Genomic DNA, 51,696 nt, shown 5'->3' on the forward strand with positions numbered 1-51,696 from the left:
ATTAGCAGAATCTCTAAGTATGAAAAAGCAGGAGCCGCGTTGATAGCAACTCCTGCCCATACTTGTCAATCTGCGCAGTTCTATTCCTTATGAAGTTGCTCCCCAGCAGAGCTTCACTACGCTTCAAACTGCAAACCAAAGGTACAATATGTAAGCTGCTTCAACGAAGAAACATCGGAAAAAATCATCCTGCAATTTGAGCTATAGGATACATACTTCTCAAAATCATCCTGCAAAATGAGCTATACGCCAATGTTTCCTTAATTTGAGTAGCATTGATTAGAAAACATCTTGGAGGTTATCAGTCCGCAAGCCAAATATTTGAACCAAAAGAAATTTAATATTTATCCTTTATCTTACCCTTAAAATAACTATCTATAATTTTCGTATTAGAAAAATCTCTTAAAAGAGTTTCTACAATAATTTTGTCAGCTAATGAGGTTGTTGGGCCCAACATAATCTCAATATTATCTAGTGCTTCAAGCTTCATGGGTAAATCTACATATTCTGTATGAACCTTGTAATTTTGTGCTAGTGATTTTGTAATGACATCCATTAAATGCTTTAGAGAATTAAACAGGTTAGACGTTTCATTGATGTCCATCAATTTAGGGTTTAAAGGTTGAGCTATCAGCCTAAATCTATATTCGTTTTGAAATGCCCATGAATCTCGCTTAATACATCCCATATCCTTTGTGTTTATAGAGATGCCATCTCCTTCTTTTTTTATTAAATTGTTTATTAATGACTTATTATCAGGAACATAGTGAATTTCTTGTAATTTGGCTTCATTATTTGGTAACATAAATACACAATCACCCTCTATATGGTTCCATTCCTTGAAATAACTATAGAAAGTGTCGTTGACTCTATATTTGACAAATATATCTTCGTCAAGTCCTATTCGTACACCTTTATAGTTGGTATACATTTTCCATAGCGCAAGGTTCTCTTTATCATCTTTTGTCCAGCACGAAACAAAACAGTATTGCCCTAACATTATATTAGAATCCCCAGAGCCATACATTGCTTCTTCCATATCGTCAACCTTATCAAGTCGATTAAAGCGTATGGTTCTATTCTTTAGAATCAGAGCTAATGTTTCTATTGTTGTATAATGGTAGATTTTCATATTTGGTTTTAAATTTTGATAGATGATTTTATCATCTCTATTTCATTATTGTCTGTAATATGATATAGTTTAAGCACAAAGTTGTCAATCTTCTCGTCAAGTTCCTCTACACGTTTTTGATTGTTTGCTTTCTTCTCTACTGCTATCTCGTCTACCATTTCTTCTAAGTCAGTCTTAGCTTTTTCAGAAATCTCTGGCAGCGGAAAATTCTTTAAGTCTGCAATAAGGATTTTAGGAAAAGCTCCCTTTGTTGCCTTAGGTGAGTGGTTGAAATGGTAGAATGTGGCTAAATTTGAATTTAATATAGCACACAAAACTTTCAATGAATATAACTCGCTCTCTAATACTATTAATATGGCAGGATCATTATAATACTCTTCATTCACAATAGTAGCGTAGATAGATGGATTAGTAATCTCTCTAACCAATAATCTACGCCCCACGAAGAACTTTGGCTCTCGGGGATTGGCAATTCCATCGCAGTAATCTATATATTCTTTACCATTCCATTTGATGCCATATCGTGTTATGTCCTCCCCCCAGAGCCATCTTTTTAGTCCTTCTTTATACTCACTATAATGGTATGCTCTATTTTCTATTATTTTTTTACTTTGCCCTCTGTATTTGTCATATGCAATTAGTCCCTGACTTATATCTGGAAATAAGTTGATTAAACATGAATGTGAACTTTTTATTTTTTCAACTAATTCTATAATCTCTTCTGAGCGAGAAAAAGCCAATCCCCAATTTTGATTTAAACCTAAAAGTTTTTCCTTGGCTATGATTTCAAGTTCTTCATTAATAAGTTCTGAGAATTTGTCTGCGTTGCTTGTATTTCTAAACCCAATTACATCACTGCCAGTGTCTGACAACTGCATATTGAAGACTGTATTGCGTACGGTTACGGACTCAAAGATGTTGAACTGTGAGCAATCTAAGATCTCTATTATTTTCCAATGATTGAGTACAGTGTTCCTAAACATACTCGCATTCATATTAAAGAGCCAAGTATTCGGGACGATATATCCAAGAGTACCATGGGGTTTTAGAATTTGTCGTGCTAATTCTATAAAATAATAGTATATTTCGTAGTCAGGCAGGTGTCCCCACAGCCCCACTATTTTTGTGCGAAGGTCATTCTTGAATGAAACGCCGTAAGGAGGATTACCAATAATGCAGTCGAAGCCTTCAAATCTACCAGTTGCATCTAAGACTTCAGGAAATTCATAACGCCATTCAAAAGCATCTCTGAAGAGCGAATTTTCTTTTAAGTCATCTACTTTCTCTTTGAGTTTTTTTACATTCTTCCTTTTTGCCTCAACTCTGCTCAAGAATCTTGTGTCCGTGCTTTCAAACGCATCATTTTCTAAAGTTAGTAATTCTAAGTTGGCTTTTGCCCATTCTTTATAAACAGGACTTTTGCTGCTGAGTCCAGAAGTTATTTGCGATTTTATAATTTGAATATCATGTTCAATTTCCTTTTTGTTGGCTTTATCTGATGTCGCTTTGTATGCCTTTACATCATCTTTGTATTTCTTGACAGTCAGAGTCGTGTTAGCTAAAACTTGATTAATATTATCAGCTAACGTATGTTTCATTAATAGAGAATTACCGCATTTGATATTGATATCAATATTAGGCAATGTCTCCAAATGTTTATAATCGCTTGAAGCAGTGTAATAAGAATTCTTTAATAGTTCTATCCACAGACGAAGTCTACAGATATTCACGGAGTTTGGATTGATGTCTACGCCATAGAGACAGTTCTCGATTATCTTTTTCTTCTCATTGAATAAAGTTTCTTGAATTCTCTGGCTCTCAACTTGCTTTGGATGATACTCAAAAAGATTCTCGTTTTCAGCATCACTCACTAACAACTCGTCATTTTCAATGGTAAAAGTGTAATCCTGTTTCTTTATTCTTTTACCATTAGCATCTACCAATATTCCCAACTCGAATTTTATTAAGATAATTTCATTGAGGGCGGAAACGAGGAAATGTCCTGATCCTACAGCAGGATCACAAACCTTGATGCTGTCAATAATCTCATTTGCTTTTACAATATCTAAATCTTTGTTGTATATATCTTTGATAGAACTGCAATTCCATTCAAATGTATCGTTAAACTTCTGAACGATGGCATTTCTTATAGATTGCTGACACATATACATCGTTATGTAGCCAGGTGTAAATACAGCCCCATCTTTATGACCATTGATTTTCTCAAAGATGAGTCCCAACACTGATGCGCTGATTAAAGTCTTATTGTCCTCAGTTATTTCATCGGCTTTATCACTTCCAAAATTGTAGGAGTCCAGGAACAGAAACAAATACTCGATAGTTGAAAGTGCAGAAACATTTCTATATTTCTCTTGTTTTTTAAGAATGCTATTCGATAAAATTGGAAGTTTCTCTTTTTGTGAAAGACCACTTATTTTGATAGTTTTTTGTTCCAATTCACTTATCTCAAATAATGAGCTATTGAGGTATGGCACATTGGGATAATCATTATTGACATCCGTAGTTCGCTTCTCGTAATCAACAGCTAAAACTTGAAAGAATAATCGATGTAGCTCGTCAAAGTCTGTTATTTTGTCTATGGTTAGAAATCGATAATTCTTATCTCCATTGTTATAATTTATGAGTTGAGACTCTAATAATTTTAAGAATAAAATACGATTTATCCATGTGATACAAAGCTGTAATGCAACATTAAACTCCTGTTCATCCGTATCTAAACCAAAAGCTTTCAATTCTTTTTCATTATAGACACTGAGACTATCGTCTGTTTTTAACTTGTTAATAACATTTTCTAATAATGAAGCAGCATAACGATTGTTTCTTTTGCGTTTAATAAAACGCTTACTTGATACTGTTACTTCTTCAATGCCAATGATATGTAGGAGTTCTGTATAGAACGATTTATTTAAGGTGTTGCTATCATTTGTATGAGGCAGTTTCAGGATATGAATATTGCTGAATACTTTGTACAATGGAATTATTTCTTTTAATTTTTTTTCATCATCAAAGGATTTGGCAAATGAATCTAAATTAAAATATGTATAATCAATATTCTCTAAAATAGTTGCTACATATGGGTAAGCTATTTCATTATAAAAATGAGAGGTCGATTTATCTGTCTTTACCCCATCTCTGAACTTTTTGAATTCTTTTAGAAAAGATTTGTTCTTATAAAATAATTGTTCAAACAATTGACCATCGAAGAAAAGAACTCCCGCATATTTGTTGCGATAAGATTTCTTATATCATCATTTTTCTTTTCAACTCTTTCGATAAGAAAATATAAAATAAGTTCATGTAGAGCTTTTCTGTTTAAATCAGTTGTTGATATCATCTCAGATTGATTTGCAGTTCGCTTTGCTTCGATAATAACTCCGATATTGGAGGATTCTCTGTTCCCTAGATGAATTGCCCAATCAATATTATTGTCTTCAGGCTTGTTAATTTCATAATCTTTATAGAATGTGGATTTAAGAAAATCACGTAAGTGAGTTTCTTGGTTCCCTTCTATCTGTTTATCTAATATTTTGTGATAGAATTCAGATAATGCTGTTTTAAACTTCAATATATCTTCCTTAACTACAGGTTGTTGATAATAAATTTTATTTATCGATTGTTTTATCGTTAGTTGTGCCATAACTAATTATTTCTTATTCTTGTTCATAATAGTACGAATAGTCAATGCCCTTCATAAACATTTCTCGGTCATCAATCTTTGTAGTGAGGGCAGGTTGTACCAAGGCTTTGATGTACGTGCTATCAGAAATACTCTCACGCATTGCGGTAAGGTATTCGTTTTTGTCTATTTGGCTCCAATCCACACACCGTTTGAGAGAACGCTTTAGCATGAGGTCAAGCCAAATGCGAGTGTTACGACCATTACCCTCCATAAATGGATGGGCAACATTGCGTAAATTCGGCTGCACTCTACCATTAGTGAACGAGTTCACATGGTACTCGTTTGCACGAATTTTCATTTCAATATATTTGTCCATAATCTCATCAAAGGTAGTTTCGGGCATTCGCTCTATTGTTTGCAGGGTTTCAGGGAAGTGCATACAATTAGCGAAAGTGAATCCTCCTTTTGAAATATTCTTAGTTCGGATTTGTCCTGCAAAGTCATACAATCCTCCAAAGAGATAAGCGTGTATCTGTTGCAGACATTTGATATTACCAGGCTCTGCTGTTTTCAAGAGTCCACTCTCAAAGAGTTGGTAGGATTTCTTCTTACTCTGCCCATCAATGGTATTGTCGCTGTAAGTAAACCAATCAAGAAATCCCATTGCCTTGACATTGGGTATTGCCTTTGCCAACAAGATTACTCCCTCACTATCTAACGTATCTGTCAATCGTTGTTTCCCATCAGAGGCTTTTAGCTTTAGTTGCTTAGTAGCACTAACCAGTTCGTTATTCTCCTTCTTCAACTTTGTTTTGAGATACTTCCAATAGTTCCTCGTCTTTTGGTAATCATCTTGCTCGTTAATCGCAGCAATGATGTCCAGCACTGAGAACCACCATTTATTATGGTCGTCGTCCCATACTGCCCTTACTTCACGGTCGTTGAAAAAGCGGATAGATGTTTTATGCTCTGCCATAATAAAGTTACTCATCTGGGGTGTTAATCAATTCTTTTGGATTGATTTGTAAAATCTCTGCTATCTGAAATAGCAATTCTAGGCTTGGCTGACGACGATTGCAAACGTAGGAGTTCACAATAGTGAAACTCTTACCGAGTTTCTATGCAAGCCATGTTTGCTTAATCCCTTTCTCGATAAGTACCTCTTTAATTCTATTAGTTGGACTTTCCATAAATATTATATGATTGTTTGCAAATATAGTAAATATTCTTGTATAAAGAATAGAAAAGGAGGAGATATTTTCTCCCATTTTAAAAGTCCTAATATCTACCTCTCTTATGTTGTTAATTATGCTGCATCAGACTATCTACTTTTGACTTCAGTTTCAAGCTATAATTATACGTCTTTTATGTTTGTAGCTGCCAATACACGAACATGCTTTACATAGTATTTAGATATTCTTATTTAAATCATTACTTTATACTTAAGTTTCTATCTCTTCCCCCCACTCTATTTCATATGTTAGTAGCAAAAAGATACAAACTGTTTTACTTAATAAATTTATCTATATGCTAACAATTATCTGAAGTCCTCTTATAAAAACCAATATATATAACAGCTTACGCTTAGCTGTAGGCAATGGCTTTTTATCTTTACTGTTTTTTTTACTTTCTTTATAATGTTCTTAGTTTGATTTTTTTAAACAAAAAAAAGTCCATACTTTCCTATAACAGGAAGGTATGGACTTATATATTCTAATTTTGTTTTATTTCACTTCCTCAAAGTCAGCATCTTGTATATTATCATCTTGTTTTGGCTGCTCTTGCTGTGCCTGCTGACTATTAGCTGCACCTGCCTGAGCACCTGCCTGACTATACATTTGCTGTGAAGCAGCCTGCATAACACTGTTTAGATTAGCCGTAGCAGTGTCTATAGCTGCTATATCTTGAGCCTTATGAGCATCTTTAAGCTGCTGAAGAGCTGTTTCTATAGCCGATTTCTGATCGGCAGGCACCTTATCGCCATTGTCCTTTAAGAAGTTTTCTGTAGTGAATATCATAGAGTCTGCTTGGTTAAGCTTATCTATCTTCTCACGTTCAGCTTTATCAGATGCTGCGTTTTGCTCTGCTTCTGCTTTCATACGATTAATCTCATCTTCGCTCAAACCACTTGATGCTTCGATACGAATAGATTGCTCTTTGCCTGTAGCCTTATCTTTAGCAGATACGCTTAAGATACCATTAGCATCAATATCAAAAGTTACTTCTATCTGTGGAACACCACGACGAGCAGGAGCAATACCAGTTAAGTTAAACTGCCCAATACTCTTATTTTGTGATGCCATAGGACGCTCACCTTGAAGAACATGTATTGTTACCTCTGTCTGATTGTCGGCTGCGGTAGAAAATACCTCGCTCTTCTTAACAGGTATAGTAGAGTTAGCATCTATTAGCTTAGTCATTACACCACCCATAGTCTCGATACCAAGCGTTAATGGTGTTACATCTAGCAAGACAATATCTCCTACACCACTTTCCTTGTTAAGAATAGCTCCTTGTATAGCAGCACCTACTGCAACTACCTCATCAGGGTTAACACCCTTTGAAGGCTCTTTGCCAAAGTAGTTTTTTACTAATGTTTGTACTGCAGGTATACGGCTCGAACCACCTACAAGTATTACCTCGTCTATATCGCTAGTAGAAAGCTTAGCGTCCCTGATAGCATTCTGGCAAGGCACTAAACAAGCCTGTATCAAGCCATGAGCTAACTGCTCAAACTGTGAACGAGTAAGAGTCTTTACCAAATGCTTAGGCACACCACCTTCAGCAGTTATATAAGGTAAGTTGATCTCTGTAGAAGAAGAAGAGCTTAGCTCTATCTTAGCCTTTTCAGCAGCTTCCTTTAAGCGTTGCATAGCCATAGGATCTTTTGTAAGATCTATACCTTCGTCAGCTTTAAAGCCATTTACTAACCAGTCTATAATTACCTGATCAAAATCGTCACCTCCAAGATGTGTATCACCATTAGTAGATAGCACCTCAAAGACACCACCACCAAACTCTAATATAGATATATCAAAAGTACCACCACCAAGGTCGAATACTGCTATTTTCATATCTTTATTAGCCTTATCTACACCATAAGCTAATGCTGCTGCAGTAGGCTCATTAACTATACGCTGAACATTTAAGCCTGCAATCTGCCCTGCTTCTTTTGTAGCCTGACGCTGAGAGTCAGAGAAATAAGCCGGAACGGTGATAACAGCATCGGTTACCTCTTGTCCTAAATAATCTTCTGCTGTCTTCTTCATCTTCTGAAGCACCATAGCTGATATTTCCTGAGGAGTATATTTGCGATCGTCTATCTGTACACGTGGATAACCACCTTCATTGACAACTTTAAAAGGTACACGATTTACCTCTTTAGAGCTTTGATCGTAGGTTTCACCCATAAAACGCTTAATAGAATAAACTGTCTTTTCTGGATTTGTGATAGCCTGACGCTTAGCAGGATCGCCCACCTTACGCTCGCCACCTTCTACAAAGCCTACTACAGAAGGAGTAGTACGTTTACCTTCGCTATTAGCTATTACTACTGGCTCGTTACCTTCAAATACTGCAACACACGAGTTAGTTGTTCCTAAGTCAATTCCAATAATCTTTCCCATAATTATATATATATTTTTTTTATTTTTATTATTCTTGTATCATTACCCCAATGCGTTATACATTGACGTTCGCTTAATTATTTACAAAGGTTGTGCCAACGAAAGAAAGTATGACAAGATGGCAGACTTCTTTGCTCTTAAAGATTACCTACTCTTAGAAGAAAACTCTCTACGCGTGCTCCTGCCATAAAGCGTCTTATTTCAGCTCTCTATTATTTTTATCTGCCCATGCTACCTGCACACCAAACCCAAAATCCTCCACTTTGCGATTAGTATCAGGATCGCGACGACCTGAAGGCACAAACTTACACTTTACACTCTTTATATTTTTACGCAAAGAAAAATCCTCCGGACTATCTGAAGGAGTACTCTCCACAGTGAGATGAAAGCGCCCAAGCCCTTCTAAGACTACCGTCTTTCCATTTGCAAGCTGAAAACCTATCTCGTCTATCAACGCCACTACAATACCACGCACATCACCTCGCGTAAACGAAGTACTTTCCTGAATAGCATTAGATAAATCGTTAATAGTAGAAATACCATTACTTACCGTACGAGCGTGCCACTTTCCGCCACGATTATTTTCCTTAAACTTGCTTTGCTGTAATCTGATCTTTACTGCCATAATATTCTTTTTTTTTGTTAATCTGTTAGGTTATCTATCAAAAGGCAATACATAATATTAATAAAACTACTGACTTTATATATAACAAAAGATTGCCTATCTTTATAGAAAAGATATGCAAATATAAACAAAAATAATTTATTTTCCAAGTATTTTTAGATTATTTTTGATAGAAAAATAATTTATTTTCATTTTTCACTCGCCTTCTTTTTACAGATAAAACTATAGCTTTCAAAGCACATAGTATGCTATATTATTATGTTATACATAAGGTGTGTAGGCTTTTTAGAAATGAGCCTTTTTGCTAAAACCTATATTTATTATTAAAAACAGCAATATAAATAAAACTTTACTTTTAGCAAAATATCTACAGAAAAGAACAAGCAAAATACCTAAAAATGTAGAAAGGTAACGAAGATTAATTATATTTACAAAAAGAGAAATATTTACCAAAACTAACAAAACGTTAGTTTTGGTAGCAATTCGCACGCTAATATAAGATAAATAAGCGCAATAATATAGGTTTAAAACATTTTAAGAAAATATTTTATAACGTATTATCTACAATAAAATCACCAAATTTGAGTATTGTCAAACTTTTAGTAATATATTAATTTTGCATTTCCTATTTAATAAACAGATAGAACTATTAAGGCAATAATGGCACTAATACATCGGGATAACAAATATGTTTTTACAACTATATCTTTGCTTTTTATAAGCCTACTTTGTTTAGCACAAACACATAAAGACACTACGTCTATACGCAAAGAAATGCTCGATGAAGTGGTGGTTACAGGCTATATTAATAAGCCTAAGGAAATATATACAGGTTCGGCATTTACCATCGATAGAAAAACCATAAAGAGCCAAGTAAACACAAACTTGTTAGAACTGATAAAAAATAATGTTCCCGGATTTGAGCTAACCCCTGACAATAATAAAGGGTCTGACCCAAACAAGTTGCCAGATATGATTATACGTGGGCGAAGTAGTTTTATAGAGGGCGACCATACTAACCTTCCGCTTTTCATTCTCGATGGCGTAGAGGTAGATGTACGAGTAGTTTTCAGCTTAAAGCCTTCCACCATCTCTCAAATATCTGTGTTGAAAGATGCTGCTGCCACTACTTACTATGGCTCAAAAGCTGCCAACGGTGTTATTGTAATAACGTCATTACCTTCTCATATAGGAAAACTGAACATCGATTATAGTAATCGTTTTCAGGTGAGTGTAGCCGATTTGTCTGATTATAATCTGCTTAATGCTGCCGAGAAATTAGAATTTGAGCGCAAAGCAGGTTTATATGGTCGTTTCATAGGCAACAGCGATATAGATGTAAAACGCCAAAAAGACTATTATGCAAGACTGGACAGGGTAAAAGCAGGTGTTAATACCAACTGGCTAAAAATGCCGTTACGTACAGGGTTATCACAAACACATAACATTAACATTATGGGCGGAACACCATTATTTCGTTATACGCTTATGGCAGGGATTAATGATGTGCGGGGAGTTATGGATAAAAGCGACAGAAGAGATGGCTCGGTGAGAGTAAATTTGACATACGGCGATTTTTCAAAATTCTTCTTACAATACACTGCACTTATAATGGGTGGGCAAAGTCATGATGTGCCTTATGGCAGTTTTTCGGACTATACAAGACTAAACCCATACGATGAGCCATACAATAGCTACGGAGAGCTAAACAACCATCTTGCCTTTGGTATGGCTAATCCTATCTTTGAAAAGACTCTTTCCAGCTATATTCTGCAAAAAAACAAGGTTGTTACAAACAGTGCTAAAGTGCGTTGGAATATCTTAAAACATCTACGCTTAGAAGCTACAGCCTCTTTAACACAAACGCAAAACGATAACGAAACGTTTTATTCGCCACATTCTGTAAAATTTCATTATACGGATAAGGCTAAGCGTGGTAGTTTTGATATTATGCACAGCGAATCTACCGATTTTTCGGCAAATGCCTTTTTAGTTTGGGCTAAAGCTATAAAAAAGCATCAACTCATTGCTACCTTAGGACTTAACCTTCAGGCTACAGACGACGAAAGTAATGGGTTTACAGCCATTGGGATACTATCAGACAAGATAGACCATGCTTCACAGGCGGCAGCATTTGCTGAAGGGAGTACACCAAAGGGAGGAAAAGACAAAGCAAGAATGTTTGGAGGCTATTTAAACGTGCAATATGTTTTTGAAAATAAATATTTCATAGATGCATCTTTTCGCCGTGAAGGATCGTCAAAGTTTGGAACATCAGAACGCTATGCTCCTTTTTGCATGATAGGATTAGGGTGGAATATACATAAAGAGCAATTTTTTAGTGACACCCCTATCAATTTGTTAAAGCTCAGGACAAGCATAGGCACCGTAGGTAACGTTAGTTTTAACCCTTATCAGGCTCAATTAGCTTACCGATACCATGCCAATTACATTTATAACAACGAAATAGGAGCTATGCCTGTAGCATTAGTAAACCCGAACTTAAAATGGGAACGAACCATAAAAGCCAATTTGGGTCTTGACTTTAGCTTATTTTCCGACCGCTTAAGTGGCTCATTCGACATATATAAAAACACAACTAATAATGTGGTTATGACCATATCAAAACCTTTGCATACAGGTTTTGCCAATGCAAAAGAAAACTTAGGTCAGATACGCAACAGTGGTTACGAGCTGTCGTTGCGTGGTAGGATTATAAATAGTAGGCTTTGGGGTCTAAACGCATATTTTACAGCGAGCCACAATCACAATGTAATTGTAAAAATAAGCGATTACTTAAGAAATCAAAACGCACATAACGCAAAGCTCTCAGGTAGGCTACCCGCAGCAATATACGCTGAAGGAGAGTCGCTTACAGCCTTAAAAGTAATGCTCTCAGCAGGTATAAACCCTTCAAACGGTAAGGAAATATTTATTGGACAAGATGGTGAGCAAACTTATACATACAATTATAATGCCCGAAAAGTAGTTGGCGACCTTACTCCAACGCTGCAAGGAGCATTTGGCTTAGCTGCTAATATTAGCAATTTTAGCCTTACCGTATCGTTTAACTATCGTTTAGGTGCAACCATCTATAACGGAACTTTGGCAAACAAGGTAGAAGGCATTAACCCTATGTATAATGCTGACAAGAGAGTGTTTTACAACCGCTGGCAAAAGCCTGGCGATAAAGCTATCTATAAGCATATTGCTGCTCAAGAAGATACACCTCCCACATCTAGATTTGTGAAGAAAGAATACGCTTTAGAGGGCACTTCGCTTATGTTAGGGTATGACGTGCCAAATAGTTTGTGCAAATTAGCTCACCTGCAATATGTACGCTTTACTTTTTCTATGGGACAATTCCTACACCTATCTACTATAAAGCGTGAAAGAGGCTTAGCTTATCCGTTTGCAAATATCTATGAGTTAGGACTTAACATTAAAATATAAGAAATGAAAGCAATAAAAATATTTTTTATAATAAGTCTGCTTACATCTACTTTTTCTGCATGTAATTTCATCGATATAGACACGCCCGGTCTTATCAATGACAAGCAAATGTTTGCCGATGAGCAAGGTGCAAAAGACGCTCTTACAGGCATTTACGCCACGCTTACAAAAGCCGACCTTTACGGTAGTAACCTCTCTTTTGGTTTTATAGATGAGATAGCACAACTATATTATAACGACCACGAGTCGTCTACAACTACCCTACTTGCAAAAACATACGATTTACAATATAAAGATAAAGAAGTAAGACGAATAATAGACCAGATTTGGGCAACAGCCTATTATGATATTTATGCCATTAATAGCCTTTTAGAACACATAAAAGATAAAGACACCCCTAAAATGTGCAACTACAGAGCACAAGCCCTTGCCATTAGAGCAATGTTACATTTTGATTTGCTTCGTCTTTTTGCACCAAATATTAATAATCCTAACGCTTTAGCCATACCATATATAACAAAGGCAAGTAACCAGATATGTGAAAAGAAAACCGTACAAGAATGTTATCAAGACATTATGCACGACTTAGAAGAAGCAAAAAAAGAGTTTTTAAAGAAAGAATATCCAACCGTTAAAAATGTATATATCACCCTCAATGCCGTAAAAGCTATACAAGCTCGTGTGGCTTTATGGGGAAACAACAACAAAAAGGCAGCCGCCTTAGCAGAAGAGGTTATAAACAGCCACTATAAACTGGTGAAAGAAAACGATGTTTTACAGCTTTTCAGAGGTTATGATGCAGAAACAGAATGTATTTGGGTGTTAAATGCGCCTAAAATGTACATCAACGTACGACAATTGTTTTATCCTGAACATAGCACGCCTACCTGCAATATGGTAAGAGAAAACTATAAACGCTTGTTTAAAACTGAGACTTTCTCTACCATAAATAATGACTATCGGTATCAAACTTATTTTACTGCTACTAATTGGGGAAAGCCTGTTACTGCTTTTATAAAGCTTTATGATAAAGATTATGATGAAAGCCAGCAATGGAAGTCTAACAGAACACCCGGAATTAATATGATTCGTCTTCCTGAGATGTATTATATTTTAGCAGAAGCTATATATGACAAGGATAAACAAAAGTCGCTAAAGGCTATAAATACAGTTGTAACGGCAAGAGGTTTACAACCTATATCAATGGACGAAATTAGTACTAAGAAGCTCTTTCAAAGATGGATAGCTGACGAGATAACAAGAGAATATTGGGGAGAAGGGCAAATATTCTTCACCTACAAACGTTTGTGGCGTAGCATGGACGGACTGAACGGTAAACATATAGAGGCCAGTAACGAAACCTATGTACTGCCACTACCCGAAAGCGAAAATGGATTAGAGAAATAAAAACAAAAACAAAAGTTATGAAAAAAACACTTTCTACCATTCTTTTTTCCACAGCACTATTACTCATATCAGGTTGCTCGTCTTGTTTTATAGAGCCATCTAAAAGTGGGATATGCTTTGAGAAATCTACCTATAACATATCTTTAGGCAGTTTGCCATACGCAACTACCGATTCGGTGGTGAGCGTTATTATAGAAACAATAGGAGAATTGCACATGGAAGAACGTTATTACAAATTGCAAATTATAGACACTGCAACAACTGCTATTGCCAATTTGCATTACGACCCTTTAATATTAAACAGAACAATAAAGCCAAATGCTACCCACGATACATTGAAGATAAAAATAAATCGTCGCTCTTTAGACGACCATTCTACCTATACGCTAACCCTTGGCATTGATCCCTCATCGCCATTACAGCCAGAGATTATGGAGCATAAAATAGCTAAAATATTATTTAACAACCGGTTAGACATTCCTTCATGGTGGTCATCGGTGGCTTATTGGTTAGGAGAATACAATATTAAGAAATATCAAAAATTTATAGAATATTATGGTAACCCTGTAAGAAAAGAACAGTTTGAAGATCGTAAATATGAATACCTGCGCATTTTTAAACGTGTAAAAGAATATTTCGACCTTCACCCCGAAGAAGGTGTAATATTCCCTAATGTTACTTGGGAGGTATAGGTACCATATTTTAGATAAATATTTATTAAAAAAAAAACAGACATTTAATTAATAGAAACAGACAAAATGAAAAAACTAAAAAACATCTACCTCTTGTTTATAGCAATGTTATTATTAACAGCTTGCTCAGAAAACAATTTGGAAAATAGTAACCTGAGCCATAAAAAGACAGAAGGAAAACTAAGTAATATTGAAGGTATAGAGAAAGCATATAGCATAAAACAAGGTGCTATATTGCAAATAAAGCCAAACATAAAGTTCTCTAACGATCAGAAACAAAAAGTTACTTACCAGTGGAACATCAATCACAAAGAAGTAAGTAATGAAGAAACATTAAATTACACTTGCTCTACATTAGGCACCTTTTCATGTTTCCTAAAGGTAACGGCGGCTGACGAAACAGCTAAAATTATAGAATTTAAACTCTTTGTTTACTCCGATTACAATCGCGGGCTACTATTATTTACTGAAGGAGAGAAAGGTGCCGAACTTGCTTATAAGGCTTTAGACATAAGTAATATACCTATGGCTACAAACGTTTTCAAACAAAGTAACCCTAACCTTACATTAGGAACAGAGCCTTTAGCCCTTTGCTGGACAGGAGAAGGTATTACAAACCCTAACAACATAGAAGACACAGATGGGTTAAATGTGGTTATTAGTACCGATAATCCAAGAAAAGTTTACTTGCTCGACCCTAACACACTCGAAGTAAAAACAGAAGTGCAATACGATGGCAAAGGCGAATTTTATCCAAACTTTGCTTTTGCGCCGTTTGGAGGGCAAAACTTTATGTGGAATAGAGATTTTAATGTAATTTTTTTCGTAGGAAATGGTAAGGATTACTTAATGACATTAAACCATCATTTCCTTGAGGATAAAATTAATCACCAAATGCCTAAGGACGTTAAAATAGCCGATTTAGCTTGTTCTTTTATTCCTTTACCTACCGATATGGTACGTGTATATTTTGATTTGAAATCAAAACATTTACTGTATATTGCTGCAATAGGAAGGACAGCATTAGGTGAAACTGTTTGTGATGTTACACCTATGGCATTACTACCTTGTGATGGAGTATATGCAGACGGACTGGCTGACAATCGTTATGAGCCACGCCACTTCTTATTTGTAGGATATACAAGCAATAAAGAGGTTAATATTTATCGATTATCTATTTCCCGTACATCACAAAAAAATCCGAAAATAAAAGAAATTGTTTTAACTAACATCTCGTCTAATGGCAATATAAAAAGTACCGATGCTATTGGTGTAAACCCTACAAAACCAATAATGTATTATGGTAACGAAAATGGTAAAATATTCGCTTTTAACTATGAAGCGCAAAACTTTAGCAATAAGCCTTATATAGATTTGGGTGAAAACTTTAAGGTAAAACAAATCATCTTCAATCCTTATAATTCCAATGAAATGTATGTTGCTGCCGAAGATAAGAAAGCTTCAAAATATTCATGTGCCTCTGTTTTCATAATCAATGCAACAAACAAAGAAAGCGGAAAAATTATAGAAGCTGACCATAACGTGGGAGGTAAAATACGTAGAATGGTGTTTAAAGGAAATGGAAAAGAACATTTAGATAGAATAAAATAAAAAAAGATATTCATAACAGTAAGTAATAATATCACATAATATAAATTAATAAAAATAACAAATAAAAAAAAGTAATTATGAAAGTTTTTTGTAAATATTCATTTGTCGCTTTAATATTGTTCGCAGCTTTTATGGTAAGTTGTAGCAAAGACAATGATGATATTAATCCAACAAAAAAAGAAGAACAGAAAGGTTCGCAAGGCACTAAGACTTATGAAAAGCTGCAACTTTCTACAGCTACGCTCTTGATGAAAGCAAGTCAGGAAGCATCTATAAAGATTCTACAAGGAAACGGAAAATATAGTTGCAAAGTTATAGATAGCAGCATAGCTATAGCAACTTTAAATAACAATGTTATAACCATCAAATCGCTTTCTATAGGCGAAACAGAACTTATTGTAACCGATGAAGATAGTAAAGAGCAAGCAAAGGTAAGTATTCTTGTAGAGGAAACTGACACACAGATACCTGATGGCGTTGAGATAAAAGATAATGTTATAAAAAAATGGCCTGCAGAGTTAATACCAGAAGATGGCAAAATAGTTCTTAAAGAAGGCATTACGGGTATAGATGTTGAGGCTTTTAAAGAAACACCAATACAAGAAATAATATTTCCTTCTACATTAAAATATGTTGGTAAAGGAGCATTTTCTTACTGCAACAAGTTGCATAGAGTAGTTTTATCTTCTAATTTAGAAAAAATAGATGAAGATGCTTTCTATCAATGCCACGCTTTGCAAGAGGTAAATATACCTAAATCGGTAAAAGAAATAAAACCAAACGCATTTGCTTTTTGTAATAATTTACAGAAAGTTTCTTTAGATGAAGGGCTTGAAACCATAGGAGAAAGTATGTTTTATGGCTGTGATCAATTAACGGAAATAAAGTTGCCTACTTCTTTAAAGGATATTCAAGAAAACGCTTTTAGTGCCTGCAGCAGTCTGGAGTCTATCATTATTCCAAATAATATTACAGAGATAAAAGCTACTACTTTTAAGGATTGCAAATCATTATCATCTGTTCAGCTTCCTAAAAATCTATCTTTAATAGGTAGTCAGGCTTTTTATGGTTGTAAATCGCTAAAGAGCATAACACTCCCAGAAACGTTAGAAAGATTAGAACTATCTGCTTTTAGTAGCTGCGAAGAGCTAACTGAGGTTCTACTTCCAAAGAATGTTAACTTTATAGGAGGTGGCTTATTTGCTGATTGCAAAAAATTGAGCAAAGTAAATATACCAGAGAAAGTGAAAGTCATTAATGTGAAAACTTTTCATAACTGTGAAAGCTTAACCAGTATTGTAATTCCAGAAGGTGTTACAGAGATAAAGCATTCGGCATTTCTTAACTGTAAAAAACTAACAAAAGTAGATCTGCCTTCTACACTTAATAAAGTTTTTCTAAACACATTTACCGGTTGCTCTAACCTTGCTGAAGTTATCTGTCGTGCAACAACACCTCCCACAACAAATGCTGCCATCTTTAACAAAACTCCAACAACCAAAAAACTTTACGTCCCTAAAGGAAGCAAAGAGCAATATAGTAACAATGAAAGATGGGGTAAAGCTAACTTTGCAGAGGTAGCAGAGCTTTAATGCGACACATAGAAAGTATTATAACAATAAAAAAATAACAATTAATAAACAAAAAAAAAATAATTATGAATAGTTTTTATAAATACTCATTTATCCTTTTATTTATGATTGCTGCTTTTATGACAAGTTGCAACAAAGATAATGATGACTTTAATCTTCCTAAAAAAGAAGAGCAAAAAGGTTCGCAAGAAAACAAAAACGATGTTAAACTACAACTTTCTACTACTCAGCTAAATATGCAGGTAGGAAAAACAGAGTCTGTAAAAATAGTAAAAGGAAACGGAAAGTATAGTTGTAAAATAACTGATAACAATATAGCTACAGCTACTTTAGAAAACAATATCATTACCGTTAATCCGCTTTCTACGGGTAATACCGAACTTGTTGTTACAGATGACAATAGCAAAGAACAAGTAAAGGTAAATATAGTTGTTAGCCAAGCAGCTACACATAATCCTACACCTGGTGAAACTGGAGAAACTACTAAAACTATCTTTACTTTCAATTTCTCTGAAAACCCATGGAAAGTTCCTACTACAAACAATATAGACGCCAGAGATGATAAAACTGCTGGTAAATTAGACGATGATGTTAAGATGGTAACAGGACCTGTAACACTAACACAAAAGAAACTTAATGATAGGTATTGGAACAGAATTATAGATAATATCTATACAGTATATTTAAAAAATGAGTTTACATTTACAGCAGAAGAAGGTAAGGTTATTACACGCATAGAGTTTGTAAATGTACCTTATTGTTGCGATATTATGTACAATTTAAAAGAGCTAACATGTGAAGATGAAGATGATTTTCCCTACATTTGGACTGGTAAAGAAAAGACTATTACGTTTAATGCCTCTAAGACATCTAAGTTTAAAGAAATAAAAGTTACTGTAGAATGATAAGACTACAAACGATTATTAATCTTTTCTAATAGTATAGAGGTTACTATAAAAAAGTTATTATTTCGTTATTGTACATAAATATTACAAGATAAGTATTAGATATAAAATAAGCTGTATTAAGTTATAATAAAAGGTAACTTAATGCAGCTTGCTTTTTATATAATAAGTAAGCAATAACATTAAAAAAATCCGCTATATATGCGCTAAAAAGCGTGTATATAACGGATTATCTTTACACCTATATATTAGAATTATCTCTTTATATCACCTTCTCTGATAAGATATTCTGCTATCTGAACAGCATTTAGTGCAGCCCCTTTACGTATTTGATCGCCCGTAAGCCATAACACACAGCCGTTATCATCAGCAAGATCTTTACGTACACGCCCAACGTAAACATCATCATGCCCTGCACTTTCTAAAGGCATAGGGTAAACATAGTTTTGTGGATCATCTACTAACGTAACACCTTCGGCAGCAGCTAACGCTTTGCGAATATCGTCTACAGCTAACGGCTTCTCGGTTTCAAACCACACACTCTCAGAATGGCTGCGAAGAGATGACACACGTACGCAGGTGGCACTGGTGCGTACATCAGAGTGCATTATTTTGCGAGTTTCGTTAAACATTTTCATTTCCTCTTTAGTATAATCGGTATCGGTCATCTTATCTATTTGAGGAATAACATTATATGCTAACTGGTGAGGAAACTTTTTTATCGTTTTTACCTTACCTATAGTTAGCAGCTCCTTATATTGTTGCTCTAATTCTGCCATAGCGGCAGCTCCTGCACCGGATGCACTTTGATAGCTACTAATATGTATTTTCTTAATATGACTAAGCTTTTCTATAGGAGCCAAAGCTACTACCATCATTATTGTGGTGCAATTAGGATTGGCTATTATCCCACGAGGGCGTTTTAAAGCATCAGCAGCATTAATCTCAGGGACTACCAATGGCACATCTTCACACTGACGAAACTGGCTGGAATTATCTATCATCACAGTTCCATACTTAGTTATAGTATCGGCAAACTCTGCAGATGTGCCTCCTCCTGCACTAACAAAAGCTATATCCACTCCCTTAAAGTCGTCATTATGCTGAAGCAAATTTACCTTGTAATTCTTTCCCTTAAAGGCATATTCTCTACCTGCAGAACGTGAAGAACCAAACAACACTAAGTCGTCAAGAGGAAAATTTCTCTGTTCCAATATGCGAAGAAATTCCTGCCCTACGGCACCACTGGCACCAACAATAGCTACTTTCATTTTTATATTATAATATATTTATCAGTCTTTTTACTTTGCAAAAGTACAAAAAACCATCTATTATCACCGTTACTCTATCATCTTTTTACTATCTTTGCATATATTTTTACAATGTGGTTACTATGATTAATATATCTCATTTTTTTCCTATAACAGATCCAACGCTTATATTTTTTGTCGTTATCCTCATGATATTGTTCTCACCTATTATCATGGGAAAGCTCCGTATTCCTCATATTATAGGAATGGTGCTTGCAGGAGTCCTTGTAGGTAAGAATGGTTTTGATATATTAGGCAGAGATGCTTCCTTTGAGATTTTTGGGCAAGTGGGCTTATATTATATTATGTTTTTAGCAGGATTAGAGCTTGACATGGAAGGCTTGCGAAAGAATAGCATGCGCGTAATAATATTTTGTGCTCTCACCTTTCTCTGCCCATTTGTGCTAATATATGGTGCTTTTACATTGTTTCTTCACTTCAGCGCTATGTCAGCTTTGCTCATTAGTACCATTATGGCAGACAATACGCTTATAGCCTACCCTATCGTTGGGCGTTATGGCCTTACAAAACATGTTAGCACTACTATAAGTGTAGGTGGCTCTATGCTTGCTTTACTTATATCGTTAATAATTCTTTCCTCTATAACAAGCTCTGTAACAGGCAGTGGAGATATAACGTTTTGGATTATATTTAGCATAAAATTTATAGCATATAGCGCATTTCTCTTTTATACTGTTCCTCGTGTGGCGCGCTGGTTCTTACATCGTTATTCAGACAGTGTAATGCAGTTTGTCTTTGTTTTAGCTATTATGTTTGGCTCGGCAGCCCTTTCACATGCTATCGGCGTAGAAGGCATATTTGGCGCTTTTCTTTCTGGACTTATCTTAAACAGGTTTATTCCAAAGGTATCTCCTCTTATGAACAGGTTAGAGTTTACAGGTAATGCCTTGTTTATACCTTACTTTCTCATAGGAGTAGGCATGCTAATAAACGTAAAATTACTTTTTGAAAGTACTTACATTTTATGGATAATGTTATTACTTGTAGTCTTTGGAACATTAGGAAAAGCATTAGCATCTTATATTGCTACATGGGTCTTTAAGCTATCTTTAAAGTCGGGGCATATGATGTTTGGTCTTACCTCTGCTCATGCTGCAGGTGCAATAGCCTTAGCTATGGTTGGGTGTAAGCTGCCTATAGGCGGAGGAAAATATCTTTTTGACAATGCTGTTCTCAATGGTATAGTGCTTATGATACTGTTTACCTGCATAATATCTACTATGATAACACAACGAGCAGCTGAACAGTTGCGACTATTGGAAAAAGAAGATCTTAAGGATAAAAAGGTGGATAATGATGAGAAAATACTTGTCCCTGTAAAATATGCTAACACCTCTATCCACCTATTAAATCTCGCAACAATGATGCGCAATCCTAAGTTGAAACGAGATATAGTGGCTCTTAATGTAGTGTACGATGATGTAAACATACATACTAAGCAAGCCGAAGGTATAGAGCTTCTAAACAATCTTAATAAATATGCCAGTGCTGCCGATGTACCTATATCTACACAGATACGTGTAGCTGCAAACATTGCAAATGGCATTATGTATGCTTTTAAGGAAAATCAAGCATCAGAAATAGTTATGGGGCTTCATTTTCATCATCAGCAGCATGGTGGTTTTTGGGGAGAATTTGCACGTAGTGTATATCATAGGCTCAATCGTCAGATTATTATAGCACGTATTAAGCAACCTCTAAACACTATACGCCGTATACAGGTAGCAGTACCTTCAAGGGCTGAATACGAACCGGGCTTTTATCGTTGGTTAGAGCGTTTAGCCCGCATGGCAGAAAACATGGAGTGTAGGATAGTATTCGATGCCAGACAGGAAACACTCGATTTGATAAAAGAATATGTAATAAACAACTATCCAAGTGTGCGCGCAGAATACGAACAGATGGAGCATTGGAACGAATTGCCTATAAAAGCTATGAACGTAAAACATGATCATATGTTTGTTATCATTACTGCCCGTAAAGGAACTATCTCATATAAAGCAGCAATGGACGATTTGCCCAATGAGATAAATAAATATTTTAAGGGTAAAACTATAATGATTATCTTCCCTGATCAATATGGTAACAATTTAGACACAATGACCTTTGCTGAGCCTCAACATACAGAGGAACGTAGCGTTTATGAGGTAGCAAGTGAATGGATACATAAGAAAAATTTATAACAATGATAGATATAAAAGGAATTACTAAGAGTTTTGGTTCGCTTGAGGTACTAAAAGGTATCGATTTGCACATAAACAAGGGTGAAGTAGTAAGCATAGTAGGCCCCTCAGGAGCTGGTAAGACTACATTATTACAAATAATTGGCTCGCTCGACAAAGCAGACGAAGGAAAGGTGGTAGTAGATGGAATAGATATAAACAGCCTCTCTACTAATAAATTGAGCGATTTCCGTAATAAGCATTTGGGCTTTGTTTTTCAGTTTCACCAACTTTTACCTGAGTTTACGGCACTCGAAAATGTAATGATTCCTGCCTATATAGCAGGTAAAAGCTCTAAAGAAGCTAAGGTTAGAGGTAAAGAGTTGTTAGCCTTTTTAGGTCTTACTGATCGTGCTAACCATAAGCCTCAAGAGCTATCTGGAGGTGAGAAACAACGTGTTGCAGTAGCACGAGCACTCGTAAACAACCCTGCTGTAATACTTGCAGACGAGCCATCTGGAAGTTTAGATTCTAAGAATAAAGCAGAGCTACATCAGCTTTTCTTCGACCTAAGAGATCAGTTTGGACAAACGTTCGTTATTGTTACGCACGATGAAGGATTGGCAAGTATCACCGACAGAACCATACATCTTAAAGATGGTATAATAATATCTGATAACAGTAGGCAACAGCTTTCTAAAGAAGACTAACTTGCCAATAAAATAAGCAGTAACATATTTATAAACAATATATAAAAAGGACGACAAGACATGAAAACAATAGAATTAGGAACCTTCAACAAACTCACCATAGTAAAGAAAGCTCTTCGTGAGGGTTTTGGAGAAGAATTTGGCGTTTATCTCGATGGTGGTAAGGCTGGCGATATTTTAATGCCACAAAAATATATACCACAAGGTGCAAATATAGGTGATGAGGTAGAAGTACTCGTTTACCTTGATCAGGACGAGCGCCCTATAGCCACTACCGAAAAACCATTAGCTACAGTTAACAGCTTTGCTTATTTATCATGCTCGTGGGTAAATGAATATGGCGCATTCTTATCATGGGGCGTTACAAAAGATCTGTTTTGCCCTTTCCGTGAGCAAAAAAGACGCATGGAAATAGGCAATTCGTATATTATATTTATGTATATTGATAAAGAGACTTATCGCTTAGTGGCATCAGCAAAGGTAGAACATTTTCTCTCTAAAGAGTTTCCAACATATAAACATGGCGAGGAGGTAGACTTGCTTATTTGGCAAAAGACCGACTTAGGTTTTAAAGTTATCGTAGACAATAAATACGCAGGATTAATATACGAAGATCAGGTTTTTAAGCGTATTCACACAGGGGATAAATTAAAAGGATATATTGCAAATGTGCGCACTGATGGCAAAATAGACTGTACTTTACAACCCATTGGACAACAATATGCTATCAGCTTTGCTGAAAGATTATTAGAATATCTTAAAGCACATAATGGAGAATGTAACCTTGGTGATAAAAGTAATGCCGAAGACATTAAATACCAATTTCAGGTATCTAAAAAAGTATATAAAAAAGCCATTGGTGACTTGTATAAAAAACATTTGATCATAGTAGAGCCAACTAAAATAAAGTTAGTAAAAAATGTGTAATATCCATAACACCATAACCTTGTTAGTATATTATAAAGCAGACATAACAATATAAATAAATATTAGTAAACACCCTTAAAAATGCAAAACCAATTTTCAAGAACACAATTATTACTGGGCAAGCCTGCCATTAATACCCTTCATGGTAGCAGAGTGGCTGTGTTTGGAGTAGGAGGTGTAGGAGGATATGTAGTGGAAGTTCTGGCACGTAGCGGTGTAGGAGCAATAGATATTATAGATGATGATCGTGTATGTTTGACCAATGTAAACAGACAGTTGTTAGCTACTACAAAAACAGTAGGAAAATTTAAGGTAGATATAGCCGAAGAACGCATACTGTCCATAAATCCACGCTGTATAGTACGCAAATACCAAACTTTCTATTTACCCGATAACGCTACTCAATTCGATTTCGATCACTACGATTATATTGTCGATTGTATAGACACTGTTACTGCAAAGCTCGACCTTATATATCGCTGCTATGAACTAAAGATACCTATATTATCATGTATGGGCGCTGCTTATAAGATAGATGCTACTAAGTTTGAGGTAACTGATATATTTAAAACTATTAATGACCCATTAGCAAAGGTTATTCGCAAAAAACTTCGAAAGACTAAAATCAAACATCTAAAGGTAGTTTATAGCCCTGAAGAGCCTTTAGAAAGTATAGAACAACCAGAGATAAGCTGTGCCTTCCATTGTATATGCCCTGATAAAAATATGCGCAAATGCACCGAACGACATACTATTCCAAGTTCTAATGCGTGGGTACCAGCTACAGCAGGACTTATAGCAGGAGGTGAAGCTGTAAAAGATTTAATTAACATTGCAAAAACTATGCGTATTAAGCCAGAAGAAGAAGCTATAAATAAAGCAGCTATACTTGCAGAGCAACGCGCTAAAGATATGTTGGAAGAACGTAAACGCCTAAAATCTACGCAGAGAATAAAACAAGAGGCTTAGGAAATATACCCTTATTTATTTTATTCATTATTATTATTACCACTCTCACAAAAAGGGGTAAGAAATATATATAAACATAAAGATTTGATTAAAAACATAAGTTTTAAAACAACTAATTTGATACAATTATGAATAAAGCATTAGTAACAGGTGCCAATAAAGGCATAGGATATGGAATAGCTAAAGAGTTGATAAAAAGGGGCTGGCATGTCCTTGTAGGCGCACGTAACAAAGAACGTGGCGAAGCCGCAGTAAACAAGCTAAACGCCATAGGCAAAGGAAAAGCAGAATATCTTAAAGTGGATCTTTCTAACTACACGGTTATAGCTTCTACTTGTGAAGAAATAAAAGATAAACATTCCGACCTTAAACTATTAATAAACAACGCTGGTATACCCGGAGATATGTCAGTACTTAGCTATGAAACACAGCTAAAAGATATAATAGAAACTACTCAGGTTAATTTCTTTGGTACTTTTTATCTTTGTCAAGGACTAATATCTATACTATCTAAAAATAATGGCAAAATAATAAACATCACAGTACCCACCTCTACCAATCCTTACTGGAATCCGTTAGCATATAAAGCAAGTAAGGCTGCACAAAATTGTATGAGCGAACATTTTGCCTTCGATTTTCAAAAAAACAATATCCCTATAGAAATATATACCGTTCATCCAGGTCCAACTACTACCGATCTTAACGGCAATATGTCTCTACCAGGATTCCATAAGCCTGACGAAGTTGGGAAAAAGATAGTAGATTTACTCTATGATGAGCAGCAGCACCAAGGTGAATTTATTGAGATTTATCCCATTGTTGCAGAGTAATAAAATACAATAGGGTGTGTCTAAAAGAGACACACCCTATTTATAAGGGGTGACTAAATAAATTTGCAATAATATTTAAATTCTAAAATAAAAGTACTTTTCAAAAATCTTGTTAAAATAATAAATTCTTTTATTTATTTTTCGTATCTTTGTAATGCTATTTAATTAGAGTTTGATTTTAACTATGAAAAAAAACTTATATGGTAACAATCCTTGCTACATATTGTTTCAAGGTTTTTAATTAAATTATATAACTTAATAAAAAAAAAGAAAAATGAAAAATTTAGATGTTTTAGCATTAGACAAAACAAAAATAGAAGGAGTAGTTAATGGTCTTAATCAGCTTTTAGCAGATCTTCATGTGTATTACATGAATTTACGTGGATTGCATTGGAATGTAAAAGGTAAGAGCTTTTTCCAGCTACATGCAGAATATGAAAATCAATATAACAATGTTGCTGAGAAAATAGATGAAGTTGCAGAACGTTTGTTACAACTTGATAGCAAGCCTGAAAATCGTTTTAGTGAACTTTTAAAAGTTGCAACACTTAAAGAAGAAAATAACAAAGTAAATGAAGTAGAAGGTATGAAATTAATCCTTGATACTTTAAAAGTTTTAATTGCAAAAGAGCGAGAAATAATAGCAGCTGCAGAAGAAGCAAATGATGAGGTTACTACAGCTATGATGAGCGATTTTCTTGTAGGACAAGAAAAATCTGTATGGATGGTTAATGCTTATTTAGCATAACTTTTAAATAGCTATCAGTTCTAATATTAAAGCTATTACATATATACTAATAGTTTTATAAGCAAAAAAATAGAGGATGTGTGAAAAGTTAAACATATCCTCTATTTTTATATTATAATACCCTTTCTAAAAATATCTTAATATTAATACTTAAATAGGCTATATCACGCAAAGATTACAAATATTATATACTTATATTAAACTGTCAAATTTATGCAAATATTACAGCGATTATTAGTAACTTTGCAATATTATATAAAATATTAAATGAAATATATTGATAAGATAGAAAAACTATGAATGTTTTAGAATTATCAGAGCAAGAGATTGGTCGCCGCCAAAGCTTGCAAGAATTACGCGATATGGGTATAAATCCTTATCCTGCTGCTGAATATCCCACTAATGCATATTCTATAGATATAAAAGAGCAATTTTCAGAAGGAGAACAACGCGAGGTTGTTATTGCAGGTCGTATGATGGGGCGTAGAATAATGGGCAAAGCTTCTTTCATAGAGCTTCAAGATAGTAAAGGTAGAATTCAAGTATATATTACCCGCGACGATCTTTGTCCTGGTGAGGATAAAGAACTATACAACAAGGTTTTTAAAAAGTTACTTGATATTGGTGATTTTATTGGAATTAAAGGTTTTGTTTTTAAGACTCAGATGGGCGAAATATCAGTGCATGCTCGTGAACTCAGCCTACTTTCTAAAAGCTTGAAACCTTTACCTATTGTAAAATATAAAGATGGCGAAGCATATGATAAATTTGACGATCCTGAACAACGTTACCGCCAACGCTATGTAGACTTAGTTGTTAACGATAATGTCAAAGATACTTTTCTCAAACGTGCAACTGTTTTACGCACAATGCGCCAATTTTTTGATAATGCAGGTTATACTGAAGTAGAAACGCCTACATTACAAACTATTGCAGGTGGGGCGAGTGCACGCCCTTTCATAACTCATTTTAATGCTCTTAATACCGATATGTATATGCGTATTGCTACTGAACTATACTTAAAACGATTAATAGTTGGTGGATTTGAAGGAGTATATGAAATAGGAAAAAACTTTCGTAATGAAGGTATGGATCGTTTCCATAATCCAGAGTTTACTTGTATGGAACTATATGTTCAATACAAGGACTATAATTGGATGATGACATTTACAGAACAACTATTAGAAAAAATTTGTATAGCCGTAAACGGTAAGCCTGAAGTACAAATAGGCAATAAGATAATAAATTTTAAAGCTCCATTTAAACGTTTACCTATACTAGATGCCATCAAAGAAAAGACAGGCTTTGACCTTTATGGTAAAAATGAAGATGAAATCCGCCACATTGCTGTTAGCAAACTAGGTTTGGAAGATATTGATGAGAGCTTTGGTAAAGGTAAGCTGATAGATGAAATATTCGGTGAGTTCTGCGAAGGAACTTATACACAACCTACTTTTATTACTGATTATCCTGTAGAAATGTCTCCTTTAACTAAGATGCATCGCTCAAAACCTGGTCTCACAGAACGTTTTGAACTAATGGTAAATGGGAAAGAGCTTGCAAATGCCTATTCAGAGCTAAATGATCCTATCGATCAAGAAGAACGCTTCATAGAACAAATGAAATTAGCAGATAAAGGAGATGATGAAGCTATGATTATAGATCAAGATTTCTTGCGTGCTCTACAATATGGAATGCCGCCTACATCAGGAATAGGTATTGGAATAGATCGTCTTGTAATGTTAATGACTGGCAAGGAATATATACAAGAAGTATTACTCTTCCCACAAATGAAACCAGAAGCAAAAATTCCACAAAATAGTATAAAGGAATGGGGAAATATTGGCGTTAGCGAAAATTGGGTATATGTACTTCGCAAAGCAGGTTTCAATCTTATTTCTGATATAAAAAATGAAAACGCACAAGGTTTACAACAAAAAATTGGCGAGATAAATAAAAAATATAAACTTGGGTATGAAAAACCCTCAATACCCATTATACAACAATGGATAGATAAAGCAAAACAATAATATAAAAAATATGTCTTTCTTTTCAAAGCTATTCAGACGACGTTGGCAGCTACCATTCTATAGAAAAATAAATGGCAGCATAGGTAATGTTGCTATTATAGGAAGTGGTAGCTGGGCAACTGCTATTGCTAAAATAGTTATAGAACACACTCATTACATAGGTTGGTATATGCGTAGCCAAGAAAAGATATCAAACTTTAAACTATACGGACATAATCCTGGATATCTTACAAGCACACACTTTAATATAGATGAAATAGATTTCTATACAGATATTAACAAAATTATTAATGATTTTGATACTCTCATTTTTGTAATACCTTCACCTTATCTAAAAGATCTGCTCGATAAGATTACCATCAACATAAAAGACAAAAATATAATTACTGCAATTAAAGGATTGGTACCAGGTGAAAATCTTACTTGCTCTGAATATATACATCAAAAATTCAAGGTACCTTATGAACAGTTAGCAATTATAGGTGGTCCTTCTCACTCGGAAGAGGTTGCCATGGAGCGATTAACATATCTTACAGTGGGCTGTTCTAATGAGCAAAAGGCTGAAAATATCTGTAAGATATTACGTTCTAATTATATTAAAGCAAAAACCTCTAATGATGTCTTAGGTATAGAATATGCTTCCGTACTAAAAAATGTATACGCTATAGCAGCAGGTATCTGTGATGGGTTAAAATATGGTGACAATTTCCAAGCCGTACTTTTATCTAATGCCATAGCAGAAATGGAACTATTTCTCACCACAATAGCACCTATAAACAGAACTATCTCTGATAGTGTTTATATGGGTGATCAATTAGTAACAGGATATAGTAATTTTTCACGTAATCGCACCTTTGGCACTATGATTGGACGAGGTTATAGCATTAAATCGGCACAAATAGAGATGCAAATGATAGCCGAAGGATATTATGGCACAAAATGCATGTATGAGAAAAACAAAGATATACAGGCTAAAATGCCTATACTAAGTTCTATATATAACATTTTATACAAAAAAGCTGAAGTTAAACAAGAAATAATTTTATTAACAGACTCATTTAGATAAAAAATGGAAAGTATTAAATTAGACATTACGAAAGCTACCCAGTTTCTTAATCCTGGGACAATAGAAGCATATGCTCCACAAGTAGCTGCTGCACAAGTAGCTTTAGAAAAAGGAACGTGCGCAGGTAACGACTTTTTAGGTTGGTTACACCTACCTTCAAGTATAACTAAGGCTTTTCTAACTGAAATAGAAAATGTAGCTGATACTTTACGCAAAAAATGCGAAGTAATAGTAGTGGCTGGCATCGGAGGTTCTTATCTTGGTGCTCGTGCTGTAATAGAGGGATTAAATAACAGCTTTGCATGGCTGATAAAAGACAAGAAAAATCCTACTATTCTTTTTGCAGGTAACAACATAGGTGAAGACTATTTATTTGAGCTAACTACTTACCTAAAGGATAAAAAATTTGGCGTTATAAATATTTCTAAATCTGGTACCACTACAGAGACAGCTCTGGCTTTTCGCTTATTAAAGAAACAGTGTGAAGATCAATTTGGAAAAGAATTTTCAAAAGACGTTATTGTAGCTATTACTGATAAAAAGAAAGGTGCAGCTCGTATTACAGCTACACAAGAGGGTTACAAATCATTTGTAATACCAGATAATGTTGGAGGTAGATTTTCCGTTCTAACACCAGTGGGACTTTTACCAATTGCCGTTGCAGGATTTGATATTAAAGCTTTGGTAGAAGGGGCTAAAGATATGGAAAAGGAAACTGGCACAGATGTACCTTTTGCTAATAATATAGCTGCACGTTATGCTGCTGTAAGACAAGGATTATATGCACAAGCAGGTAAAAAGATAGAAATTGTAGCTAATTTTCAGCCTAAACTACACTATTTTGCAGAATGGTGGAAACAACTTTATGGAGAAAGTGAAGGTAAAGATCATAAAGGCATTTTCCCTACTGCTTGTGATTTTACAACAGACCTACACTCTATGGGTCAATGGATTCAGGAGGGTGAACGGTCTATTTTTGAAACTATAATATCAGTAGAACAGCCAAACTCTACCCTACTCTTTCCACATGATAATGAAAACCTAGATGGATTAAATTTCTTAGAAGGTAAACGGGTAGATGAAGTAAATAAAATGGCAGAACTTGGAACCAGACTTGCACATGTAGACGGTGGCGTACCTAATATACGCGTAAGTGTTCCCACACTTAATGAATACTATCTTGGACAACTAATATATTTCTTTGAAAAAGCATGTGGCATTAGTGGCTTAATCATGGATATTAACCCATTTAATCAACCAGGTGTAGAAGCTTATAAAAAGAATATGTTTGCTTTACTCAATAAACCAGGATATGAGGCAGAAAGCAAAGCTATACAAGAAAGATTGACTTCTGATAAATAATTATTCCTTTTTCCCAGTCAAGTTAATAATATCTTGACTGGGAATATATTTTTATAAAACACTATGCAGAATAGCCTGTATAAAGTAGTACTCTTTGATATGGACGGAGTACTATATAATTCTATGCCCAACCATGCTATAGCATGGCAAAAGGCTATGAATGAGTTTGGCATTCATTTCACTGTGGCAGATGCCTATGCCACTGAAGGAGCACGTGGAGTAGATACCATTCGTTCATACGTAAAAGCACAACAAGGCAAAACAATATCCGAAATAGAAGCACAAAAAATATATGATGTAAAGACGCACTATTTCCACGAAATGAAGGAAGCTCCCATTTTTGATGGTGTAATCGACTTAATGGAAAAAATATGCAAAAGTGGATTAAAAATAGGTATTGTTACAGGTAGTGCTCAATTACCTTTAATAGAGAGATTAAAAAAAGATTTTGGAAGATTTATTACAAATAACAATATAACAACTGCTTATGATGTAAAACGAGGCAAACCTAATCCTGATCCTTACTTGATGGGCTTGCAAAAAGCAGGTGAAATTTTACCACATGAGGGTATAGTAATAGAAAATGCGCCACTTGGCATTCGCGCTGGAGTTGCTGCCGGATGTTATACGGTAGCTATTAATAGCGGTCCTCTACCTGACAAACTATTACTAAAAGAAAAACCTAATGTTCTTTATAAAACTATTAGAGAATTTGCCAATAAATGGTGAATAAAAAATCCCTTCTTGCTCTTACATAAAAAGGAAAATAGAGCAGAAGGGATTTTTTTTATATCAATTTATCTGTTTTTCACAGGAATTTCTTCTAAAGACTTAACAAGAAGTTTCCAGAAAGGCTCACAAGAAGATATTTCTGCCCTTTCTGTAGATGTATGAGGACTACGGATAGTAGGACCAAAACTTACAACATCCATATTAGGATACTTACCTAAAATAATAGAGCATTCTAAGCCTGCATGATCTACCTGTACAATGGCATCTTCACCATTCTGATCCTTATAAATCTTTTTTAATAGATTAAGAATTTCACTATTAGGGTTAGGATCCCAACCACCATAACTACCACTTGCTACACTCTTCATACCTGCCATATCAAAGCAAGATATAATACGATTGACTAATACCTCTTTCATGTCTTCACGACTTGAACGAACAAGAATCTTGAAGCTTGCCTTGTTAGAAGTAATATTGATAATAGCAAGATTAGAAGATGTTTCAACTACATCAGGATAAGCAGGAATAAAACGAAGAACGCCATCATGGCAAGCTGTTATAGAATTAATTAAGTTATCCTGAATTTCTACAGGAACAAGAGTCTTAGGAATATCAACTGATTCACATAAGAACTCAACGTTTTTCTCTATCAACTTAAACTCATCTGCTACTAACTCTTGCTGCTTGGCTACCATATTCTCTAAAGACTTTACATTAGCCTTAGGCAAGGCAAGCACAACCTCAGCTTTAAAAGGAATAGCATTACGCATGTTTCCACCATCCCAAGAGACTAAACGAGCTCCCAGCTCTGATATTGCTTTACGTACTAAGCGAGCCATTTCCTTATTTGCATTGGCACGACCTTCATTTATTTCCAAACCAGAATGACCACCTCTTAGCCCCTTTAAAGTAATCTTAACTGCAGCATCATAAGTATTTTCTACTTCCTTATACTCTAAAGAAGTGTCAATATCAACACCACCAGCTGACCCAATAACAAACTTGCCCCATGTTTCTGAATCAAGATTCATCAATATATCACCTGTCAAAACATCAGTAGGAAGATCGTTTGCTCCATACATTCCTGTTTCTTCATCATTGGTAAGAACAGCCTCAAGAGGACCATGTTTTAAGTCTTTCGACTCCATTATAGACATAATAGCAGCTACACCAAGCCCATCATCTGCACCTAGTGTGGTATCTGTACCATAAACCCATCCATCTATAATACGAGTTTGGATAGGGTCTGTTTCAAAGTTATGACTACTGCTTGGAGCTTTCTGCGGCACCATATCTATATGTGCTTGCAAAACTACTGTCTTTCTATTCTCATAACCAGGAGTAGCTGGTTTTCTAAAAATAACATTATTTGCAGTGTCTACAAAAGCCTCTATGCCTATCTGCTTGCCAAAGTCTACTAAAAACTTACGCACCTTCTCTGTATGTCCTGATGGACGAGGTACTTTTGTTAACTCATCAAAGTTTCTCCATAGCCCTTCAGGCTTTAATTTTCTAATTTCACTCATTTCCTAAAATTTTAAAGGTTAGTTATTTGTTAATATTGCTTTTTTTGTAAAACTAAGTGCTATCCATGCATATATTCCTAACAAAATTACCAAGAATGTTTGAATAGTATGCACTATTAACACAAAATAAAGTGCATGAATATCATTTACACCATAAAGTATCAACATCGTTTTTACAGCAAAATGCCAAGGTCCTGCCCCATTTGGTGTTGGAACAATAACTGCTATTGAGCCTACTACAAAGCTTACTATGGCACAAGTCAGACCAAGATGAGAAGTCTCTGCAAAACAAAAGAAAGTAAGATAATAATGAAAAAAATAACTTATCCAAATAGCAAAACTAAAAAAAAGAAATAATGGAACATTATTAACACCTTTCAAGGATAAAACACCTTGCCAAATACCTGAAAAGGTATTACTTATCCTATTGTTTATTGAGAACTTTTTAAAAATAATATATAATAATAAAATAGCAGCTATACCACAAATAGCTGTAACTCCCCACCCCATTGGTGTAAACATTTCTAATATATTATCAAGACGTGTACCTGTTTTTAAAAAGAAATTGGCAAATACTCTAATCTGCAAAACAAAAGCTAAAGCTGTTATTAATAATATTATTAAAGTATCTACAGCACGCTCAGTTACCACAGTTCCTAATGCCTTAGGAAAATTTATTCTATCATATCTATGCAAAATTCCACAACGAGCAAACTCTCCAATACGGGGAATTAACAAACTAACAGCATAAGAAATAAATATAGAATTAATACTAACTGATATACGAGGCCGTTCATTTACAGGTTCTAAAACTTGCTTCCAGCGCCACCCTCGAAATACTTGAGCCATTATTCCAAATGGTAGAGAAAGAAGCATCCAGACCCAATCCATTTCATAAAGCAATATCTTTCGGATATTAGAAAAGTCAAAATCTCGATACATCCAATAAAGAATAGCACCTCCCAAAATAAGTGGGAATACTATCTTTACTATATTATTAACTATCTTACTTATCACCATTATAAGAGCAAAGATAGATAAAATGCATTTAAAAACAAAAGAAAATAAGTATCTTTGTAGCATAATAAAGAAAATTTATGAAATTAGTTAAACCAAAAAAGAATCTCGGACAGCACTTTTTAACCGACCTCAGCATTGCTAAGCGCATAGCCGATACGGTAGATTCTTATCCCAATATTCCTATTTTAGAGATAGGACCAGGTATGGGAGTACTTACCCAATATCTTGTTGAAAAGCATAGAGAAATAAAAGTAGTAGAAATAGATGCCGAGAGTGTAAAATATCTTAATGACAGATTCCCTAATTTACGAGAAAACATCATAGGAAAAGATTTCCTTAAAATGGATTTAAGGAATATATTCTATGGTAAACAATTTGTACTAACAGGCAACTACCCATATGATATTTCTTCACAAATTTTCTTTAAAATGCTCGATTATAAAGATCTTATTCCATGCTGCACAGGTATGATACAACGTGAAGTTGCTATTCGTATGACAGCAAAGCCATGTAATAAAACTTATGGCATTCTTTCGATATTAATACAAGCATGGTATGATGTGGAATATCTTTTCACGGTAGACGAGACTGTTTTTAATCCTCCTCCCAAAGTAAAAAGTGCTGTTATTCGTATGACACGCAATAAAGTTACCTCTTTAGGCTGCGATGAAAACCTATTTAAAAGATTGGTAAAAACAGTGTTTAATCAAAGACGAAAAATGCTTCGAGTTAGTCTTAAACAAATTATCAAAAGCGGCTCTACCTCAGAAGATTTCTTTAAACAAGACATAATGACAAAGCGACCGGAACAATTAAGCATAAAACAATTTATAGAGCTTACAAATATGGTAAGTGAAGAATTAGCCTCAAGAGCTGAATAAAGAATTATTATCTTCAACACTTTATTATGATTATAAAAGATAGCAACATAGAAAAATAAAAAGTAACACTTAAAAAACAGAATGTTTTCTTGTGAAATTCTGAATTAATATATATTTTTGTACAAAGATAAATTAAATACAACAATAGAATATGATAGACGTAAAAGAGACTTTAAAAGAAGCAAAAGAGCGTATGAACATGGCAGTAATGTATCTTGACGAAGAGTTACAACGTATCCGTGCAGGTCGTGCTAATGTCGCTATACTTGACAGCGTACGCGTTAGCTCTTATGGGCAAATGGTTTCTTTAAACCAAGTAGCCACTGTAATGGTACCAGATGCACGTACTATAGCTATTAAGCCATGGGACAGAAAAGCTATTAAAGATATTGAAAAGGCCATAATGGATTCTGATGTTGGTATAACTCCAGAGAATAATGGTGAGATGATACGTTTAAATTTGCCCCAACCTACAGAAGAACGTCGCCGTGAGCTTGTTAAACAGTGTAACAAAATAGGTGAAAAAACAAAGATCCAAATTCGTAATGTGCGCACTGATATAAAAGAGATTTTAAAGAAAGCTATTAAAGAAGGATTATCTGAAGACTTAGAAAAAGATGCTGAATCTGATTTACAGAAAGTGCATGATAAATACATAAAACAAGTAGAAGACCTACTTGCTGCTAAGGAAAAAGAGGTAATGACTGTATAAAACAACAAATACCCCTTTAAGATTATGTATAAAAGATAATAACTTAAAGGGGTATATTATATATTATAACATCAAGTGAATGCGTGGATTAGTAATTAAAAACACAGGTAGCTGGTATAGCGTAAAGACAGAGAATGGGCAAATAATAGAAAGTAAGATAAAGGGTAATTTCCGATTAAAAGGCATTCGCTCAACTAATCCTATTGCCGTAGGAGACTATGTGAAAATAATTACCAATCAAGAGGGTACGGCTTTCATATCCGAAATAGAAGACAGGCGAAACTATATCATCAGAAAATCATCTAATTTATCAAAACAAAGCCATATCTTAGCATCTAACATTGATCAAGCCTTCCTTATAGTTACTACTAATTATCCTGAAACATCTACTACTTTTATAGATCGCTTTTTAGCAGGTGCAGAGGCTTATCGCATACCTGTAATACTTGTTTTTAACAAAATAGACTTGTTAAGCCAAGATGAATTACACTACCAAAAAGCTATGATAAACCTCTATGAAAATATTGGTTATAAATGTTTTGAAATACAAGCAAATGCAAAAGAAGCAACTCCGTTTAACTCAAACCTATTAAAACCTTTGCTAAAAAACAAAGTAACTTTATTAAGTGGTAACAGTGGTGTGGGAAAATCGACACTTATCAATGCTCTTTTACCACATATTAAGTTACGAACAGCAAGCATCTCTAATGCTCATAACACAGGCATACATACAACTACATTCAGCGAAATGTTAGAAATACCTGAAGGAGGCTATATTATAGATACGCCGGGCATAAAAGGATTTGGTACATTCGATATAGAAAAGACAGAGCTAACGAGTTATTTCAAAGAGTTTTTTAAGTTTTCTAAACATTGTCGTTTTTCTAATTGCACGCATACACATGAGCCAGGATGCGCTGTTAGAAAGGCTTTAGAAGAACATTATATTGCTGAAAGCCGCTATAATAGCTATCTTTCTATGCTTGAAGATAAAAATGAAGACAAATATAGAGCAGCCTTTTAAAGCTTTAAGAATATAAAATAAGGAGGTATTTTATAATACTTATAAAGCATTTAAATACCTCCATATATAAAAAATCAAACTACTTGTGTTTACTTATTTTCTGCATCTATAGCCTTTATCTTTTGCTTAATTTCTTCTACATCAGCCTTAAGCCGCTCTATACGACGATTCATCTCATCTATAAGGCTATTACCTTTTTTAGAACTAATATTTAAAAAGCCTAAATTGTTTTCATAAGTATTAATCTCTTGTTTCAACTTCTCATAACGATGCATCAATTTACTCCGCTCATTATCTAAAGCACTAACACCACGCTCTGCTACTTTCTTAATATTATTCTTAAAACTATCTACACGCTTGTTAGCTTCACTTATATGTAAAGCACTATAAAGATTATCTAACACATCATGATACTCTTTATATAATTTATCTTTATCACGATAAGGAACATGACCTATATTGTTATACTTATCGGTAAGGTTCTTCACTTGTTCCTGTGTTGCTTCAGAAATATTAGCATATAGCTGCTTCAATTCTTCTATAACGCTACGCTTCTGCTTTAGGTTTTCTTTTTCCTGAGAATATACACCTTGATGTGCAGAATTGCGAGCTTCAAAAAATTCGTTGCAAGCACCTATGAAAGCATTCCATAGCTCATCACCTATTTTCTTTGGAACTATCCCTATAGTTTTCCACTCCTTTTGTAAAGCTACCAACTTATCTGTTGTAACCTTCCAATCAGTAGACTTAGCTAAAGACTTAGCTTGTTCTACAAGAGATTGCTTCTTTTCAAGGTTTTCTGCATATTTTTTCTTCAACTCTTTAAAATACTCTCCCTTACGTGTAAAGAACTCATCACAACCTGAACGGAAACGTTCAAATATCTTCACATTCATTTTCTTCGGAGCAAACCCTATTTCTTTCCACTCTGCCTGAAGATCCATTATCTGCTTTGTATGCTCCTCCCAATCGGAAGACTTAGTATTTTCTTTTTTGATAATATCCTCTAACTGCTCACACAAAGCTGTCTTCTTTGCTAAATTGTCTTCTTCTTTTGCACGAAGTGCCTCAAAATGCTGCAAATGACGTTTATTTATTATTGTGCTCGCAGCTTTAAAGCGATTCCAAATTTCATCACGAACATCTTTTTCAACAGGTCCTGTTTCTCGATATTCTTGATGTAACTCTTGCAATTGATGAAAAGCACTTACAATATCTTCTTCCTCTGTAAGCTTCTCTGCTGACTCACAAAGCTGAGTTTTCTTCTCTAAATTCTTCTTAAAATCATATTCTCGGGCTTCACGATTAAGATTTAAAAGATCATAAAACTGCTCCACATAAAGCTGATAATTACGCCACATCTCTGTTACTTTATCAGCTGGAATATTTTTTATTTCTTTCCACTCTTGTTGAAGTTTCTTAAACTCTGAAAAATTTTCATTTACCTCTTCAGGAGTAGTTATCATGGCCTTTATACGCTCTATAATAGCTTCCTTACGTTTAAGATTGTCTTGCTTCTGTTCTTCTTGTGCCAAAAAGGCCTGCTGACGTTTCTCTTTTACTAATATCATCTCAGCTTTAAAAGCCTCCTCTTCTTCATCAGGAAGGTAAGTATATTTGTTAGGATCACCTCCTCCTTCTAAAAAAGCCTTTTGCTGCTCATCTCGTTCTGCAAAAAGAATTTTGTAAAAAGCAGCTTTCAAATGATCTACCTCAGCTTTACTTGGAGCATCATCACTTGCTACAATCTCTTTCAAACGTTCTAAAACTTCTTTCTTAGATCCGTACAACTTAGTTGTCTTACTATCTTCTTCTATACCTTTTTCAAGGATCTTCTCTTGAGAGTCCATCAATTAAACATTTTAGTTTATGATTCGGGTTACCAAAAAATATATGAATAAACTAACCTTATTTAAAGGCTAACTATTTATCACTTTTATTACAATATGCAAACTTAATTAAAAAGTTCGAATATACCTAATTTATACTTATTTTTATTATTAATTTTCTTACAATAACCGTTTATGACGTAAAAGCCACCAAGAAGCTCCTGATACTACAAAAGAAAGTAATATCGCTATTGGAAAGCCCCAAAGATTTCTTTCTAACCCATTCACAAGGTTCATACCAAACAAAGATGATATAAGTGTAGGTAACATCATAATAATAGAAACTGAAGTTAAGGTACGCATCACAGTGTTCATATTATTATTAATAATACTGGAATACGTCTCCATTGTCGATTCTAAAATGTCAGAATAAATACTTGTTGTTTCACGAGCCTGACTCATTTCTATATTTACATCTTCTATCAAATCGGCATCAAGCTCATCTACTTGCAGCTTAAATTTCAACTTAGCTAACAAATTTTCATTACCACGTATAGAGGTTATAAAGTATGTAAGCGAATCTTGCAACCTGCTCAAACCTATTAAGCTCTCATTATTAACACCTTTATCAAGATTGCGTTTTGCCTTTTCTATCAATGTGTTTATCTGTTTCAATCGCTTCAAATACCACACTGCAGATGAAAGGAATACACGAAAAATAAGATCCACATAGTCTGTAAAACCTTCCCTACGCTTCTGCTGATAAGATACAAAATCTATCATCATGTTCGTTTCAAAGTTGCAAACAGTAATTGTTACATCTTTCTTATGAATAATACCAAGAGGCACCGTAGTATAAGGAGTACGCGAACGCACTTCCTTTACATAAGGAATACGCAAAATGATAAGCATCCACCCATCATCATATTCATAACGCGCACGCTCATCTGTATCACTAATATCCGAAAGAAAATAATCCGGGATATTAAACCTTTCTATTAAGTCTTGTTGATCTTCTTCTGTTGGACAAGTTACTTGTATCCAACAATTAGGCTGCCATTCTTTAATAGCATTTAAATTGCCATTAATATTCCAATATGTTTTCATTAATATAATCCTCAAACATTAAAAACTACTGAGGATTAATGTTATTGAAACACAACCCTCACGCTAAAATAAATTATTGAAACTTTCCGCGTAATAATCGTCCATATAATTATACAAATGGTTTACATTTGCAAATGTAATAATAAAAAATGATAAAAACAAGTGAAAATATCGTTTTTTGCACTATATAAATATAAAAAGAGAATTACATCAAACTTTACTCTGATAAAAAATTTACAACTTTTATAACAAACATCTCATTTTATTGCTAAAATACCTTATTACATTAAAGCTATAATATAAAATACCTTCTTAAAACATAATATGATATTTAAACCTTAAAAGGCTACGTATATAATAAAGAAAAACAACTTTTTATATTGCTATAACATATATACAGCAAATAAAAATAATCTATTTTTATTTTAAAAATAGATTAAAAATAACACAAAAATAACTTATTTTTATCGCCTATACAATGCTTTTTATCATTAAAAGACATTCTCTACAAGTAAAAAAACATTATAAAAAACAATTTTTCTTCACAACTATAAATTTTTTAAATCAATGTCACGACAAGGATTTTTGCTCTTTTTACCGTAAAGTCTCCATTAATAACCATCATATACACCAAGCTATTACTTATAATATGGAAAGATTACTTAATCTTTTTATATCTCTTTTAAATGTTATCTCTTAATATTTTCCACAAAGCTCTTTATAGATAACAAATCCACCTTACGAGGAGGCTCTACTGTAGAATATTTAATATTAGGCAAGGCTTCTATCTGAGCATCTGTAAGACCCATATATTTTTTTATCAAACCTGCAAAATATTTCACACCATGCTTATTGATTAGCTTAACAGCGTTATTATATGCCTCTGCAAAGGCTGCTTCTTGCGCGCTTCTATCCTCATTGTCCATAATTGCTAACACCCCTAAGTTGATACCACTTTCAGAAGTATCATATAAAAGCACATTATCGCCCTGCATAGCCACTGTAGCCTGTGGCTCTTCAAACCAATAAGCATCTATTTCATGGTTCGTAAGCATTCTTAATCGAACAAAAACATCATTTATCTGAACACGAAACACATTATATTTAGGTTTGGCTTTATATACTACCTTATCAGTGAAAAAATCAGTAGCTGAAAAACGTGTCATAGCAACTATCTTATCACTAAGATCTGCGGGCTTAATTACCTTTGCTTGACGATCGGCTATAAGTTTCCAGCTTGCATTAGTACTTGTTAGATAATGTAACAACAATTTCTTCCTTTTTTTAAGCCGCTCTGTCCTTACCAAATCAGAAAAGGCCGCTTGCACACGATGATAAAGCATAGCAGTATCGCAATCCATCTGTGCATTATATTCCTTTAAAATTACATCAACCTTCGAACTATCATATAGCAAACTATCTTTCAACAAATAGGCAGGAAGGCAATCCATTGTAGGCATTACTGCTACTTTAAAAGCAGCCTTATACTTTGCCAACTGCTCTTCCTTTATATGTTGTAGCTCTGAAGCTTGCCTATCTTTCGACTTACTACAACTAACAAGCACTGAAAAAAATAAAAAAAACAGATAATTTATATATTTCATACCTTTGCAAAAGTAAGCATTAATTTTGTAACTAAAAAAAAACTTATTACTTTTGTCGTATTATGGCAAAGGATAAGACAGCTTACGTTTGCAGCTATTGCGGACAGGAAAGTAGTAAATGGATAGGTAAATGTCCTAACTGTGGGCAATGGAACACCTTTAAAGAAATAAAGATAGCAGCTACCCGTAATACATCTGCTACTAAGCATGCTGCAACAATGTTACAAAAAGCAGGTATGGGGCTTATAGCAGGTTTAGCTCATAAGCCTCAACTATTATGCGATATATCTTCCACTGACGACCCTCGCATAGATATGAATGATGCCGAACTTAATAGAGTGCTTGGTGGAGGTATGGTACCTGGAAGTATTATTTTGTTAGGTGGAGAGCCCGGCATTGGAAAGAGTACCCTTACACTGCAAACAATATTACATCTTAACTTTAAAGTATTATATGTTAGCGGAGAGGAGAGTCCTAATCAGATAAAAATGCGTGCAGAACGTATTACTAAAAATATACCCAATAATGTAGTAATACTCTCAGAGACTTCATTGGAGCATATCTTTGAGCATGCTAAAGAAGTTATGCCTCAACTTCTTGTGATAGACTCTATACAAACCATATCTACAGAAGAGGTTGATAGCAGTCCGGGAAGTATAACACAAGTACGCGAATGTGCCGCTGCCCTACTTCGTTTTGCCAAAACAAGTGGTGTACCCGTTATCTTGATAGGACATATTAACAAGGAAGGTTCTATAGCGGGACCAAAAGTTTTAGAACATATAGTAGACACCGTAATTCAGTTTGAAGGAGATCAGCATTATATGTATCGTATCCTAAGAAGCATTAAAAACCGTTTTGGTTCCACTTCCGAGTTAGGTATTTACGAAATGCAGCAAGAAGGATTACGACAGGTAAGCAATCCTTCAGAGCTTTTATTAACAGGCAATCATGAGGGGCTGTCAGGTATAGCTATCTCTAATGCTATAGAAGGCGCGCGCCCTTTCTTAGTAGAGACACAAGCCTTAGTATCTTCTGCTGCTTATGGCACGCCACAACGCTCAACAACCGGATTTGATGGACGCCGCTTAAATATGCTTTTAGCAGTTTTAGAAAAGCGAGTAGGATTTAAAATCATGCAAAAAGACGTTTTTCTTAATATTACAGGTGGAATACGTGTTACTGACATGGCTATGGATCTAAGCATCATTGCTGCTATAATATCCTCTAACCTTGATCTTCCTATAGAGCAAGGCTGGTGTATGTGTGGCGAAGTGGGGCTTAGTGGTGAGGTACGCCCTGTATGCCGCATAGAGCAACGTATAGCAGAAGGAGAAAAGTTAGGCTTCAAAGATATAATAATTCCAAAATATAACATAAAAGGATTAACAGACAAATATTCCATAAACATTCACCCTGTAAGCAAAGTGGAGGAAGCCATTAGAGAGCTATTCGGGTAAAATAATTGGTATCGGTACTTATTCTCAATACCTAATAGTAGGTATTTTAATATTGTATACTATGTATAGGTAAATATATTCCGTATATTTTTTATATCTTTGTTTACTAATTGAATGTGTAAATAAACGTGATGAATAAAATAAATGTTTATTGCAACACACTATAGTATTATATCAAATGAAATTATCTGAATTAAAGACAGGCGATTCTGCCATTATTATAAGAGTCTTAGGACAAGGTTGCTTTAGAAAACGCATTATTGAAATGGGGTTTATCAAAGGAAAAAAGGTAGAGGTTATGCTTAACGCTCCTCTGCAAGACCCTGTAAAATACAAAATAATGGGATATGAGGTTAGTTTGCGACATAGCGAAGCAGACAACATAGAAGTGCAACCAGAGTATGATGATAAAGAGATAGGACAAGACACAGCTAACCATCAGCAAACAATCTTTGCTAAGAAGAACGATGTTATGGACAAAACACTTAGTCCCATTAACATTAACACTTCTAATAACAAACATAAGAAAACTATATCAGTAGCATTGGTTGGTAATCCAAACTGTGGTAAAACCTCTCTGTTCAATTTTGCATCTGGCGCTCATGAGCATGTTGGCAACTACTCTGGGGTAACAGTTGATGCTAAAATGGGGTATGCTGAACAAGACGGCTACAGATTTAACCTTGTAGATTTGCCGGGTACTTACTCTTTGTCTGCTTATAGTCCTGAAGAGCTTTATGTGCGTACTCAGCTCACGGATAAAACTCCTGATATAGTAATCAATGTAATAGATACTTCTAACCTAGAGCGAAACCTTTATCTTACCACACAGCTTATAGAAATGCATATACCTATGGTATGTGCTCTAAACATGTTTGATGAAACAGAAAAGCGTGGCGATAATATTAATGTACAACAGCTTTCTTTGCTACTTGGAATACCAATGATACCCACTTCTTTTATTTCTGGACGTGGCGTAAAGGAACTTTTCAAAAAAGTAATTGATGTATATAAAAATGATGAAAACATACCTTCCGGCTATAGACATATACTTATCAATCATGGACACGAAATAGAAAACGGCATTAAAGCCATTCAAAAACATTTAGAACAATACCCCGACATACGCTCACGCTATTCCACCCGCTACCTTGCTATCAAACTTTTAGAACATGATAAAGAGGTAGAAAATTTCATTTATAGCCTAAACGACTCTACAGAAATACTCAAACATCGTGACGAAGCCGAAAAGCGTGTTAAGGAAGAAACCGGTAACGATAGCGAAACTGCTATCATGGACGCTAAATATGGTTTTATTAATGGTGCTTTAAAAGAAACACATTATCGTCCTGGTAATAAAAAAGGCAATTACCATACTACACATATTATCGACAGCATACTCACAAACAAATATTTAGGTTTCCCTATATTCTTTTTACTACTCTTTATAATGTTTACTACTACATTCAACTTAGGAGAGTATCCCAAGAGTTGGATAGAAACGGGTATAGCAGATCTTGGAACTTTAATAGAGGGACATTTACCAGCAGGACCTTTAAAAGATATGCTTATAGGTGGCATTATCGGAGGCGTGGGGCAAGTTATAGTATTTTTACCACAAATACTTATTCTATACTTTTTTATTTCTTATATGGAAGACTCGGGTTACATGGCAAGAGCAGCATTCATAATGGATAGATTAATGCATAAAATAGGGTTACATGGCAAGTCTTTCATACCTCTTGTAATGGGTTTTGGTTGCAATGTCCCGGCTATTATGTCAACACGTACTATAGAAAGCCGACGCAATCGTCTTATCACTATGCTCATACTACCTATGATGAGCTGCTCGGCTCGTTTACCTATTTACATTATGATTACAGGTTCTTTCTTTGCTATGAAATACCGATCTATTGCTATGTTATCGCTTTATGTTATAGGTATATTAATCGCTAGTATTACAAGTAAGATATTCTCTCGATTTCTAATAAAAGGCGAAGATACTCCCTTTGTTATGGAGCTTCCTCCCTATCGGTTCCCAACATGGAAAGCCATAGGTAGGCATACTTGGGAGAAAGGTAAACAATATCTTAAAAAGATGGGTGGAATAATACTTGTAGCATCACTTATTGTATGGGCTTTAGGTTATTTCCCCGTAAACGATGACCCAAGAATAAACAGACAAGAAAAACAAGAACAAAGCTATATAGGAAGAATAGGTAAAGCGGTAGAGCCTATCTTCCGGGCTCAAGGTTTCAACTGGCGGTTAGACGTCGGAATATTATCAGGAGTAGGAGCTAAAGAGATTGTCGCTTCTACTATGGGAGTACTTTATACTGACAATGATAGCTTTAGTAATGATAACAATTATAGCAATGATGACAAGAAGTATAGCTCTCTTCACAAACAAATAACAAAAGATGTGGCTAAAACACATGGCATTAGTATAAAAGAAGCCGAACCTATAGCCACACTTACTGCTTATTGCTTCTTACTCTTTGTGTTATTATACTTTCCTTGCATAGCTACTATAGCAGCAGTAAAAAGCGAAACAGGTAGTTGGGGCTGGGCTTTATTCTGCGCAATATACACAACGGTATTAGCATGGGTAGTAAGTGCAGTGGTATTTAGGATAGGATTACTTTTTATATAAAGAGAGCTTTGCTAAAAACTACACCAACATATAGAATTTTTATAGTATTAAAAGTATTAATCTTTTAAATGTTTATATTTAAAAATACTTACTTGAAGAAGTATTTGCAATAATTTTTATGTAATTTTGCCGCTAAATATTTAGCTATCATGATTATTAAAGATTCAGAGTTTATTATATCCTCTCCTACAGTTTTTAAATGCCCTAATGATAACAAGCCAGAATATGCATTCATCGGCAGATCAAATGTGGGTAAGTCAAGTCTTATAAATATGCTATGTAACCACAAAGGTTTGGCTAAAACATCGGCAAAACCAGGGAAAACATTACTTATAAACCATTTTATTATTAACAAAGAATGGTATTTAGTAGACTTACCTGGTTATGGATATGCAAAAAGCTCTAAATCTGTTCGTAATAAATTAGAACAGATGATAGCACAATATATATTACAGCGTAAACAGCTTATCAATGTATTCGTACTTATTGACATTCGACACGAACAGCAAACTATTGACCGTGAGTTTGTAGACTGGTTAGGAAAAAGCAACATTCCTTTCTCTATAATTTTCACAAAAGCCGATAAGCTAACAACAGGAAAAGCCAAATCAAATGCACTTCTTTGGATGAGAAAACTAGAAGATACATGGGAAGAACTCCCTCCGTATTTCATAACATCAGCTGAAAAGAAAACAGGTAAAGAGGAAGTTCTCAATTATATAGAAAGTATAAATTCTAATATCAATAAAGGCTAATTTTATGAATCAAAAACCTTATCTTGATGTTCAATCTCTTTCAAAACGATTTGGGGCTCAAATACTATTTAATGACATATCTTTTTCTGTTTCCGAAGGACAGCATGTTGGACTAATAGCTAAAAACGGAACAGGGAAATCAACTTTACTATCTATACTCACCGAAAAGGAAGGATACGATAGCGGAAGTATTATATATCGTAATAACATAAAGGTGGGATTATTAGAGCAAACCACTATATTCGATCCTAATGAGACTGTACTTGATGCTTGCTTTAATCATCAAGGTAATGAAGAAAAGCTCCTAAAGGCAAAACAGATACTCACTATGCTAAAGATATATAATATGGAGCAGCCTATGGGGGAATTAAGTGGAGGACAACAAAAACGTGTAGCCTTAGCTAACACCTTAATCTTAGAACCAGACCTTCTCATACTTGATGAGCCCACAAATCACCTCGACTTAGATATGATAGAATGGCTTGAAAGCTACTTAAAACGTGGTAATAAAACCATTCTTATGGTTACACACGATAGATATTTCCTTGATAATGTTTGCAATACTATCATTGAAATAGATAATAATACCATATATACATATAAAGGTAATTATGCTTATTATCTGGAAAAACGACAAGAACGCATAGATAACACAAAGGCTGAAATAGCACGAGCAAATAATCTTTATCGTACCGAACTGGAATGGATGCGCCGTATGCCACAAGCACGCGGACATAAAGCTCGCTATCGTGAAGAAGCTTTTTACTATCTGGAAGCTAAGGCTAAACAACGCATAGAAGAAAGACAAATACGACTTAAATCGTCTAATGTATATATTGGAAGTAAAATTTTTGAATGTCAATATGTTTCAAAACGATTTGATGATAAAGTAATTCTCCATAACTTCTATTATAACTTTTCTCGTTTTGAAAAAATGGGAATTGTTGGAAATAATGGTACTGGAAAATCTACATTCATTAAAATGCTTTTAGGTTACATTACACCTGATGAGGGGAAATTTGACATTGGAGAAACCGTACGCTTTGGATATTTCTCACAAGATGGATTACAATTTCGCAATGATCAAAAAGTTATAGATATTATAACAGATATAGCCGATTATATCGACTTAGGTGGTGGACGGCATCTAAGTGCGTCACAATTTTTACAGCATTTTCTATTCGACCCTGAACAACAGCATAATTATGTAAGCAAATTATCTGGAGGAGAGAAGCGCAAACTATATCTTTGCACTGTATTAATGAAAAACCCTAATTTCTTGGTACTTGATGAGCCTACCAACGATCTTGATATTCAGACCCTTCAGATCTTAGAAGAATATCTACAAGACTTCCCTGGATGCGTAATTATTGTATCACACGACAGATATTTTATGGATAAGGTAGTAGATCATCTTTTAGTATTTAATGGTAAAGGAGATGTAAAAGACTTCCCTGGCAACTACACGCAATATCGTGATTATATGCGCCTAAAGTCAAAAGAGCAAGATGTTTCTAAACCTATTCAACAACCCAAAAGTACCACTAAACTAAACAAGAGCCGCAATAGTAGCAATGAGTTAACACACAAAATGACCTTTAAAGAGAAATATGAATACGAACAAATTACGAAAAAAATAGAACTGCTAAACACAGAAAAGCAAGCCATTGAAAAAGCACTCTGCTCAGGAACTCTATCTGTAGAAGAACTTACTGATAAAAGTAAACGTCTACCCTTAATAAGTAGCGAACTTGATAAACTTGAAATGCGGTGGTTAGAATTAGATGAATTAAAATCTTAATAACTAAAAGATTATACAAAAAATCTTATAATTAAAAAGTATAATACCTATTTTCCTAAACGCCGCACAAATAATTATTAACTTAAAACTAAACGTATAAAAAACTTTTTACCGCAAAAATACTTACAAAGGCTTTGAAAAATGCTTCTCTGTATTTATCATCATAGGATCAAGAGCCGCTGCTACATTACGAACAAAAGGACGAGCAGATGATAATACTGTTAAATAATCTTCAGAGAATGTTATCAAACCATCACGTTGCATCTCCTCTAAAACATCAGACTGATAATTAATACTATCCATAAGAAATTCTTTAGATATATTAAGCTCTGAAGCTAAAGTTTCCCACTCTATATGATAATTGCACATAAGCTGCTCTATTACTGCCCTTACTATCTTTTGTTGTGAAGATAAATTATATCCCTTACTAACAGGAAGATGTCCTATTGACAGCATTGCTATATATTCATCTATTGACTTAGTGTTTTGAGCGTATGCCATATCTAACTGACTAATACCTGTAACACCAAAAGCATATACTTGCCCTGTAGTGCGTCGAGTACAATAACCCTGAAAATTACGATGAAGCTGGTGAGTATTAAGTGCTAATGTAAGTTCGTCAGAAGGCAACACAAAATGATCTAAACCTATTTCTTCATATCCTGCTTTTAATAATTCCGTCTCGGCATTTTTAAACATCAATGACTTATCTTCACTACTAGGCAGACCAGCCTTCTCTAATATCATTTGTCTCTTAAATATCCATGGACAATGACCATAACTAAAAGTAGTAAGACGATCAGGCTTAAGAGTTATTGCCTTGCGCATTGTTTGAAGGAAACTATCTGGAGTCTGAAGAGGAAGCCCAAAAAGAAAATCCATATTAATACTTGCACCACCTTCACGCAATATATTAATTATATCTAATAAAGGTAGCTTGGAAGGAGTTCTATTAACTACTTTAAGTACATCTTCATTAAAATCTTGCACACCTATACTAAAACGATTGAAATGTGCTGATAACAATTTATACCAATCATCTTTTTCTAAATAACCAGGATGACACTCTATTGCTATTTCAGGATGTTCTATAGTTGGAAAATAAGAAAATAAATGCTCATTAAACTCTTTCAAAACTGTTACAGGCAAAGATGTAGGACTTCCTCCACCATAATGTATCTGAGAAATACACCTCTTTTTATTCAAATGCTTTGCTACAATATCTATTTCCTTATGAATAGCCTCTACATAAGCCTTTACATATTCTTGTTTCTGCATAGGATAAGAATTACACCCACAATAATGACACAATCGGTAACAAAACGGTATATGAAAATAAAATGAAAGATTACTTGTGCCATAGATATTACTTCTTTCAAGAACATCTATATAGTTATCCTCAGTAAATGATTCAAAATAATTAGCTGGAGGATAACTCGTATATCGTGGTACAGATACATTATATTTATTAAGAATATTAGTATTCATTATAAGTAAAAAATTATTTTATTGTTTTATAAATTAATAAGCCATACGCCTATATAATCTTATTATTTCTATCTTAGGTAATATGACTTTCTTTTATCAAAATAAAATCTTGTTACACTACAAATATTTTTTCTTTAAGTTCCTTTTGTCATATCTTTATCATTTATTGCAAGCAAAAATACACAATTATTTCTTATAAACAGCCTTATAGTATCATAAGTTAAACATAAAAGCATATTTATGTTACTTTTATCATCATAAATGAGTAGGAAAAGAAGAGAAAATAAAACACTAAAAAGATTTATTTTCAGAAAAGAATTCTTATTTTTGTAATAAATATAACCTCATAAATTTTTTAATAATGGAAAATAATATTAATCTTTTTTCTGCTAACAAGTTGGAGACATTTCTATGTAAGAAATCAAAGACTTTTACCAAAGTAGACATTCTTAAAATAGTAGATAAGTATGAAATTGAAATGGTAAATTTCATGTATCCTGCTGGAGACGGAAGATTAAAAACCTTAAACTTCTCTATCCACTCAAAAAAATATCTCGAAACAATACTTACCTGTGGTGAACGTGTAGATGGATCATCATTATTTAGCTTTATAGCTGCAGAAAGTAGTGACCTATATATAATACCTCGCTATTCTACTGCTTTTATAGATCCTTTTGCAGTTACCCCTACTCTATGCTTTCTATGTACTTTCTTTGATAGAGATGGAAAACCTTTAGCCTCTTCTCCAGAGCAAACACTCTTTAAAGCTATGACAGCCTTTGAAGAAGTAACAGGAATGACCTATGAAGCAATGGGTGAACTTGAATATTATGTTATACATGAACAAGAAGAGGACTTCCCTGCTGAAGACCAACATGGATATCATGAAAGTTCTCCATTCTCTAAAACCAACGACTTTCGCACTGCATGTATGAAAATCATTACAGAAATAGGAGGTAAGATAAAATATGGACACTCTGAAGTAGGTAATTTTGTAGATAATCACTTAAACTATGAACAAAATGAAATAGAATTTTTACCAGTACCTGCAAATGAATGTGCAGAACAGATACTCTTAGCTAAATGGGCTATCAGAACTTTAGCCTATAAACAAGGATTAGACGTTACATTTGCACCTAAAATTACCACAGGAAAAGCTGGTTCAGGTATGCATATTCATATGCGCATGATGAAAAATGGTAAGAATATGATGCTTAATAATGGTAAGCTTTCTGATGATGCACGAAAAATGATAGCAGGAATGATGGAACTTGCACCAAGCATTACAGCTTTTGGTAATAAAAATCCTACATCTTATTTCCGTCTTGTTCCTCATCAAGAAGCTCCTACTAACGTTTGTTGGGGTATGAGCAATAGATCTGTTTTGGTTCGTGTACCTTTAGGCTGGACTTCTGGTGAAGACATGTGTCATAAAGCTAATCCCTTAGAACCTTTAACACAACGTGATTATAGTGGCAAACAGACTGTTGAAATGCGATCACCTGATGGTTCTGCTGATATTTATCAGCTTCTTGCAGGATTATGTGTAGCTTGTCGTCATGGCTTTGAAATGCCTAATGCCAAAGAAATAGCAGAAAATACATTTGCCGATAGTGATATTCATGACGAAAAAAATGCCAGCAAATATGCTAACCTTACACAACTACCTGATTCTTGTGAAGCTTCTGCAGATTGCTTAGAAAAGCAACGAACTATTTATCAAGCTTACAATGTGTTCCCTGCTGCTATGATAGACGGCATTTTAAAGCAACTACGTGATACCCACGATCGCACTTTACGTGCTGATATACATGATAAACCAGAAGAAATAGCCATTTTAGTGAAAAAATATTTCCACTGTGGATAATTATAATAGTTAACATAAATGTATAGAAAAGTGCAAGTCCCATGATTCCAACTATGTATTTAATGGAACTTGCACTACAACTAATCAGCGAAAATGAAGAAATATCGAAGTTGGTGTAAACTGACTGATAATGAGCAGGAAACGGAATAATTTGCATAGAAGTGCTCTTTTCAAAAAGAGTTATAATATGCAGATTTAGGCAGAAGTTCAGTTACTAGAGCGTTACCCGATTTCGTCATAAGTAACGATGGGGCAATATTCGGTAACTAAGTTATTTTCGCTCGTGTGGTTGTTGCTGCGGTCGGCAGTTTTCTGCATAAGTGAGGAACGCTTTGAAATTGGTAATTTTGCCACAAAACATCAAAGCGTATGAAAACAGAAAAAATGAAGGTGTTGCTCTACCTCAAAAAGAGCGGTCT

36 protein-coding genes and 2 pseudogenes are annotated in these 51,696 nt (G+C 34.5%); 24 read left to right on the top strand and 14 right to left on the bottom strand.

The window, feature by feature from the left end:
• Positions 1-337: 337 nt before the first annotated feature.
• The 7 genes and pseudogenes from F596_RS0106230 to F596_RS0106255 form a co-directional block, all read right to left on the bottom strand.
• A complete protein-coding gene (locus tag F596_RS0106230) occupies positions 338-1,039 on the bottom strand; it encodes a DUF2971 domain-containing protein (protein WP_238292742.1) in 702 nt (233 codons plus the stop codon).
• 101 nt (positions 1,040-1,140) lie between these two features.
• Positions 1,141-4,125 (bottom strand): type IIG restriction enzyme/methyltransferase, encoded by a 2,985-nt coding sequence (locus F596_RS10905; protein ID WP_154648184.1) that lies wholly within the window; start codon positions 4,123-4,125, stop codon positions 1,141-1,143.
• Positions 4,126-4,131: 6 nt separating this feature from the next.
• Positions 4,132-4,790 (bottom strand): annotated as a pseudogene (locus F596_RS11320) (DUF7149 domain-containing protein); the annotation flags it as partial.
• 13 nt (positions 4,791-4,803) lie between these two features.
• A complete protein-coding gene (locus F596_RS0106240) occupies positions 4,804-5,763 on the bottom strand; it encodes a BRO family protein (RefSeq protein WP_019036271.1) in 960 nt (319 codons plus the stop codon).
• Positions 5,756-5,962 (bottom strand): annotated as a pseudogene (locus tag F596_RS10910) (helix-turn-helix domain-containing protein). The gene F596_RS0106240 and the pseudogene F596_RS10910 overlap by 8 nt, the downstream one beginning before the upstream one ends.
• Positions 5,963-6,496: 534 nt before the next feature.
• Complete coding sequence (gene dnaK, locus F596_RS0106250) at positions 6,497-8,398, bottom strand: molecular chaperone DnaK (RefSeq protein ID WP_019036273.1); 1,902 nt, start codon at positions 8,396-8,398, stop codon at positions 6,497-6,499.
• Between the two features lie 196 nt (positions 8,399-8,594).
• The gene (locus tag F596_RS0106255) at positions 8,595-9,023 is read right to left on the bottom strand and encodes an HU family DNA-binding protein (RefSeq protein WP_008451105.1); all 429 of its coding nucleotides are present in this window, start codon (positions 9,021-9,023) and stop codon (positions 8,595-8,597) included.
• Between the two features lie 660 nt (positions 9,024-9,683).
• Between F596_RS0106255 and F596_RS0106260 the strand changes: the two genes are divergently transcribed.
• The 6 genes from F596_RS0106260 (at position 9,684) to F596_RS0106285 (ending at position 18,683) form a co-directional block, all read left to right on the top strand.
• Positions 9,684-12,476, top strand: coding sequence for a SusC/RagA family TonB-linked outer membrane protein (locus F596_RS0106260; RefSeq protein WP_019036274.1), 2,793 nt, complete (start codon positions 9,684-9,686; stop codon positions 12,474-12,476).
• A 3-nt stretch (positions 12,477-12,479) separates the two neighbouring features.
• Positions 12,480-13,883 carry a RagB/SusD family nutrient uptake outer membrane protein gene (locus tag F596_RS0106265; protein WP_019036275.1) on the top strand — a complete coding sequence of 468 codons (1,404 nt, stop codon included), beginning with the start codon at positions 12,480-12,482 and terminating at the stop codon, positions 13,881-13,883.
• A 17-nt stretch (positions 13,884-13,900) separates the two neighbouring features.
• Positions 13,901-14,575 (top strand): DUF4843 domain-containing protein, encoded by a 675-nt coding sequence (locus tag F596_RS0106270; protein WP_019036276.1) that lies wholly within the window; start codon positions 13,901-13,903, stop codon positions 14,573-14,575.
• A 66-nt stretch (positions 14,576-14,641) separates the two neighbouring features.
• Positions 14,642-16,186, top strand: a complete 1,545-nt coding sequence (locus tag F596_RS0106275) for a PKD-like domain-containing protein (protein WP_019036277.1) — start codon at positions 14,642-14,644, stop codon at positions 16,184-16,186.
• Positions 16,187-16,263: 77 nt separating this feature from the next.
• On the top strand, positions 16,264-17,778 hold the full coding sequence (locus tag F596_RS0106280; protein ID WP_036857782.1) for a leucine-rich repeat domain-containing protein: 1,515 nt from the start codon (positions 16,264-16,266) through the stop codon (positions 17,776-17,778).
• A 65-nt stretch (positions 17,779-17,843) separates the two neighbouring features.
• The gene (locus tag F596_RS0106285) at positions 17,844-18,683 is read left to right on the top strand and encodes a hypothetical protein (protein WP_036857780.1); all 840 of its coding nucleotides are present in this window, start codon (positions 17,844-17,846) and stop codon (positions 18,681-18,683) included.
• Positions 18,684-18,937: 254 nt separating this feature from the next.
• On the opposite strand, the gene F596_RS0106290 is transcribed toward F596_RS0106285, so the two are convergent.
• Complete coding sequence (locus F596_RS0106290) at positions 18,938-19,954, bottom strand: aspartate-semialdehyde dehydrogenase (protein ID WP_019036280.1); 1,017 nt, start codon at positions 19,952-19,954, stop codon at positions 18,938-18,940.
• A 122-nt stretch (positions 19,955-20,076) separates the two neighbouring features.
• On the opposite strand from F596_RS0106290, the gene F596_RS0106295 reads away from it, so the two are divergent.
• The 10 genes from F596_RS0106295 (at position 20,077) to F596_RS0106340 (ending at position 31,547) form a co-directional block, all read left to right on the top strand.
• Entirely contained in the window at positions 20,077-22,197 is a 2,121-nt protein-coding gene (locus F596_RS0106295; protein WP_019036281.1) for a cation:proton antiporter, read from the top strand.
• 2 nt (positions 22,198-22,199) lie between these two features.
• Positions 22,200-22,886 carry an ABC transporter ATP-binding protein gene (locus F596_RS0106300; RefSeq protein WP_019036282.1) on the top strand — a complete coding sequence of 229 codons (687 nt, stop codon included), beginning with the start codon at positions 22,200-22,202 and terminating at the stop codon, positions 22,884-22,886.
• Between the two features lie 60 nt (positions 22,887-22,946).
• The gene (locus F596_RS0106305; protein ID WP_019036283.1) at positions 22,947-23,813 is read left to right on the top strand and encodes a CvfB family protein; all 867 of its coding nucleotides are present in this window, start codon (positions 22,947-22,949) and stop codon (positions 23,811-23,813) included.
• Between the two features lie 81 nt (positions 23,814-23,894).
• Entirely contained in the window at positions 23,895-24,782 is an 888-nt protein-coding gene (locus F596_RS0106310; protein WP_019036284.1) for a tRNA threonylcarbamoyladenosine dehydratase, read from the top strand.
• A gap of 128 nt (positions 24,783-24,910) precedes the next feature.
• The gene (locus tag F596_RS0106315) at positions 24,911-25,612 is read left to right on the top strand and encodes an SDR family NAD(P)-dependent oxidoreductase (RefSeq protein WP_008451092.1); all 702 of its coding nucleotides are present in this window, start codon (positions 24,911-24,913) and stop codon (positions 25,610-25,612) included.
• 274 nt (positions 25,613-25,886) lie between these two features.
• Positions 25,887-26,360: a Dps family protein gene (locus F596_RS0106320; protein WP_008451107.1), complete on the top strand. Its 474-nt coding sequence runs from the start codon at positions 25,887-25,889 to the stop codon at positions 26,358-26,360.
• 296 nt (positions 26,361-26,656) lie between these two features.
• On the top strand, positions 26,657-28,390 hold the full coding sequence (gene lysS / locus F596_RS0106325; RefSeq protein WP_019036285.1) for a lysine--tRNA ligase: 1,734 nt from the start codon (positions 26,657-26,659) through the stop codon (positions 28,388-28,390).
• 10 nt (positions 28,391-28,400) lie between these two features.
• On the top strand, positions 28,401-29,456 hold the full coding sequence (locus F596_RS0106330; protein WP_019036286.1) for an NAD(P)H-dependent glycerol-3-phosphate dehydrogenase: 1,056 nt from the start codon (positions 28,401-28,403) through the stop codon (positions 29,454-29,456).
• Positions 29,457-29,459: 3 nt separating this feature from the next.
• On the top strand, positions 29,460-30,818 hold the full coding sequence (locus F596_RS0106335) for a glucose-6-phosphate isomerase (protein ID WP_019036287.1): 1,359 nt from the start codon (positions 29,460-29,462) through the stop codon (positions 30,816-30,818).
• A gap of 63 nt (positions 30,819-30,881) precedes the next feature.
• Positions 30,882-31,547 (top strand): inorganic diphosphatase, encoded by a 666-nt coding sequence (locus tag F596_RS0106340; RefSeq protein ID WP_019036288.1) that lies wholly within the window; start codon positions 30,882-30,884, stop codon positions 31,545-31,547.
• A gap of 68 nt (positions 31,548-31,615) precedes the next feature.
• On the opposite strand, the gene F596_RS0106345 is transcribed toward F596_RS0106340, so the two are convergent.
• Together F596_RS0106345 and F596_RS0106350 are read right to left on the bottom strand one after the other, a co-directional pair.
• Entirely contained in the window at positions 31,616-33,076 is a 1,461-nt protein-coding gene (locus tag F596_RS0106345; RefSeq protein ID WP_019036289.1) for an aminoacyl-histidine dipeptidase, read from the bottom strand.
• Between the two features lie 18 nt (positions 33,077-33,094).
• Positions 33,095-34,096, bottom strand: a complete 1,002-nt coding sequence (locus tag F596_RS0106350; protein WP_024992663.1) for a lysylphosphatidylglycerol synthase transmembrane domain-containing protein — start codon at positions 34,094-34,096, stop codon at positions 33,095-33,097.
• Positions 34,097-34,173: 77 nt separating this feature from the next.
• Here F596_RS0106350 and rsmA point away from each other — a divergent pair, with 77 nt between their 5' ends.
• From rsmA to rsgA, 3 genes are all read left to right on the top strand, one after another.
• Complete coding sequence (gene rsmA, locus F596_RS0106355; RefSeq protein WP_019036291.1) at positions 34,174-34,977, top strand: 16S rRNA (adenine(1518)-N(6)/adenine(1519)-N(6))-dimethyltransferase RsmA; 804 nt, start codon at positions 34,174-34,176, stop codon at positions 34,975-34,977.
• Positions 34,978-35,128: 151 nt separating this feature from the next.
• Positions 35,129-35,689 carry a ribosome recycling factor gene (gene frr / locus F596_RS0106360; protein ID WP_008451060.1) on the top strand — a complete coding sequence of 187 codons (561 nt, stop codon included), beginning with the start codon at positions 35,129-35,131 and terminating at the stop codon, positions 35,687-35,689.
• 79 nt (positions 35,690-35,768) lie between these two features.
• Entirely contained in the window at positions 35,769-36,713 is a 945-nt protein-coding gene (gene rsgA, locus F596_RS0106365) for a ribosome small subunit-dependent GTPase A (protein ID WP_019036292.1), read from the top strand.
• A gap of 89 nt (positions 36,714-36,802) precedes the next feature.
• On the opposite strand, the gene F596_RS0106370 is transcribed toward rsgA, so the two are convergent.
• From F596_RS0106370 to F596_RS0106380, 3 genes are all read right to left on the bottom strand, one after another.
• Positions 36,803-38,563: a DUF349 domain-containing protein gene (locus tag F596_RS0106370; RefSeq protein ID WP_019036293.1), complete on the bottom strand. Its 1,761-nt coding sequence runs from the start codon at positions 38,561-38,563 to the stop codon at positions 36,803-36,805.
• 159 nt (positions 38,564-38,722) lie between these two features.
• Positions 38,723-39,649 (bottom strand): magnesium transporter CorA family protein, encoded by a 927-nt coding sequence (locus tag F596_RS0106375; protein WP_008451143.1) that lies wholly within the window; start codon positions 39,647-39,649, stop codon positions 38,723-38,725.
• 689 nt (positions 39,650-40,338) lie between these two features.
• A complete protein-coding gene (locus F596_RS0106380; RefSeq protein ID WP_019036294.1) occupies positions 40,339-41,253 on the bottom strand; it encodes a substrate-binding domain-containing protein in 915 nt (304 codons plus the stop codon).
• Positions 41,254-41,315: 62 nt separating this feature from the next.
• Here F596_RS0106380 and radA point away from each other — a divergent pair, with 62 nt between their 5' ends.
• The 4 genes from radA (at position 41,316) to F596_RS0106400 (ending at position 47,922) form a co-directional block, all read left to right on the top strand.
• On the top strand, positions 41,316-42,713 hold the full coding sequence (gene radA, locus F596_RS0106385) for a DNA repair protein RadA (RefSeq protein WP_019036295.1): 1,398 nt from the start codon (positions 41,316-41,318) through the stop codon (positions 42,711-42,713).
• A gap of 178 nt (positions 42,714-42,891) precedes the next feature.
• Complete coding sequence (gene feoB / locus F596_RS0106390; protein ID WP_019036296.1) at positions 42,892-45,366, top strand: ferrous iron transport protein B; 2,475 nt, start codon at positions 42,892-42,894, stop codon at positions 45,364-45,366.
• A 149-nt stretch (positions 45,367-45,515) separates the two neighbouring features.
• Complete coding sequence (gene yihA / locus F596_RS0106395) at positions 45,516-46,121, top strand: ribosome biogenesis GTP-binding protein YihA/YsxC (protein WP_019036297.1); 606 nt, start codon at positions 45,516-45,518, stop codon at positions 46,119-46,121.
• A gap of 4 nt (positions 46,122-46,125) precedes the next feature.
• Positions 46,126-47,922: an ABC-F family ATP-binding cassette domain-containing protein gene (locus F596_RS0106400; RefSeq protein ID WP_019036298.1), complete on the top strand. Its 1,797-nt coding sequence runs from the start codon at positions 46,126-46,128 to the stop codon at positions 47,920-47,922.
• 123 nt (positions 47,923-48,045) lie between these two features.
• On the opposite strand, the gene hemN is transcribed toward F596_RS0106400, so the two are convergent.
• Entirely contained in the window at positions 48,046-49,410 is a 1,365-nt protein-coding gene (gene hemN, locus F596_RS0106405; RefSeq protein WP_019036299.1) for an oxygen-independent coproporphyrinogen III oxidase, read from the bottom strand.
• 361 nt (positions 49,411-49,771) lie between these two features.
• Between hemN and F596_RS0106415 the strand changes: the two genes are divergently transcribed.
• Positions 49,772-51,277 carry a glutamine synthetase family protein gene (locus F596_RS0106415; protein ID WP_019036300.1) on the top strand — a complete coding sequence of 502 codons (1,506 nt, stop codon included), beginning with the start codon at positions 49,772-49,774 and terminating at the stop codon, positions 51,275-51,277.
• Positions 51,278-51,696 lie beyond the last annotated feature (419 nt).

It is taken from the genome of Prevotella amnii DSM 23384 = JCM 14753, assembly GCF_000378745.1.
Taxonomy (GTDB): Bacteria; Bacteroidota; Bacteroidia; order Bacteroidales; family Bacteroidaceae; genus Prevotella; species Prevotella amnii.

Bases quoted from the DNA above. Each gene is read 5' to 3' on its own strand.
- F596_RS0106230 (WP_238292742.1), bottom strand. From the start codon at position 1,039: ATGGAAGAAGCAATGTATGGCTCTGGGGATTCTAATATAATGTTAGGG.
- F596_RS0106240 (WP_019036271.1), bottom strand. From the start codon at position 5,763: ATGAGTAACTTTATTATGGCAGAGCATAAAACATCTATCCGCTTTTTC.
- dnaK (WP_019036273.1), bottom strand. From the start codon at position 8,398: ATGGGAAAGATTATTGGAATTGACTTAGGAACAACTAACTCGTGTGTT.
- F596_RS0106255 (WP_008451105.1), bottom strand. From the start codon at position 9,023: ATGGCAGTAAAGATCAGATTACAGCAAAGCAAGTTTAAGGAAAATAAT.
- F596_RS0106260 (WP_019036274.1), top strand. From the start codon at position 9,684: ATGGCACTAATACATCGGGATAACAAATATGTTTTTACAACTATATCT.
- F596_RS0106265 (WP_019036275.1), top strand. From the start codon at position 12,480: ATGAAAGCAATAAAAATATTTTTTATAATAAGTCTGCTTACATCTACT.
- F596_RS0106270 (WP_019036276.1), top strand. From the start codon at position 13,901: ATGAAAAAAACACTTTCTACCATTCTTTTTTCCACAGCACTATTACTC.
- F596_RS0106275 (WP_019036277.1), top strand. From the start codon at position 14,642: ATGAAAAAACTAAAAAACATCTACCTCTTGTTTATAGCAATGTTATTA.
- F596_RS0106280 (WP_036857782.1), top strand. From the start codon at position 16,264: ATGAAAGTTTTTTGTAAATATTCATTTGTCGCTTTAATATTGTTCGCA.
- F596_RS0106285 (WP_036857780.1), top strand. From the start codon at position 17,844: ATGAATAGTTTTTATAAATACTCATTTATCCTTTTATTTATGATTGCT.
- F596_RS0106290 (WP_019036280.1), bottom strand. From the start codon at position 19,954: ATGAAAGTAGCTATTGTTGGTGCCAGTGGTGCCGTAGGGCAGGAATTT.
- F596_RS0106295 (WP_019036281.1), top strand. From the start codon at position 20,077: ATGATTAATATATCTCATTTTTTTCCTATAACAGATCCAACGCTTATA.
- F596_RS0106300 (WP_019036282.1), top strand. From the start codon at position 22,200: ATGATAGATATAAAAGGAATTACTAAGAGTTTTGGTTCGCTTGAGGTA.
- F596_RS0106305 (WP_019036283.1), top strand. From the start codon at position 22,947: ATGAAAACAATAGAATTAGGAACCTTCAACAAACTCACCATAGTAAAG.
- F596_RS0106310 (WP_019036284.1), top strand. From the start codon at position 23,895: ATGCAAAACCAATTTTCAAGAACACAATTATTACTGGGCAAGCCTGCC.
- F596_RS0106315 (WP_008451092.1), top strand. From the start codon at position 24,911: ATGAATAAAGCATTAGTAACAGGTGCCAATAAAGGCATAGGATATGGA.
- F596_RS0106320 (WP_008451107.1), top strand. From the start codon at position 25,887: ATGAAAAATTTAGATGTTTTAGCATTAGACAAAACAAAAATAGAAGGA.
- lysS (WP_019036285.1), top strand. From the start codon at position 26,657: ATGAATGTTTTAGAATTATCAGAGCAAGAGATTGGTCGCCGCCAAAGC.
- F596_RS0106330 (WP_019036286.1), top strand. From the start codon at position 28,401: ATGTCTTTCTTTTCAAAGCTATTCAGACGACGTTGGCAGCTACCATTC.
- F596_RS0106335 (WP_019036287.1), top strand. From the start codon at position 29,460: ATGGAAAGTATTAAATTAGACATTACGAAAGCTACCCAGTTTCTTAAT.
- F596_RS0106340 (WP_019036288.1), top strand. From the start codon at position 30,882: ATGCAGAATAGCCTGTATAAAGTAGTACTCTTTGATATGGACGGAGTA.
- F596_RS0106345 (WP_019036289.1), bottom strand. From the start codon at position 33,076: ATGAGTGAAATTAGAAAATTAAAGCCTGAAGGGCTATGGAGAAACTTT.
- F596_RS0106350 (WP_024992663.1), bottom strand. From the start codon at position 34,096: ATGGTGATAAGTAAGATAGTTAATAATATAGTAAAGATAGTATTCCCA.
- rsmA (WP_019036291.1), top strand. From the start codon at position 34,174: ATGAAATTAGTTAAACCAAAAAAGAATCTCGGACAGCACTTTTTAACC.
- frr (WP_008451060.1), top strand. From the start codon at position 35,129: ATGATAGACGTAAAAGAGACTTTAAAAGAAGCAAAAGAGCGTATGAAC.
- rsgA (WP_019036292.1), top strand. From the start codon at position 35,769: ATGCGTGGATTAGTAATTAAAAACACAGGTAGCTGGTATAGCGTAAAG.
- F596_RS0106370 (WP_019036293.1), bottom strand. From the start codon at position 38,563: ATGGACTCTCAAGAGAAGATCCTTGAAAAAGGTATAGAAGAAGATAGT.
- F596_RS0106375 (WP_008451143.1), bottom strand. From the start codon at position 39,649: ATGAAAACATATTGGAATATTAATGGCAATTTAAATGCTATTAAAGAA.
- F596_RS0106380 (WP_019036294.1), bottom strand. From the start codon at position 41,253: ATGAAATATATAAATTATCTGTTTTTTTTATTTTTTTCAGTGCTTGTT.
- radA (WP_019036295.1), top strand. From the start codon at position 41,316: ATGGCAAAGGATAAGACAGCTTACGTTTGCAGCTATTGCGGACAGGAA.
- feoB (WP_019036296.1), top strand. From the start codon at position 42,892: ATGAAATTATCTGAATTAAAGACAGGCGATTCTGCCATTATTATAAGA.
- yihA (WP_019036297.1), top strand. From the start codon at position 45,516: ATGATTATTAAAGATTCAGAGTTTATTATATCCTCTCCTACAGTTTTT.
- F596_RS0106400 (WP_019036298.1), top strand. From the start codon at position 46,126: ATGAATCAAAAACCTTATCTTGATGTTCAATCTCTTTCAAAACGATTT.
- hemN (WP_019036299.1), bottom strand. From the start codon at position 49,410: ATGAATACTAATATTCTTAATAAATATAATGTATCTGTACCACGATAT.
- F596_RS0106415 (WP_019036300.1), top strand. From the start codon at position 49,772: ATGGAAAATAATATTAATCTTTTTTCTGCTAACAAGTTGGAGACATTT.